Below are 56,290 nucleotides of genomic sequence, written 5' to 3'. Positions count from 1 at the left end.
CGATGTACGTTCATGGGCGTGATCCGTGGCCAGGGGCTTCCATTATCGGCAGCGCCGCGCACCCTACTGATGACCGCCGGTGATGGACTGATAACCGGCGTGCAGGGGCTGGCCTGTGCCTTAGGTCCTGTTGACAGGCATGAACGCCCTCGCACAATCTTCACAGGTTGGGCCACGTGCGTGGCCCGGGCAGGCAGGTTGTCACGCCGGGAGGAGGGTCCCGCGCGCAGACCGGTCCGCCCTCCGGCCTGAGGTGTTGCCCGGCAACGCCTGTACGGCATGAACGCTGCACCCTTCGGCGGCATTTTCCCTGGACCGATTGCCTTGGCAACGGAATTACGCCCGTCGATGAAAACGTTTACAAAGCCGCTTGCCCTGTCCCTCGCCGTGTCCGCCGCCGTCATCGCGCCGGCGTGGGCCGATCCCGCCGCGTTCACCGTGTTGACCCTGGAGCAGGCGCCGCCGGCCGAAGCGATGCCGGCCCTGGCCACCCAGCTTGGATCCCTGCAGGTGGATGCCGTGAGTGTGCGGCAGGTGCAGCGCAGCATCGACCAGGTCGATCCGCTGCAGCTGCTGGCTGATGGCCTGGGCTACGAATACCGCTTCATCGCCGCCGGGAAGGACGATGGCCGGACCCAGCGCGGTCAGGCCGTGCTGACCCGGCTGCCGATCGCGGCGGAATCCGGCCCGGACCAGCCGGGGCTGAACTACCTGCGCCTGGATGACGGTCGCCACACCGTTGCGGTCTACACCGATGCCGGCGCGGGTGCCCTGCAGTTGCCGGCCCTGGTGTCGCGTTCGCGGCTGGGTGCGCCGGCGGTGCTGCTCGGCGCTGTTGCTGGCGATTCCGCCAAGGCTGCCGGTTTCGATCCGGCGCGGGTGGCCCCGGAAGCCGATGCCAGCTACTTCAGCGATGGCTTCCAGGCCGCCAGCAGTGCGCCGTTCAAGGTTGAGGGCAGCGCCCTGCGCGCGACCCTGCTGACCCTGGCCTATGCCGCCGACAAGGGGGGCGATGCGCCGTGGATGGACACCACCCTCAACGCCGACGCCCGCGCTGCGCTGCTGCTGAAGGCGATGACCGAGGATGAGAAATTCCAGATGCTGCACAGCTACTTCGGGCTGGGCAAGGACGGCGGCCCGCTGCCGGACGGCGCGGTCGGTTCGGCCGGTTTCGTGCCGGGCGTGCCACGCCTGGGCATTCCCTCGCAGCAGTCGGCCGACGCCGGCGTCGGTGTGACCAACCCCGGCGGAATCCGGCCCGGCGACTTCGCCACCGCCATGCCCTCCGGCCCGTCCACCGCATCGAGCTGGAACCGCGAAGTGGCTTTCGCAGGCGGCGCGACGATGGGCCGCGAGGCCTGGCAGCAGCGTTTCAACATCCTGCTTTCCGGCAGCGTCAACCTGCAGCGCGATCCGCGCAACGGCCGCAACTTCGAGTACGCCGGCGAAGATCCGCTGCTGGCAGGCTCGATGGTCGGCGCGTTGATCCAGGGCGTGCAGAGCCAGCACGTGATCTCCTCGATGAAGCACTTCGCGCTGAACGACATGGAGACCCGCCGCAACTTCCATGACGTACGCATCGGCGAACAGGCCATGCACGAGTCCGACCTGCTGGCCTTCGAGATCGCGCTGGAGACCGGCCGCCCGGGCGTGGCGATGTGCTCATACAACAAGATCAACGGCACCTACGGCTGCGAGAACGGCTACCTGATGAACCAGGTGCTGAAGCAGGAATGGAAGTTCCCTGGTTTCGTGATGTCCGACTGGGGTGGCGTGCACAGTGGCTCAAAGGCGGCGCTGGCCGGCCTGGACCAGCAGTCGGCCGGTGAAGTGTTCGACGCGGCGGTGTTCTTCGACGAGCCGCTGCGCCTGGCCGTGCACGGCGGCGTGGTGCCGCAGGCGCGCCTGAACGACATGGTGGCGCGCATCCTGCGCACGATGTTCCTGCACGGCAACTTCGACAACCCGCCACAGCACCAGAAGGTTGATGCCGAGGCCGGTTTTGCCGTGGCACAGCGCACGGTGGAAGAGGGCAGCGTACTGCTGCGCAATGAAGGCAACCTGTTGCCGCTGGCCGACAGCGTGAAGCGCATCGTCATCATCGGCGGCCATGCCGACAAGGGCGTGATCGGTGGTGGCGGTTCGTCGATGGTGGGCGTGACCGCCAAGGGCACCAACGCGGTGCCGGGCGTGATGCCGACCACCTGGCCGGGCCCGGTGATGTTCCATCCGTCCTCGCCGCTGGAGGCGCTGCGTGCAGCGCGCCCGGACGCCACCATCGCGTATGTGGACGGCAACAATGCCGCGGCTGCAGCCAAGGCCGCCGCACAGGCGGATGTCGCCATCGTATTCGCCACGCAGTGGGCCGCCGAATCGGTGGATCTGCCGGACATGCAGCTGCCGGACAATCAGGATGCGCTGATTTCGGCGGTGGCCAAGGCCAACCCGAAGACCGTGCTGGTGCTGGAAACCAACGGCCCGGTGCGCACGCCGTGGCTGGCGCAGGTGCCGGCGATGCTGCAGGCTTGGTATCCCGGCATCCGCGGTGGCGAGGGCATCGCCGCACTGCTGACCGGCCAGGCCAATCCGTCCGGCCGCCTGCCGGTGACCTGGGTGACGGACGAGTCGCAGCTGCCGCGCCCGCATATCGATGGCCTGGGCTTCAAGCCGGCCAAACCGTTCGGTGATGTGTTCGATTTCGATATCGAAGGCGCCAACGTCGGCTACAAGTGGATGGCCGCCAAGGGCCTGACTCCGACCTTCGCCTTCGGCCATGGCCTGTCCTACACCTCCTTTGCCTACGACAACCTGAAGGTGAGCGTGGAAGGTTCGCGCCTGGTCGCCAGCGTGGACATCCGCAACACCGGCAAGCGCGCCGGTGCCGACGTGGCCCAGCTGTACCTGAAGCTGCCGGCGGGCAGCAGCACGCCGATCCGGCTGATCGGCTACGACAAGGTGCAGTTGCAGCCGGGTGAGCAGCGCCGCATCCGTATCGAAGCCGAGCCGAAGACCCTGGCCCACTACGATGCGCAGGCCCGCCAGTGGAAGATTGAAGGTGGCACCTACCAGGTGCAGCTGTCGCGCAATGCCGCCGAACCGCTGCAGAGCGCGGACGTGCAGCTGGTGGAGCAGGTGCTGCGCTGACACCGCGTGGTACTCACGCTTGCAGACACGGCCCCGCAAGGGGCCGTGTCTGTTTGCGGCCTGCCGCTGCGCTCGCCGGGCATGGCCTGGCGCTACCGCTCGTGCGGGTCATGGGGTAGCGCCGGGCCATGCCCGGCGCCGTTCAGGGCAGCTCGGTGCGCACCCGCGCGAACCGGCGCAGGTCATGCAGGGTGCCGCGCTTGTAGATGGCGCAGCGCTCCACACCCTCTTCGTGGAAACCGTTCTTTTCCAGCACCCGGGCCGACCCCAGATTGAAGTCCACCACGGTGGCCTGAAGCCTGAACAGGCGCAGTTCGTCCATCACCCACGGCGCGAAGACGCCCACCACGCGGGTCATGATGCCCCGCCCCCAGTACGCCCGGCCAAGCCAGTAGCCCAGCTCGGCGGTATGCCCACGCTCGGCCACGCCCGGCTGGGCACCGATGCTGCCGCAGGCCTGGCCGTCGATCTCGATGGCCAGTGCCAGGGTGCCCGGGGTCAACACGCGACCGGCAAGGAACGCCTCACCGTCCTCACGTGTGTAGGGATAGGGGAAGCGGTCGCGCAGGCCGCGTGACACCTCGGCATCGTTGGCATGACGCAGCAGCGATTCGAGGTCGCCGCCGCGCCATGGACGCAGCTGGAAACCGTCGCCGCGCAGCACTGGGGTCGGGGCCCTTTCCTGCGGGGAAAGGGATCCGACCCCGTCGGCGCGACGGTCAGGCATGCCCGCCCACCGAGGGCGACGCTGCTTCCTGCTTTTCCAGCTCGCGCTTCACTGCTTCCGGCGAGCGCGTGTACGGGGCCAGACGTGCGTAGAACGCCGGCACCACGAACAGCGACAGGAAGGTGGACAGGGTGACGCCGAAGATGATCACGATACCGATCGTGCCACGGCTCGCCGAACCCGGTCCACCGGCCACCACCAGCGGAATCGCGCCGACCACGGTGGCGATGGACGTCATCAGGATCGGACGCAGGCGCACCATCGATGATTCGATGATGGCCTCGCGCACGCTGCGGCCGTCGTCACGCAGCTGGTTGGCGAACTCGACGATCAGGATGCCGTTCTTCGCCGCCAGGCCGACCAGCATCACGATGCCGATCTGGCTGAACAGGTTCACTGTGCCCCCGCTCAACCACAGGCCGACCAGCGCGCCGAGCACGCCCAGCGGTACCGTCAGCATGATCGTCAGCGGATGGATGAAGCTCTCGAACTGTGCGGCCAGCACCAGGTACACCACCAGCAGGGCCATGGCGAAGGTCAGCAGGACCGCACCGCCCGCGCTCTGGTACTCGCGCGACTCGCCCTTCCAGTTCACCTGCGCGTACTGCGGCAGCTCCTCGCGCGCGACGTTCTGTGCCCAGGCAATGGCCTCGCCCAACGGGTAGCCCGGCGCAAGGCCTGCGCTGATGGTGATCGAGCGCAGGCGGTTGAAGCGGTTCAAGGTGCCTGCCTCGGCAACCTCGCTCAGGGTGACCAGGTTCGACAAGGGCACCAGCTCACCGGAGGTGGCACGCACGCGGATCGCGGCCAGATCGGCCGGCGTGGCGCGTCCGTCGCGGCCCGCCTGGACCAGCACGTCGTACTCTTCGCCGTTGTCGACGAAGGTAGTGACACGACGCGAGCCCATCATCGTTTCCAGCGCCGAGCCGATTGCGGTGACGGGCACGCCCAGGTCGGCCGCGCGCTGGCGGTCGATGTTCACCCGCATCTGCGGGCGGGTTTCCTTGTAGTCCGAGTCGGGGCCGACCAGGCCGGGATTGTCGGCCATGCGCAGCAGGATGCGGTCGCGCCACTGCGCGATCTCGGCGTACTCCGGGCCTCCCAGCACGATCTGGAAGGGCTGGCCGCCGCTGCGGACCAGGCCACCGCCGACCTGCGTGCGCACGCGCACGCCCTGGATGGTGTCCAGCTCCTTCTGCAGCTCATTGGCGACCTCCGGGGTGCCTTCGCTGCGCTGGCGCCACGGCTGCAGGAAGATGCTCACCCGGCCGGTGTGCATTTCCTCGCTTGCGCCCCAGCCACCGGGCACGCGCGGGTTGGCGCGCACGATCGGCTTGTCCGCTCCGACGTGGGGCGCCAGCATCGCTTCGACCTGCTGCACCTGCTGCACGGTGTAGTCGTAGCCTGCGCCTTCCGGGCCGTCGATCATGATCTGGAACGAACCGCGGTCCTCAGCTGGCGCCAGCTCCGAGGGCAGCACCTTGATCAGCAGCCAGCTGGCAGCCAATGCCGCCGCCATCACCAGCAGGTAGATCCAGGTACGGTCGACGTGGCGCTGCAGGATGCGGCCGTAGGCGCCGGCCAGCCGCTCCAGGTTGCGGTTGACGAAGCCATGCAGGCCCCGCGGCGCCTGCCCGGTATGCGGCTTGAGCAGTTTGGAGGCCATCATCGGTGTCAGCGTCAACGCCACGAACGCGGACAGCGCCACGGCCGCGGCCAGCGCCACCGCCAGCTCGCGGAACAAGCGCCCGGTGTTGCCCTCGAGGAACCCGACCGGCAGGAACACCGCCACCAGCACCGCAGTGGTCGCGATCACCGCGAAGGCCACCTGCGTGGTACCCCGCTTGGACGCCACCAGCGGCGGCTCACCCAGATCGATCCGGCGCTGCACGTTCTCCACCACCACGATCGCATCGTCGACCACCAGGCCGATGCACAGCACCAGCGCCAGCAATGTCAGCAGGTTGATCGAGAAATCGAACGCGTACAGCGCGATGAATGCGGCCACCAGGCACACCGGTACCGTCACGGCCGGAATCAGCGCTGCGCGGAAGCTGCCGAGGAACAGCCAGATCACCGCCAGCACCAGGATCATCGCCTCCACCAATGTGGCATAGACGCGATCGACGGCCGCTTCGATGAAGGTGGTGTTGTCGAAGGCAACGAAGATCTGCGTGCCCTTGGGCAGCGTCAACGCGACCCGCTCGGCTTCGGCGCGCGCGGTGCGCGCGACGTCCAGCGAGTTCGCGGTGGAGGTCTTGACGATGCCCAGGCCGATGCCCGGCTCGCCATTGCTGCGGTAATAGGCGCGGCGCTCGGCCGACGCCAGCTCGATCTTCGCCACGTCGCCCATGCGCACGACGTAACCGTCGCTGCCCTTGCCCAGCGGGATGGTCGCGAAGTCTTCGGGCTTGATGTAATTGCGTTCCACGCGCAGGGTGAAATCGCGGTCGGTGGATTCGATGCGCCCGGCGGGCAGTTCCACGTTCTCGTTGCGCAGCGCGGTTTCCACATCACCGGTGGTCAGTCCACGCGCGGCCAGCTGATCGCGGTCCAGCCAGATGCGCATCGCATAGCGCTGGCGACCACCGATACGGACCTGGGCGACGCCATCGAGGCTGGAAAAGCGGTCGACCACATAGCGGTCGGCGTAGTCGCTCAGCTCCAGCGTATCCATGGTCGAGGAGACCATGTTGAACCAGATGATCGGATCGGCATCGCTCTCGACCTTGGCGATCTCCGGCGGGCGCGCCTCTTCCGGCATGCGGTCGGCAACCCGGCTGACGGCATCGCGCACGTCATTGGCCGCGGCCTCGATATCGCGGTTGGAGGTGAACTCGATGCTGACCTGCGAGCGGCCGTTGGTGCTGCGCGCGTTGATTGTATCGATGCCTTCGATGCCGGCGAGCGCATCTTCCAGCACCTGGGTGATCCGGCTTTCGATGACCGCTGCCGAGGCACCGGTGTAGTCGACCGAGACCGACACGATGGGCGGGTCGATGGCCGGCAGTTCGCGCAGCGTGAGGCGGGTGAAGGACATGATGCCCAGCACCACCAGCAGCAGGCTCATCACCACGGCGAACACCGGCCGCTGGATGGAAACGTCGGACAGCTTCATCCGCCCTGTTCCTCGGTCGCGACCGGCGCAGGCGCATCGGCAGGCTTGGCACCGCTGGCCGGCGCCGCATCACGGGCGGCCACCTTCAGACCCGGGCGCAGCTTGCCGGTGCCGTCGACCACGATGCGCTGACCGGCGGCCAGCCCCTGCTTGATCTCGACCACGCCGGCACGGCGCGCGCCGGTGACCACGTCCACGCGCTCGACGCTGTCGTCGGCGCCGATGCGGTACACGAAACTGTCACGGCCCACCTGCACCACCGCGATCTCCGGGATCACCAGCGCCGGGCGCTCGGGGCGGAACAGGCGCACATCGAGCAGCATGCCCGGGCGCAGCGCATGGTCGGCGTTGGCGAAGTCGGCCCGCACGGTCACCGCGCGGGTGGCCGGGTCGATACGTGCATCGATGGTGGTGACCTCTCCTTCGAACGTGCGCCCCGGCCACGCGACGCTGGTCGCGCTGACCTTGTCGCCCGCCGAAAGCGCGGCCAGTTCCACTTCGGGCACCTGGAAATCGACGTGCATGCGCTCGATGTCGTCCAGGGTGGCAATCACCGTGGTCGGCGTCAGCAGCGTGCCAGGGCTGACCTGGCGGATACCCAGCACGCCTGCGAACGGCGCGCGCACACGACGGTCGCCGATGTCGGCCTGCATCTGCGCGACACGGGCCTCGGCGGCATCGCGGATCGACTTCTGCGTATCCAGCGTGGCGCTGGACACCAGCCGCTGCGTGGCCAGTTCGCGCTGCCGGCGGTACAGCTGGTCGGCCTCGTGGAAGGTGGCCTGCGCCTGCACCAGCGCCGCTTCCTGGGCCTGGCCACGCAGAGTCACGATCGGCGCACCCGCAGCGATCTGCTGGCCGCTTTCGAAGTGCACCTTCTCCACGATCTCACTGACCTTGGCGGTGACGCTGATCGACTCCCGCGCCTTGGCCGTACCCAGCGCCTGCAGGGTGTCGTTCCATTGCGTGGGCTGCACGACCTGCGCGGTGACCGGCACCGCTTCCCCCTGCCGTCGCGCGGCGGCCTCCTGTTTGCCTGCGCACCCGGCCAGGACGGCCAGGCTGAGGCCAAGGGCCAGGGTCGAAGCGATACGAGCCAACATGAACGGTCCTGATTGATCCACGGCCGCCGAGTGTAGGCATCCCCCCGCGAAGGCGGTATATGCCAAGCGTTTACCGGCGTGGAACCGGCGTCGCGATAGCGGCCTGAACCCGTTCCATGCAAGGGTCTGTGCGGCGGTGTCGGCGTATGTCGGGATGTATCCGGGCGACCGCTGGGCGTGCGGCTGCCGTAGAGTCGGACAGGTCCGGCGGAGGGCGTCGGACCGGGTCGGATCCTGGCGGGGATCCGATCCGGTTGTTCCTCTCCGCGGCCGATCCATCGGGGCCTGGCCGCGTTGTTGCTGTTGCGACAGTTCTTCGCAGGTGCAGGGCGCAGCCCTGCCCGAGCATCCTCACACCGTGATGGTCTGGGTCAGCGATTCCCAGGTCGGCGGCAGCGGCCACGCGGCCACCTGGTTGCCGTCCAGTACCCGGCGCAGGTCGCGCGGATCGATCTGCGGCGCCAACACATGCACCAGCTCCAGCGCATAATCACGCAGCACGCGGTCACGCGGCAGCACCGCCCAGGCGATGCACTCGGCGATCGGAGCGGGTGCCGGCCATGCCTTGAGGTCTTCGTCGAGGGAACTGACCGCCATTTCGGCCAGCAGGCCCACACCCAGGCCGGTACGGACATAGGTCTTGATCAGATCGGCGTCCAGCGCAGTCAGCGCCAGATCCGGAACCAGCCCGTTGGCAGCAAAGGCACGCTGCAGCGACGAGTTCGGGCGCGTGGACGATTCATAGCTGATCAGCGGCTGGCGGGCGAGCGCCGCCAGGTCCGGTGCGCGGCCCGCGCGATCCAGCGGATGGCCCTTGGGCACCACCACCAGCCGCCGCCAGCGGAACAACGGTACGGCGATGCCATCGCCAGGCTCCCCACCAGCCGTACTGATGATGGCGATGTCCGCATCACCCTGGTTCAACCGATCCAGCGCATCGGCTTCGGCGGCCTGCTGCAGGTGCACGCTGACCTGCGGATACGCCTGCTTGATCGCCGCCACCGCCGGCGGCAGCACGAAACGCGCCTGGGTATGGGTGGTGGTCAGGATCAGCTGGCCCTGGCTTTCGCGGCGCTGGTTGGCCGCGTAGGTGCGAATGTTGTTGGCCTCGGCCAGCACGGCGCGCGCGCGGGAGATCACCTCGGTACCGGCCGGGGTAACGGACTCCAGGCTGCGACCCTTGCGTACGAACAACAGGAAGCCCAGCTCGTCCTCGAGCTGCTTGAGCTGCTTGGACAGGCCGGGTTGGGTGGCGTGCACGCGCGAGGCAGCCAGCGTGATGTTCAGCTCGGCGTCGGCGATGGCGACCAGATAGCGCAGCTGGGTCAGCGTCATGGGCGGGCAGGCAGCAGGGGCGGAGGTCCACTCTAGGGTCAATTACCGTCACCAGCTTATAACCAAAGGTTGTTTAAGAAAGGCATCTGGTCATTTCCGGGCGTCATATGCCGGCGCTACGGTCAGCCGGCAGCCGCTGGCGTGAACAGCCAGCCCTCCCTCTTCCGCCCGCCGTCCTGGCGCGGCCCCGCCTCCGGAGCGCTTCCATGGCCCTGTACGACTCCATTCTCGACACCGTCGGCAACACCCCCATCGTCAAGCTGCAGCGCCTGGCGCCGCCGCAGGTCAGCCTCTACGCCAAGGTCGAGTCGTTCAATCCCGGCGGTTCGGTCAAGGACCGCCTGGCGCTGGCGATCATCCTCGACGCCGAGGCCCGTGGCCTGCTCAAGCCGGGTGACACCATCGTCGAAGCCACCTCGGGCAACACCGGCGTGGCGCTGGCGATGGTGGCCGCCGCCCGTGGCTACAAGTTCGTGGCGACCATGGTCGAGACGTTCTCGGTGGAACGTCGCAAGCTGATGCGTGCCTACGGCGCCAAGGTGATCCTGACCCCGGCGGCGGAACGTGGCAGCGGCATGGTGCGCAAGGCGCGCGAACTGGCCGAACAGCATGGCTGGTTCCTCGCCAGCCAGTTCGCCAATCCGGCCAACCCGGCCTACCACCGCAACACGACGGCGGCGGAGATCCTGCGCGACTTCGCCGGCAGGCGCCTGGACTATTTCGTCAGCGGCTGGGGAACCGGCGGAACCCTCACCGGTGTCGGCGAGGTGCTGAAGGTCGCACGGCCGCAGACCCGCATCATTGCCACCGAGCCAGCCGGCGCCGCGCTGCTCAAGGGCGATGACTGGAAGCCGCACAAGATCCAGGGCTGGACGCCGGACTTCGTGCCGGACGTGCTCAACCGCGACGTGGTGGACGAGCTGCTGAGCGTGGACGACGAACGCGCCATCGCCACCGCGCGCCGGCTGGCCGCCGAGGAAGGGATCTTCGTCGGCATCTCCGCCGGCGCCACGGTCGCCAGCGCGCTGGATGTGGCCAGCCGCGCCGAGCCGGGTTCGGTGATCCTGGCGATGCTTCCGGATACCGGCGAGCGCTACTTCTCCACGCCCCTGTTCGCCGACGTGAACGAAGGTTCCGACGACGACTGGCTGGCCGGCCTGCCGTGATGCACAGGGTCGGATCCCTTTCCCGTCCGGGAGAGGGCTCTGACCCTGCCGGCGCACCTCGGAAACATGGGGTCAGAGCCTTTTCCATACGGAAAAGGATCTGACCCCTCTCTGCTTCAGCCTGCGTGAAGGTGGCGACCGCCATCGTGCGTGAAGACCGTCGGATCGCAGCGCGTGAGACGGTCATGACGCAGCATCGATGGCCTGTCCCCTACGCTGGGTACAGCCGCCGCAGGTACTGCGCGGAACATCCGACAGGCAGGAGACGGACGCATGAAGATCGAAGTGTGGCAGGGCGACATCACGACCCTGGCGGTGGATGCGATCGTCAACGCGGCCAATGAATCGCTGCTGGGCGGCGGCGGAGTGGACGGTGCGATCCACCGTGCCGCCGGCCCCGGCCTGCTGGCCGAATGCCGGCAACTGCCGGAACTGCGCCCAGGCGTGCGCTGCCCGACCGGTGAAGTGCGCGCCACCGGCGCCCATGCATTGCCGGCGCGGCACGTGCTGCACACGGTGGGCCCGGTCTGGCACGACGGCCTGCGCGATGAACCCGCGCTGCTGGCCAACTGCTACTGGAAATCGCTGCAGCTGGCCGAATCGCTCGGGGTGCAGTCGATCGCGTTCCCGGCCATCAGTTGTGGCGTGTACGGCTATCCGCTTTACCAGGCCGCGCAGATCGCCGTGACGGAAACCCTGGCGTGGCAACGCAGCCATGCACAGCCGATGCGGATCGTGCTGGTTGCTTTCAACACCGCCACGGCCAAGGCGTATCAGCAGGCCCTGGCCAGTGCCGGGCAGAACGCGGACAACGAAGTGCGCGGCACGCTGCTGCCGCCACTGGGTGATACCGGCTTCGCTGCCGCGCATTGAACACGGGGCGGCGGCACTGAAGAAAAGGCCGGGCAATGCCCGGCCTTTTCATTGCGGCAGTGCCCCTGGACGCGTCAGCGGCTGGCCGCGTCGACCGCGGCGTCATCCGGCACGGCCGCCGCATCCGCCGCTGCGCGGGCCGCCGACGCCGCGGCGCCGGCAGCGCTGGCGCCATCGATCTGCACGCGCACCTCGACCAGGCCCTGCTCGTCGCTGAGGCTGGAAACATCGACGGTGTAATGACCGGCCGGCAACGATTCCTGCAGACGCGCGTTGGTGCCATTGCCGCCGTCGTCGTCGACCAGCTCGACATCACCGCCGACCACACGCAGCACGGTGTCCACCTGACCGGAGATCGCATCCAGGCGAACATCGCCCGGACGCTCCAGTGTCAGCAGGAAGCGACGGCGACCTTCGCTGTCGAGCATGGTGAACACGCTGCCCGACTGCGGCAGTTGGGTACCGTCGCGCTCGACGATGTTGCCCGGCAGCTCGGTGCGGGCGACGGTCAGCTTGAAGGTGCCGGACGCGTCGTCGTCCAGCCCGCGCACGCCCAGCGTGTACTTGCCGGGCTGCAACGGCAGCGACAGGCGCGAATTGGTGCTGTCACCGCCATCGTCGTTTTCCGCGTCGATCTCGCCGCCCTTCAGCTTCAGCACGGTATCGAACGCATCGGACGACAGGTTGACCTCATAGAGGCCGGCCTTGTCCACCTGCAGGGTGTAGTCCTGCGATCCGGAAACCAGCATGTCCACGACTTCGCCGCTGCCTGCGATGGGCTTGCCGTCGTAGGGCACCAGCTTCTCCACCCGCAGGCGGTAAGGGCCGTAGGCGGTCGGGCTGTCGGCGTTGACCGCCACCTGGTAGGTGCCGGCACCGTTGGCGCGGAACGCCAGCGATACATCCCCGCTGCGCTCATAGCCGGTGCGGCTGCTGGCGACCAGGCTGCCATTGTTGAACACGGCAATCGAGCCACTGAGGGCACCGGTCAGCTTCATGCCCACCAGTTGCTTGTCCTCCAGCGTGATCTGGTACAGCTGGTGGTGGCTGCCGTCATTGAAATTGATGCCGCTGCGCGAGGTGATCTCGCCGGAAACGGGCTTGTCGAACTCGAGCGACGGGGCCTTGCCCACATCCGCATTGCTGCCGGAGCGGTTGCAACCGCCTGCGGCGAGGACCGTAGCAACGGCCAGCGTGATTGCTGCCAAACGCATGTTTTTTCTCCTTGGCCTTCCATGTGTGTCCCCCGGGCCGGCCGGGCCCGCGGGAGGCGGAAAAGATACCCGCAAAAGCAAACGCCGGCGTGAGGCCGGCGTTGCCCTGTTCATCCTGCGATGGAACCGATCAACCGTTCCACTTGCCCAGTGCAGCCAGGCCGTTTTCCTTGGCGCGCTCGAACACGGTCTTCTGCGCGGCGGCGTAGTTGCCCTTCATGTCCTTGGCCCACAGCTTCAGTGCCGCCTGCTGCATGGCACGGCCGTAGGAGAAGCTCAGCGGCCACGGCAGGTTGCCCAGCTGGTTCATCGCATTGAGGTGGGCGGTGGACTGTTCATCGCTCTGGCCGCCGGACAGGAACACCACGCCCGGCAGGATCGCCGGCACGGTGCTCTTCAGGCACATCACGGTGGACTCGGCCACTTCCTCGACGTCGGCCTGCTCTTCGCAGTCCTTGCCCGAGATGACCATCGAAGCCTTCAGGATGGTGCCTTCCAGCAGCACGTTCTGCTGGTACAGGGCGTCGAACAGCGAACGCAGGGTGGCTTCGGTGACTTCGTAGCAGGTCTCGATGTCGTGGTCGCCGTCCATGATCACTTCCGGCTCGACCATCGGCACCAGGCCGCATTCCTGGCACAGCGCGGCGTAGCGGGCCAGCGCATGGGCGTTGGATTCGATGCAGGTGCCCGACGGAATGCTCTCGCCGATGTTGATGACCGCGCGCCACTTGGCAAAGCGCGCACCCAGCTTGTAATACTCCTGCAGGCGCTCGCGCAGGCCGTCCAGGCCTTCGGTCACCAGCTCGCCCGGGCAGCCGGCCAGCGGATGCGCACCCTTGTCCACCTTGATGCCCGGAATCATGCCGTGGTCGGCCATGTACTTGGCGAACGGCACGCCGTCCTTGGTCGACTGGCGGATGGTTTCGTCGTACAGGATGGCGCCGGAAATGTGCTCGTTGAGCTTCGGCGTGGTCAGCAGCAGTTCGCGATAGGCGCGACGGTTCTCCTCGGTGTTCTCGATGCCCACGCCGGCGAAGCGCTTGGCGATGGTACCGGTGGATTCGTCGATCGCGATGATGCCCTTGCCCGGGGCAACCATGGCCTGGGCGGTTTCAGCCAGCTGTTCGATGCTCATGTACTTCCTGTGGCGGGTGCGGGAAAAACGTAAGTATAGCCCCGCAGCCCGTGGCCTCGACGTGGAGGCCAGACTGGAAACGATTCCAATGTCCGTTCAGGACAGGCGCTGTCCTGCGCCGTTCCGGTCAGAGCCCCGGTGGGGCTCCGACCCGGTTCCGCAGCGGTTACAGATCGCCCAGACCGCTGGCGCGACCGTCTTCGCCCACCTCGAGCAGGCGCAGGGTGTTGGTCGCACCGTGGGTTTCCATGTGCTCACCGCTGGTGAACACCACCCGATCGCCGGCCTGCAGCAGATCCGATTCGACCAGCAGGCGGATGCTGCCACGTGCGGCTTCGCGCGGGGTCAGGCCACGGCTGTCGAAATTGATCGGAAACACATCGCGCATCAGCGCCATCTGCCGGCGTGCGCCGTCATGGCGGGTCACCGCGAACACCGGTGCCTTGGCACGGAAGCGCGACAGGTAGCGCGCGGTACCGCCGGACTCGGTCATGGCCACGATGGCCCGCACGCCCACGTGCTGGGACAGGAACATGGTCGCCATCGCGATGGCCTGGTCGGCGCGCTCCAGGTTGCGCGGCGACGCATTGAAGTCGGTCTCGGTCTGGAACTGGCGCTCGGCGCCCAGGCAGATGCGCGCCATCGCCTCCACGGCCTTGACCGGATACGCACCGGCAGCGGTTTCGGCCGACAGCATCACCGCATCGGTGCCGTCGATCACCGAGTTGGCCACGTCCAGCACTTCCGCGCGGGTCGGGATCGGGCTTTCCACCATCGACTGCAGCATCTGGGTGGCAGTGATCACCACCTTGTTCTGCGCCAGCGAAGCCTTGATGATCTTCTTCTGCAGGCCCGGCAGTTCGGCATCGCCGATTTCCACGCCGAGGTCGCCGCGCGCCACCATCACCACGTCACTGGCCTCGACGATCTCCTCCAGGTTCTCGATCGCTTCGGTGCGCTCGATCTTGGACACCAGCGCGGCGTAGCAGCCGTGCGATTCGGCGATCGCGCGGGCATCGTTCATGTCCTGCGCATTTCGGCAGAAGGAAACGGCGATGAAGTCGACACCGATCTTGGCGACGATCCCGATCAGCTCCTTGTCGCGCTCGGTCAACGCGCCCAGCGACAGGCCACCGCCCTGCTTGTTCAAGCCCTTGCGATCAGACAGCACCCCGTCGTTGAGCACGGTGCTGATGATCCGCTCACCCTGCACCTCGACGACCTGCAGCTGCATCAGGCCGTCATCGAGGAGCAGGACATCACCGGGGCCGACGTCCTGCGGCAGGCCGAGGTAGCTCACACCCACCTGCGTGGCATCGCCGGCCGGTGCGTTGGGCGAGGCGACCAGATCGAAACGGTCGCCCGCCTTGAGATGGATCTTGCCTTCGGCAAAGCGCTCGATGCGGATCTTCGGGCCCGGCAGGTCGGCCAGGATGCCCACTTCCACGCCCACCCGCTGCGCGGCAGCGCGCACTTCGGCGGCACGCTTGGCCTGGCCGGACGGGTCACCGTGGCTGAAGTTCAGGCGCACCACGTTGACGCCGGCGCGGAACAGATCCTCCAGCACGCCCGGCGGATCGGTGGCCGGACCGAGGGTGGCTAGGATCTTGGTGCGACGCTGACGCTCGAACATGGTGAATGGGCCTCTCCCGTTAAAGCACGGAAATTAGCACATCCTTCACGCCCCATGTATGCGGTTACAACCTTGTGCTGCCTGACTCTGCGGGACATGTAACGGACATCGCCCGGACATACGCTGGCGCAGGGTGCCCGGTAGCGTCGGGCCATGCCCGGTCAAAGAGGCATCAGGCCAACAGTGTCGTCAGCTGGACCGGTTCGCGTGCCAGCTGGCCCGCACCGGCTTCAGTGAGTTCCGCTTCGCCACCAAACCCCCACAGCACGCCGATGCTTCGCAGGCCGTGGTGACGCGCGCCCTCGATATCCATGCGACGGTCGCCGATCATCCAGCACTGCGTGGGCGACACCTGCAGCCGGCGCAGCGCTTCGCCGACCAGCTCGGGCTTGTGGCTGCGCGAACCATCCAGGGTCGAGCCGATGATGTCCTCGAACAATCCGCCGAAGGGCAGATGGGCCAGGATCCGGCGCGCGTGCGGCTCGTTCTTGGCGGTGACCACCGCCAGGCGGTGGCCACGCGCATGCAAGGTGCGCAGGGCGTCCTCCACCTGGGGGTACACCGTGTGCTCGCGCCAGCCCTCGGCATCGAAGCGCTCGCGGTAGTACCCGACGGCCTGCTCCACCCGCGCCGGTTCGATGAACAGCGGCGCGAACGTGGTGCGCAGCGAAGGCCCGATCCAGCCCAGCAGGGTTTCCCGCGCCGGCACCGGATGCTCCATCTTCTGCAGCGCATAAGCGATGCAGGTGGTGATGCCCACCTGCGAATCGATCAACGTACCGTCCAGGTCGAAGAAGAGCGTCGCGCGTTCTTCCGGTGCCGGGTGGGCAGAACCGGCCTGGGTGCCGTCCGGGTTCATGCGCCGCGCGCGGCGAGCGCGGCCACGGCCGGCAGGGTCTTGCCTTCCAGGAATTCCAGGAACGCGCCGCCACCGGTGGAGATGTAGCTCACGTCCTTGGCGATGTCGAACTTGTCGACCGCTGCCAGGGTGTCGCCACCGCCGGCGATGGAGAATGCCGGGGACGTGGCGATGGCACGCGCCAGCGCTTCGGTTCCCTTGCTGAAGGCTTCAAACTCGAACACGCCGACAGGGCCGTTCCAGACCACGGTGCCGGCATTCGCAATCAGCTGCGCGTACTGGGCAGCGGTCTGCGGACCGATGTCCAGGATCAGATCATCTTCGGCGACCGCATCCACGGCCTTCACTTCGGCAATGGCGTCGGGCAGGAACTGCTTGGCCGTGACCACGTCCACCGGAAGCGGAATCTCGGCCCCGCGCGCCTTGGCGTCGGCAACGATCTTCCGGGCGGTGTCCAGCAGGTCCGGCTCGTACAGCGACTTGCCGACCTTGTAGCCGGCAGCCGCGATGAAGGTGTTGGCGATGCCGCCCCCCACGATCAGCTGGTCGACCTTGCCCACCAGATTGGCCAGCAGTTCCAGCTTGGTGCTGACCTTGCTGCCGGCCACGATGGCCAGCAGCGGCTTGGCCGGTGCGTCCAGCGCCTGCGCCAGGGCATCCAGCTCGGCCATCAGCAGCGGGCCACCCGCGGCGACCGGGGCGAAACGGATCACGCCATGGGTGGACGCCTGCGCGCGGTGCGCGGTACCGAAGGCATCCATCACGAACACATCGCACAGCGCGGCGTACTTCTTCGACAGGGCTTCGTCATCCTTGCCCTCGCCGACGTTCATCCGGCAGTTTTCCAGCAGCACCAGCTGGCCCGGCTGCACCTCGACGCCGTCGATCCAGTCGCGTACCAGCGGCACCTCGCGACCCAGCAGTTCGGACAGGCGTGCGGCAACCGGTGCCAGCGAATCGGCTTCGCTCCACACGCCTTCCTTCGGCCGGCCCAGGTGCGAGGTGACCATCACCGCCGCGCCCTGCTCCAGTGCGCGCTTGAGCGTCGGCAGCGAAGCGGTGATGCGCTGTTCGGAAGTGATGCGGCCATTCTCGATCGGCACGTTCAGATCCTGGCGGATCAGCACGCGCTTGCCGGAGAGGTCGAGGTCGGTCATGCGGACGATGGACATGGGCAACTCTTGGGCTCAGGGACGGGGTGCCGGCGTTCGGCAGACCGTTATTGTATCGGCTGCGGCAGAACGGATGGCGCCGGCCGCAGCGCCGCTCCATGCGCGGCCGGGATTCGTCGGGATCTACGCCGAAGGCGAAGGCTTCTGCCTGAGCAGGCTGACCGCCAGACCGCCCACGACCAGGACCCCCACGCCCAGCAGCGCCCACAGCAGCCAGGCCTTCCAGTCCCGCTGCGGTTCCAGCGCTGCGTCTCCGGCCAGCGGCTCGGGACGGCCCTCCAGGCGTGCCAGCGTCGGCTGCCAGGCCGGATCGTTGCGCTGGCGAAGTTCCTCGATCAGCACCCCGATCGGCGCCTCCGCGCGGCGCGCCGTCGCGCTGCCCACCGCCAGTGCATAGGGCGCAGCGCCCTGGCTCAGGAACACCATCACTTCCGGCTGGTAGCCCAGGCGCAGGGTGGGGGCGCCGGCGATCTCCGCCGGGCTTGCTACCAGCTTCCAGTAGCGGTCGCGGTGCACATCGCCCAGCACCTGCGCCGCCGACTGCTGACGCGGGCCCTGCGTTCCCTGCTGCAGCTGATAGGCGATCCACGGTGCACTGCGTCGTTGCCACTCCGCGCCTTCATCGTCGCGGCTGAACAGCGTCCACTGCACCAGGCTGTTGTCGGTACTGGCGACATCGGCGCGCGCGATCGGGAAACGGCCGTCCAGTTCGAATGTGTATTCGCCCTTGCCCTGCGCTATCGGCGTCAGTGACAGCCATTCCCAAGGCAACGTCGCCGGTGCCGGCGGAAGCTCGGCGAGCACGCCATGCAGGGCAGGCAGTCGCGCGTCGCCCTGCGGCAGCACGCGCAGATAGCGCGCATTGCCGTCAACCTGCAGGCGTCGCTGCAGCAACCGTTTGCCGGCGCGCTGCAGGTCCACCAGCGGAATGTCCCGACCGATGGAGCGCCAATGCTGCAGGTCATCGCTGGCATCAAGCTGCACCTGCGCCTGCAGCGGCTGGCCACTGTCGGCCCAATCCAGCACCAGCGCCGCCAGCGGCTGCTGGCCGAGCACGCTGGCATCGATCAGCCAGCCGCCCTGCCCGTTCACCGTTCCGGCGCCGACACGCGCTTCGACCCGGCGCACACGGCCGTCGGTATCGCGCTCGGTCAGCAACTGCAGGTCGTTGCGTTGTGCATCCGCCAGCGGCGGCAGTGCAAACCAGGGCAGCTCGCGCTGCACCGGCGGCTGTGCCAGCGGCGCGTCCGGTGCCAGCAATGCCGACGGCAGGGCCTGTCCGGCCGCGTTGAACACCTGCAGGTCACCCAGGTCTGCTGCGCCTGCACGGCGGTAGATCGCCGGTTCCAGCACCACCCGATAGGCGCCGGACTGCGCACTGGACAGCGTCAGCGGCCACTGCTCGGCGTACTGCGTGCGGTAGTCGGACGCGTGTACGGCCATGGTGGCGAACAGGCCCAGCATCGCCGGCACCACCATCCTGCTCCACATTCTCATTGGTTTTCCTCCACGGATGGCACCGCGCCCGGTGGCGCCGGTGCCAGATAGCCGACGACCGTACACAGCAGGCCATAGGCGATGAACGATGCGATCCCGAGCAGGTTGCCCAGGTGCTGGCGGTCGATGAGGACCAGTTTGGCCAGGACCACGCCCATCAGCACCGCACCGACCATCCACAACACACGCTGGCCACGACGCGAGCCCCATACCCAGGCGATCACGCCGAGCACGCTCCACAGCACGGTCAGGCTGGTCTGGGCCAAGCTGTAGCGCGCCATCGACGTACTCCAGGCCAGTCCCCCCCAGTGGTGCACGCCATGCAGGACCAGGCTGGTCAGGGCGATGAAGCCCGCCAGTGCCAGCACCGGCAGGCGCAGCCTGCGCAGCGCGGGCGGTGCCACATCGCTGTACAGCCAGCGCGCCAGCAGCAACAGGCTCAGCCACTGCCCCATCTCGGCCGGGTTCAGCACCGGCAGCCACGGCAGCGGTGCCGCAGTGCCCGGCAGCAGCTGGCCCAGCAGCCATCCGGTCGCCAGCAGCGCGAACAGCACGCACTGCAGCGGCACGCGTGCGGCATCGAATGCCGGGCCCAGCGGCCAGCGCAGCCAACCCCAGCGCCACAGTGACAGCGCGGCCAGCAGCAGCCAGGGCAGCGTCAACAGCAACAATGTCCAGCCCTGTGCCAGGCCAGCCTCGCCGCCTCCCCACAGGGCCAGCAGCGAAAGCAGCGATGGCCACAGCAGCCACCACAGGAACTGGGCGATGCGCGCCACCGTGTCGCCGCCCTGGCGCAGGCACAGCAACGTGCGCACCCCCAGCACGGCGAACAGCGCCCATGCCAGGGCGCCGTGGCCCGCGAACGGTTGCTGGTGTGCATGGCTTTGCGCCAATGCCAATGGGAACGCCATCGCCAGCATCGCCAGTGCGGTCATCCCCAGCGCACGTGCCGGTTGCCGGCGCTGCACCTCGGCTGCCAGCCAGGCGGTCGCCGCCGCCAGCACCAGCAGTGCATCGGCCTGCGAGGCATGCGCGAGGAAACGACCGATCTCGTGCACCCAGCCGCCGAGCCACCACAGCAGGCCCCACAGGTAGTAGACCAGGGCGATCTCATGACGTGCCCGGCGCTGGTAGCTCCACGCCGACGCCAACCCCGCCACGGCCAGCAGCAGCGCACCGATCGCGGTGGGATTGAGCAGCAGGCGCGCGTCCTCGTGCCAGTGGTTGCCACCTGCCACGAAGGCGAATGCCGCCGCCATCTGCAGCAGCGCAGCGGACACCTGTGGCAGCCAGCGCCTCTGGCGCAGACCGAGCCAGGCCAGCCCGGCACCTTCCAGCGCGAACACCGCACCGGTGGCACGGGCGGACAAGGCCAGCGGCACGGCCAGCGTGGCGAAACCCACCGCCAGCACCGCGTGCGACTGCGCCAGCACCGTATACGAGGCCCGGGCGATCAAGGCACGCGCCAGCACCGCGTAGATCACCGCCAGGCCCAGCGCGCACAGTGCCAGTGTCATCGGCTGTTCGTGCAGCATCGCCGCCTGCAGCGAGAAGGCGATCAACGGCGTGCCGAACACCAGGCTGCCATCGACCAGATCGCGGCGACCGGCAGGCTGCCTGCGCGCGTACAGCAGGGGAATCAGCAGATAGAAGGCGAAGAACAGCAGCAGGAACGGTTCGGTGCTGGAGAACTTCTCGGCCCTGTACTGAAGCACGCCCCAGAACGTGCCGATACCGAAGGTGAACGCGAAGCCCAGCAGGTTCAGCGCGCGCCACGGACGGAACCAGGCGATGGCGAAGATGCCGGCGTTGAGCACTGCGTAGTAGCTGAAGAGGCCGACATGGTTGCCACTGCCGGTCGACAGCCACAGCGGGGCCATGAAGCCCGCCAGGATGCCCAGCACCGCCAGGGTGCGCGAGTTCTGCAGCACTGCCAGCACGCACAGGCCGGCGACCAGCGCGATCGAACTGGCGAACGCAAATCCCGGCGCAAGCAGTTCAAAACGCTTGAATGCCGCGAAGATGGTCAGCAGCAGCACACCGATGGCGCCGCCCTGCAGGGCCAGCGCGAACAGGCGCCGGCGTTCGCGCTGATGCCAGCCGAAGGCCAGCAGGCCCAGCGCACCAGCGGTGACGGCCGCCAGCCGGAGTTCGACCGGGAGCACCAGCCAGCCCTGGTCACTGACGTACTTCAGCAGCGCGGCAACACCGGCCAGCAGCACCAGCATGCCGATCTTGACCGGCACGTTGCCCTCGGTGAACCAGCGTTTGACGGCGCCGATGCCACGCTCGAAGAAGCCCGGCCCGGCCGGCTCGACCGGCGGCGCAGGCGGGGGCGGCGTGGCCGGCAGCGGTGGTGGTGGCGGCGCTGCCTGCCGCGGCGGCGCCGGCACGGAGGATTCCGGCGCATGGGCCGCCACGGGAGAAGGTGCTGCCGCAGCCCGCGGTCGCTCCATGGCTGGCGCGTCCGTTGCCGGAACGGGGGCGGGCCCGGGCGGTGGCGCGGCAGCGCGCGGCGATTGCGACACATCGGCCAGTGCGCCCTCAAGCGCAGCGACCCGGCGCCGCAGGCCGGCGATCATCACCAGCGCGACCACCAGCAGCAGCGGAATCGCCAGCAGTATCAATACGACCAGGGCTATCAGTGCTTCCATTGCGTGCCTTCCCATGCGATCCCGCGCCCCTGCGGCGGCGGTCGGACCGCCCCATGCTACGACAGGGCCGGTCCCTCAAACGACGAACCCCGGCCAGGCCGGGGTTCGTGCGCGATCTTCGCCGGCCTTACTTGGCGGCGACGACCCTGGCCATTTCCAGGCACTTGTTGGAGTAGCCCCACTCGTTGTCGTACCACGACACGAGCTTGACGAAGGTACCGTCCAGGGCAATGCCGGCTTCGGCATCGAACACCGACGTGTGGGTCTCACCGCGGAAGTCGGTAGCCACGACCTTGTCTTCGGTGTAGCCGAGGATGCCCTTCAGCGCGCCTTCGCTCTGTGCCTTCACTTCGGCGCAGATCTCGGCGTAGGTGGCTTCCTTTTCCAGCTCGACGGTCAGGTCGACCACCGACACGTCCGAGGTCGGCACGCGGAAGCTCATGCCGGTGAGCTTCTTGTTCAGTTCCGGAATGACCACGCCGACCGCCTTGGCCGCACCGGTGGAGGACGGAATGATGTTCTCCAGGATGCCGCGGCCGCCGCGCCAGTCCTTGTTGGACGGGCCGTCAACGGTCTTCTGGGTGGCCGTGGCGGCGTGCACGGTGGTCATCAGGCCACGCTTGATGCCCCACTTGTCGTTGATGACCTTGGCCAGCGGGGCCAGGCAGTTGGTGGTGCACGAGGCGTTGGAGATGATCGCCTGGCCGGCGTAGGTCTTGTCATTCACGCCGAACACGAACATCGGCGTATCGTCCTTGGACGGGGCGGACAGGATTACCTTCTTGGCGCCGGCATCGATGTGCTTCTGCGCGGTTTCCTTGGTCAGGAACAGACCGGTGGACTCGATGACCACGTCCACGCCCACTTCGTCCCACTTCAGGTTGGCCGGATCGCGTTCCTGGGTCAGGCGGATCTTCTTGCCGTTGACCAGCAGGTCGTTGCCCTGCACCGACACGTCAGCCTTGAAGCGACCGTGCACGGAGTCGTACTTGAGCATGTAGGCCAGGTAATCCGGCTCCAGCAGATCGTTGATGGCCACGATTTCGATGTCGTCGCCGAAGTTCAGCACCGCCGAGCGCAGGACGTTACGCCCGATGCGACCGAAACCGTTGATACCAACCTTGATTGCCATTTCTCAAGCTCCTGCAGCCGCGACGGGTGCGGCGGGGTGGATAGGGCCCACAAGTCTAGCAGGCCCGGCCTGGCCACCGCCGGCCAGACCGGGCCGGTGGCGGGCGGGCTGGCCGGATTTGATCCGGATCAAAGCGTTAGCGCGGCGTGAGGCCGAGACTGGCCCCATCCACCCCGCAACGAGAACACCCCCATGCGCAAGACCTCTCCCCTGATCGTGGCCAGCCTGGCCGCCGCCCTGTCCCTCGCCGCCGCCCCGGCGATGGCCCAGTCCAAGGGCGACTGGACCCTTTCGGCTGGCGTGCACCAGGTGGCACCGAAGTCGAACAACGGCTGGCTGGCCGGTGGCACGCTGAAGGTCGACGTCGACAACGACGTCAAGCCGACCATCACCGGCGAGTACTTCATCGCTGACAACCTGGGCATCGAAGTGCTGGCGGCACTGCCGTTCAAGCACGACATCAACATCAACGGCCTCGGCCGTGTCGGCAGCACCAAGCAGCTGCCGCCGGTGGTGACCGTGCAGTACCACTTCAACAGCAAGGGCAAGGTGTCGCCGTTCATCGGTGCGGGCGTGAACTACACGACCTTCTTCAGCGAAGACACCACGGGCGCGCTCAAGGACAGCCGGCTGAAGCTGCAGGACTCCTGGGGTCTGGCCGCGCACGCCGGCGTGGACTTCGCGATCGGCGAGAAGGGCGCGCTGCGCGTGGACATGCGCTGGATCGACATCGACAGCAAGGTGAAGCTGGACGGCCAGAAGATCGGTACGGTCAACATCGATCCGCTGGTCTACGGCGCCTCCTACGTCTTCAAGTTCTGAGCGCAGCCTCCGGCGTGGCGGGCCTGCCCCGCCCTCCGGCCAACCGCTGAACCCTCCGCAGCATGTTGCCCCGGTGATCGCCGGGGCTTTTTTCGGCCTACCCATCGGTGGCCACCTCCACCCGGTTGCGCCCGGACGCCTTGGCCCGATACAGCGCGGCATCCGCACGCGCCAGTGCCTGCTCCAGCGAATCGGCGCCATCGTCATGCCACCGCGCCACACCAATACTGACGCTCACCACCGGCGCGGCGTCCGAATCGGCATGGGCGATCGCCAGCGCCTGGACCTGCTGACGCATCCGCTCGAACGGCGCGGTTTCCGGCTCGCCTGGCGACCACTGCCCCAGCGCCACGAACTCCTCACCGCCGTACCGCGCCACCACCGAGTCAGCGCCGCGAAGCTGCGCGGCCAGCGTCACCGCCACCGCATGCAGGACCGCATCGCCCGCCGGGTGACCATGATGGTCGTTGTAGCGCTTGAAGTAGTCGATGTCGATCATCGCGATGCGCAAGGCGCCACGCGCGTGCGGCCGGCGGAGATAACGCTGGAAGATCTGGTTGGCACGACGATCGAATGCGCGCCGGTTGAGCAATCCGGTCAATCCGTCGTGGTTGGCCAGTGCATCCAGCCGCTGCTCGGCGCGCCAGGTTGCACGCGCCTGCCTTTCCAGGATGTAACTACCGAAGATGCCAGCCAGGTTGCTGGCCTGCACGAACGTCACGCTCTGCAGCATCTGCGCCCAGTGCCGGCCGACCTGCAGCTCCGCCAGCACGAACGCCGATGCGATCAGGGTTCCGGTCAGCGTGGCGACGCCGAAGCGCAGGCCACACAGGAAGTAGTTCAGCAGCAGGAACAGGCTGACGCCTTCATAGGGATAATCCACGCCGGCGCGATGCGCCGTCCAGATCATCGTCACCAGCGCCAGCCCGCTGATCAGCACAGCACCGCCCCCCAGCCATTGCAGATGGCGGCGGAACGCTGGGACGAAGGTGAGTGCTACCGCCACCAGCAGTACCGGCAGCAGCAGCCCGAGCCGCCAGCGCAGCACCTGTGCATGCACATCCGGCGGAAGCCAGAAATGGTCCAGAACGGCAAAGCCGATTGAAAAGATGCCGGCAACGGCACAGGCCCAGCGCATCCGCCAGACCACCTGTTCATCGAACGCGCGGGCAAAGCCGTCGTCCGCATGTATTGCCGTGATGCGCCGGTCCGTGATGCTCATCGCGATGTCCCCGCCCGTGGCCGCGCCACCGTAACGGTCCGCGCATCAAGGGCGCGTGGCGAGCGGCCATGCTGGATCAAACGCGTCCGGCCGCCGCCCCGCTAGAATGCCGGCATGAAAGCCCTGCATTCCCTGTTCCTCGCCGCCGCGATCGCGCCGGCTCTGCTGTCCGCCTCCGCCCCTGCCCATGCCTGGGGCGCGCAAGGTCATCGCCTTGTCGCTGAGGTAGCGGATTCCCGCCTCTCGCCCGCTGCACGCGCCGAAGTCGACCGCCTGCTGGCCACCGAACCCGGTGCCACCCTCGCCAGCGTGGCGCCCTGGGCCGACCAGCTGCGTGCCAAGGACCCGGGCCTCGGCCGCCGTTCCGCCGGCTGGCATTACGTCAACATCGCCGAAGACGGCTGCCACTACGAAGCGCCCAGGCACTGCACCAACGGCAACTGCATCGTCGAAGCGCTGAAGGCGCAGAGCGCGATCCTCGGCGATCGCAGCCTGACCGACGGCGAGCGGCTGCAGGCCCTGAAGTTCGTGGTGCATCTGGTCGGCGACATCCACCAGCCAATGCATGCCGGCTACGGTCACGACAAGGGCGGCAACGACTTCCAGCTGCAGTACGGCAACCGCGGCACCAACCTCCATTCGCTGTGGGACAGCGGCATGCTCAACACCCGCAAGCTGGACGACAACGGCTATCTGCCGGTGCTGCGGTCGCTGCCGGCGCCGAAACTGGCGCGCCAGTCCAATCCGCAGCGCGATCCGCAGGCGTGGGCTGAAGCCAGCTGCCGCATTTCGATGCAAGCCGGCGTTTATCCAGCCTCGCGTAAGATCGGCGATGAATACACCGCGCGCTACCGCCCGGTGGCGGAAGCGCAGCTGCGGCTGGCCGGCGAGAATCTGGCGCAGCTGCTGAACCGCGTGCTCGCCGCACGCTGAGGAGGTTGCCGATGCCGGTCCAGGTCCAGTCGTTCTTCCATCGTGACAGCAATACCTTCAGCTACCTGGTCAGCGACCCGGCCAGCGGCGAAGCTGCGCTGATCGATCCGGTCCTGGATTACGACCCGGACACCGATGCCAGCAGCGAGTCGCCGGTCCAGCCGGCACTGCGCGCGATCGAGCAGCAGGGGCTGCGGCTGAGGTGGCTGCTGGAGACCCACGCCCACGCCGACCATGTGTCGGCCGGGCGGCGGCTCAAGCAGCGTTTCCCTCACGCCACGCTGGCCATCGGTGAAGGCATCCGCGCCGTGCAGGCGACCTTTGCGCCGCGGTTCGGCCTGCAGCTTCCTGCCACAGACGACATCTTCGACCACCTGTTCGCCGACGGCGAGACCTTCACGCTGGGCGAAGTGCGCGGCCAGGTCATCGCCGTGCCCGGCCACACCAGCGACAGCATCGCCTACCTGATCGGCGACGCACTGTTTACGGGCGATTCGCTGTTCATGCCCGACGGCGGTACCGCCCGCTGCGATTTCCCCGGCGGCGATGCGGCGCAGCTGTACCGCTCGATCCAGCGCCTGCTGGCGCTGCCCGAGTCCACCCGCGTGTTCGTCTGCCACGACTATGGCCCGGGCGGCCGCGACATCGCCAACGAGACCACCATCGGCGAGCAGCGCGCGCGCAACATCCACGTGCATGACGGCGTGGCCGAGGCCGACTTCGTCAGCGTGCGCCAGGCCCGCGACGCCACGCTGGCCGAACCGGCGCTGATGCAACCGGCGGTGAAGGCCAACATCCAGGGCGGCGCCTGATCGACGCCGCTGTACTGGCCGGGCATGGCCCGGCGCTACCCGGCATCACGCGCGATCATTTTCCCTGCGTGCGGACGGTCTGCCGGCCCTTCACGATCTCGAAGGTGAAGGCGTACAGCAGGCTGACCGGCACCGGCTCGATGCGCTCGGCGCTCCCGCAGTCGCCGCGGTCGGCTGGGACCTTGCCGACCGGGTAGTGGCAGACCGCGGCAGCGCTGTACTTCCACATCGCCACCGCCTCCTGCGCCGCCTGCAGCAGCGGCGCGTTCTCCGCTGCAGCGCCGGCGGCGCACTCGGGGCGGTCGGTCAGCGGCAGGCTGCGCTCGACCATGCCTTCCGCATCGACCACCACCTGCAGGCAGATGGTGGTGGGCGCCAGTTCGGTACGCGGATCGCGGTCGCCCACCTTCGGATCAGGCGCCGCATACAGCTGCGGCATCCGATAGCCTTCGCCCGCCGCCAGCGCATAGGCCTGCACCTGGCCGCTGCCGCCCGCCGCCGTGGGCTGCAACCGCTGATGGCCGACACTCTCGCTGCGGGTGTCAACCGTGCCCAGTCGTTCCTGGGTGGCACAGCCTGCCAGCAGCGTGGCCAACAGAAGCGCGGCCTGCCTCACCGCGCGCGCTCCGCTTCCCTCTCGTCCTCACTCATGGAGAACGTCAGTGGAATCCGCACGGCGGAAGCCACCGGACGCCCATCCTTCAGGGCCGGCCGGAAGGTCCAGCCCTTGGCGGCCGTGATCGACACCGCATCGAACACACCGGGATTGGTGGCACTGAGCACCTGTACGTCGGTCGGCCTGCCCTCTGCGTCGATCTCGACCTTCAAGGTGACGACGCCGGTCAGGCCCTGCTGGAACGCAGACTCCGGATACTTCGGCGGTGCCATCCTCTCGACCTGCGCAGAACGCTGCAGGCCGGCCGCAGCGGCATCGGCCTGCGCGTACTCGGCTGGCTCGACGCCGATCGACGACACGCCGGCCATCCCGAGCTGGCTTGCCCACGCCACCGTGGCCAGGCCCGCGCACACCCCGACCACCAGCACCTGCCCGGACACCCACGGCAATGCCTTCCGCTTGGACTGCTTCAACATGGCGATTCGCTCCTTCAACACGGGTTGGCTGCGCCAGTGACACACTGCCGGCGCAACCGGGTGAACCAGCTGCGCCTTCAGCAGCGTGCTGGCGTAAAGTCCGCGCAGCGCAGGCTGCGTGGCAATGGTGCGGGCATCGCAGGCCAGTTCCTGGTCGCGCAGGAACCTGCGTGTTGCCCATGGCATCAGCGGATGGAACCAGAACGCTGCGCGTACCAGCAGCAACGCGCCGTTCGCCCAGTGATCGCCATTGCGGCGATGGCTGCGTTCATGTGCCAGGATCAACCCCTGCTCGCGTGCATCGAACTGCTGGTCGAAACCGGGGCCGACCACGATGCGCGGCCGCCACAGGCCGACCAGGGCCGGCAGACCGGGATCGCCACTGGCTTGCCAGCTACCGTCGTCGCGCGCCTGCAGGCGGCCCAGGACACGTTCGAAGCGCTGCTGCGCGCGCAGGCTGCGCAGCAGACTGATCGCCACGCCAAGCACCCAGGCCAGCAGCAGCCATTGCGGCCAGCGCATGACCTGGGTGGGCTCGCCCTCCGGCGCGAGAGGCATCACGTTCAGGGGCAGGGTCGGCACATGCTGCAGCAGGGGCAGCGCAGGCAACGGCAACAACAGGCCTGCCAGCAGCAGGGGCACCAACCACCAGCTGCGGTAGGCCAGCGAGGGCCCTCCCAGCCGCAGCAGCAGCGGCCGCATCGCCGCCAGCAGGATCACCGCCAGCGCCAGCCACACGCTGGCCCGCCACACGCTGTCGAGCACCTCACTCATGGTCCAGCTCCTGGATCAGCTTTTTCAGTTCGGCGATGTCCTGCGCGCTGAGCTGGCCGCGCTCACTGAAATGGGCAACCAATGGCGCCACCCGTCCTTCGAACACCCGGCCCAGAAAGTCCCGGCTCTGCGCCGCGACCCAAGCCTCGCGCTGCAGCAGTGGCCGATACAGATAGCGGCGGCCTTCGCGTTCGGCAGCGATCGCGCCCTTGGTCAGCAGGCGGTTGAGCAGCGTCTTGATGGTCGGTTCGGCCCAGTCCCGGTGGGCCAGTGCGGCAACCACCTCATCGGCACCGCGGGGCGCCTGCTGCCACAGCACTTCCATCACGACCGCCTCGGCTTCACTGATCGGATTCATTGTTTACGCCCGTAATCGACAATTCGATTACGCACGTAATCAAAGCCGCTGTCAAGCCTTCCATCGACCTGCACTTCATGCGCCCTGGCCCAGCATCGGCCGTCCCGGCCCCGGAGTGCGCATGAAACCGCTGCCCAAGAAGGATTTCCCCGTCGAACAGGCCCGCCGCTTCCTCGAACCCGGCCCGATCGTGCTGGTCAGCACCGCGTGGCGTGGCCAGCGCAACCTGATGACGATGGGCTGGCACATGGTGATGGGCTTCTCGCCATCACTGGTGGCGACCTATCTGTGGAACGAGAACCACAGCTTCGCGCTGGCGCGGGGCAGCGGCGAATGCGTGATCAATGTGCCGGGCGTGGAGCTGCTCGATACCGTAGTGGACATCGGCAACTGCAGCGGGCGGGAGGTCGACAAGTTCGCGCACTTCGGCCTCGATGCCCTGCCCGCCCGCGAGGTCGGCGCGCCGTTGGTCGGCCAGTGCCATTCGTGCTTCGAGTGCCGCCTGTACGACGACAGCCAGGTCGAGACCAGCAACCTTTTCATCTGGGAGATCGTGCGTGCCCACGTCGCGCAACGGCCGAAACTACCGCGCACCGTGCACTACCGCGGCGACGGCCGCTTCATGGTGGCCGGTGCGGAAGTCTCGCGTCGACGGCGGTTCAAGCCCGACATGCTGTAATGCCGGAACCCCCTTACGCAGGACTGCCCCGGATGACCGAACACCTCACCGACCTGGACGCCGCCGTCGATTGGCTGTTCGCGCGCGTGAAAGGGCCGCTGCGGATCGGAGCACCGCTGGCGCTGGGCAAGCCACACCGGTTGCTCAATGCACTGTATGCACGGGTCGAGAACGATCCCTCGCACCCCCTCCAGCTCTACACTGCGCTGTCGTTGAATCCGCCGAACGTGCGGGGCAGCGGCTTGGAGGCCCGCTTCCTGGGCCCCTTCGCGCAGCGCCATTTCGGCGAGGATTTCCCCCGCCTGGCCTACGCCGACGCGATCGCCCGTGACGCACTGCCCGCCCATGTGCAGGTGGAGGAGTTCTACATGCAGTCCGGCGCCCTGCTCGGTTCCCGGCAGGCGCAGTCCAGCTACACCAGCCTCAACTACACCCATGCCGCAGATGCGGTGGCCCAGCGCGCGCCGCAGGTGATCGTGCAGAAGGTGGCGATGCGCCCGGACGATCGCCGCCTCTCGTTGTCCTGCAACAACGACATCACCCAGGACACACTCGATGCAATCGCCGCGCGCGGCCTGCCGCGTCCGCTGATGGTGGCCGAGATCGATCCGCAGCTGCCTTATCTGGGCGGCACCGCCACGGTCGATGTGTCCTTCTTCGACCTGGTCATCACCCCGCCGCCGCCGTATCCGGCGCTGTTCGGCCTGCCGCGGCAGCCGGTCGCCGACGCCGACTATGCGATCGGCCTGTATGCCAGCACCCTGGTGCGCGATGGCGGCACGCTGCAGATCGGCATCGGCACGCTGGCCGATGCACTCAGCCATGCACTGGTGCTGCGGCATACCGACAACGCGCGCTACCGGCGCGTGCTGCACGCGCTGGATCCGCAGCTTGCGCGGCATCCGCTGGTACAGGAAATCGGCGGCCTGGAGCCGTTCGAGATCGGCCTGTACGGCTGCAGCGAGATGCTCAACGAGGGCTTCCGGCGGCTGGTCCAGACCGGCGTGATCAAGCGCAAGGTGCATGACGACCTGGCGCTGATGCAGCGCATCGAGAACGGCAGCACGCTGTCCATCGACCATGCCACGCTTGCCGCCGAAGGCGAATACCTGCATGGCGCGTTCTACCTGGGCTCGCCGGAGTTCTACCAGTGGCTGCGCGAGCTGCCGGCGGATGAACGTCGCGCCATCGGCATGCGCCGCATCAGTGAGATCAACCAGCTTTACGGCGGCAACGAGACGCTGGAGCGCCTGCAGCGCCGCCATGCACGCTTCTTCAATTCCTGCATGATGGCCACTGCGCTGGGCGCGGCGGTCTCCGATGCCCTGGACGATGGCCGCGTGGTGTCCGGCGTCGGCGGCCAGTACAACTTCGTGGCGATGGCCCATGCCCTGCCGGAAGCACGCAGCGTGCTGATGTTCCGCGCCGCGCGCGATGACAAGGGCCAGCGCGAATCGAACGTGCGCTGGAACTATGGCCACACCACCATTCCCCGCCATCTGCGTGATATCTACCTGGACGAGTACGGCATCGCCGACCTGCGCGGGTTGACCGACGAGGACTGCGTGCAGGCGATGGCGGCGATCACCGAGGCGCCGTTCCAGCAGGGCCTGCTGCAGCAGGCACAGGCCGCGCGCAAGCTGCTGGCCACGACGCAGCCCGATCCGCAGCGGCTGCAGCGCAATACCCCGCAGACCCTGGCCGCAGCGCTGGCACCCTTCCGCTCCGACGGCACCCTGCCCGACTACCCGCTGGGCAGCGACTTCAATGAGATCGAGCAGGTGCTGGTGAAGGCGCTGGGCTGGTTGAAGGCCAACACGCAGACCCGCGGCGACAAGCTGCGCACCGTCTGGGCAGCGCTGCGGCAACCGGCCGGCGATGGCGATGCGGTGTACCTGCAGCGCATGGGCCTGCAGTCACCGAAGGACTTCAACGAGCGGCTGGACGCGCGCCTGCTGCGGCTGGCGCTGGCACGCACGGCCTGAAGCCGGTGGCGCCGGGCCATGCCCGGCGGCCTTGATCACACCGCTGCGTTCGCCGGGCATGGCCCGGCGCTACCCACTACGGGTCAGCTGTTCTTCTTCGCCGCCATCGCGGCGGCCAGCTCGGACTTGTATTCCTCAAAGGTCTGGCCCTTCTCCCTGGCCTCGGCCTGCGCGGCATCGCGCAGCGCGTCGGAATACATCAGACGCACCGGCGTACCGTTGCGCTCGTGCAGTTCACCGGCTTGCATGATCAACGCCAGTACCTGCGCGGCGCTCTCGCTATGCCCGGCGATACGGCCATCCATGCCCAGCACCCACTCGCCATCGCGGCGCACGACACCTGCCAGCAGCGTGCGCTGCGCATCACGCAGTTCGGCATGCGGCTCCACCGGCGAAGTCTGGGCAGCGGCCTTGTTGGCAGCCTTCTCTTCCTGGCGGCGGCGCTGGTCGCGACGGGTCTTGGAGGTGGTGGACATGGGGGCGGCATCGCTACGGGGGGGCGCAAGGATAGCGCACCCCGGCCGTGGCGCCGCTTCACGGGTCGCCCGCCACCGCCCCTGCGGCCGGTCAGAGGCCCGTGGCCACGGCCTGCACTGCGCGCTCACGGCGGTGTTCCCAGTACCAGAACACAAACCCGGCGGCGAAGAAGCCGGCCTGGCCCAGCGCCAGATGCAGCGGGCTGGCACTGAGCAGGGGCGACACGACGCCGGCCACCACGGTGCTGACCATCAGCTGCGCGAAGGCCTGCAGCGACGAGGCCAGGCCGCGCTGGTGCGGATACATGTCGAGCACGGCCAGCGCCAGGATCGGGAAGATCAGCGCCATGCCCATGCCGCCCAGGAAAATGGGCAGTACCGCCCACGGCAGCGCGAACTGCGGCGCCAGCACCACGTAGCCGACGTTGAGCAGTGTCGACAGCGCGCACAGGGAGAAGCCGATGGTCACCTGCCGGGTCGGCGTGGTGTGCCCGGCCATGCGCCCGGACAGGAACGCGCCGGCCGTCATGCCACCGATGGTGGGAATGAACAGCCAGGCGAAGTCGCCTTCGCCCAGATGCAGGTGCTGCATCACGAACACCGGCGCGGACGCGATGTACAGGAAAATGCCGCCGAAGCCGATGCTGCCGGCCAGTGCCAGGCGCAGGAAACGCGGGTTGAAGCCGATGCGCACATAGTCACGCAGCAGTGCGCGCGGCGACAGTGGTACCCGCGCCTCCGGCGGATGCGTTTCCGGCAGGAAGCGCGCGGTGGCCACCAGCAGCACAAGCGAGAACACCACGAGGAACCAGAAGATCAGCGGCCAGCCGGCACCGCTGAGCAGAATCCAGCCACCGATGATCGGGGCGATGGCCGGCGCGATGCCGAACAGCATCGAGACCTGGCTCATCAACCGCTGGGCGTCATGGCCGTGGTACAGGTCACGGATCACCGCGCGGCCGACGATCATGCCCACGCCCGCCGACAGGCCCTGCAGCGCGCGGAACGCCAGCAGGGTCGGCAGGTCAGTGGACAGCGCGCAGCCGACCGAGGCCCCGGCAAATACCACCAGGCCACCGAGGATCACCCGCTTGCGGCCCCAGGCATCGGACAGCGGCCCGTGCGCCAGGCTCATCAGGCCATAGAACAGCAGGTAGACGCTGATGGTCTGCTGGACGGCCACCTCATCCACCGCCAGGCGCTGGGCCAGCTGCGGGAAGGCCGGGAAAATGGTGTCGATGGAGAACGGGCCGAACATGGCCAGGCCCGCGAGCAGCAGGGCCATGCGACGGGTGGACGGAGCAACAGCGGCGGTCATGTGAACGGTGTCCGGCAAGGCCATGCGCGGCACGCACGGCGGGCGCCGGTCCCGCTGCAGCAGGGACGGCGCCAGATGAATTCGGGTATCCGCCCATGATAGGCGGGGAATGCGCCCGATGCCATGCAGCACCGCACAAAACGCATGCCCCGGGCCACCGGCCATTCAGGCGCCGGCCCTGCCCGGGCGGCCCCGGCAGCAGGCCATAACCGGCTATAATCGGCGGGCAACACGGTGGGAGAAGCGGAACACCGCTGCCGAAGGCGCAACGCCCGTAATCGCTCAGGCCCGATACCACCCGCAACACAACTCTGGAGAGACCGGTTCGATCCGGCGCCGAAGGGGCACGAAGCTGCGGCCAGCCGCGCTTCCAAACTCTCAGGCAAAAGGACAGAGGGGCGCCCCGCAGCCCGCCATCCGGCGGCTTGTGCCCGTGCGTGTGCCCTTTCCTGACGGATCCTTCGCCATGTCCCAGAACACCCCTTCCCTGCGTGAGCTCGAGCACCACAGTGCGTTCGTCGAGCGCCATATCGGCCCCAATGACGCCGAGATCGCGCAGATGCTCGACGTCGTCGGCCACGCGTCGCTGGATGCGATGACCGATGCCATCGTGCCGGCCAAGATCAAGTCGCCGGCAGCGCTGGCGCTGCCGGAGTCGATCACCGAAGTGGAGGCGCTGGCGAAGATCCGCGCGATCGCCGACAAGAACACCGTGCTGCGCAGCTTCATCGGCCAGGGGTATTACGGCACCCACACGCCGAACGTGATCCTGCGCAACATCCTGGAAAACCCGGCCTGGTACACCGCCTACACCCCGTACCAGGCAGAGATCTCGCAGGGCCGCATGGAAGCGCTGATCAACTTCCAGACCCTGTGCGCCGACCTGACCGGCATGGAGATCGCCAACGCCTCGCTGCTGGACGAAGCCACCGCAGCGGCCGAAGCGATGACCCTGGCCAAGCGTTCGGCCAAGTCGAAGTCGGACACCTTCTTCGTGCACGATGCCGTGCACCCGCAGACCCTGGAGCTGCTGCGCACCCGCGCCGAGCCCATGGGCATCGTGCTGCGCGTCGGCACCCCGGCCGAAGCGCTGGAAGCGGACAGCTTCGGCGTGCTGCTGCAGTATCCGGATACGTTCGGCCAGGTGGCCGACTACCGGGCACTGGTCGAGGCCGTGCATGCACGCGGCGGCCTGGTCGCCGTGGCCACCGATCTGCTGGCGCTGACCCTGCTCGCCGCACCTGGCGAATGGGGCGCGGACATCGTGGTCGGCAACAGCCAGCGTTTCGGCGTGCCGTTCGGCTTCGGTGGCCCGCACGCGGCGTTCATGGCCTGCCGCGACGCCTACAAGCGCTCGATGCCCGGCCGCCTGATCGGCGTCTCGATCGATGCGCAGGGCAACCCGGCCTACCGCCTGACCCTGCAGACCCGCGAACAGCATATCCGCCGCGAGAAGGCCACCTCCAACATCTGTACCGCACAGGTCCTGCTGGCGGTGATGGCCTCGATGTACGCCGTCTACCACGGTCCGGAAGGCCTGACCCGCATCGCCCGCCGCACCCACCGCCTGGCCGCGATCCTGGCCGCCGCACTGCGCAAGGCCGGCGTGCAGGTTGCTGGCGACTTCTTCGACACCCTGCACGTCACCGGTGTGCACGCCGATGAGATCCACGCCAAGGCGCGCGCCGCCGGCTACAACCTGCGCGCGATCGACAGCGACTCGGTCGGCATCAGCCTGGACGAGACCGCCACCCGCGCCGATGTGGTCGCGCTGGCCGCCGTCTTCGGTGCCCAAGCCGATGTCGATGCACTGGATGCCAGCACCGCCGACGCTCTGCCGGCCGGGCTGCTGCGCCAGTCCGCGTTCCTGACCCATCCGGTGTTCAACACGCACCACAGCGAGCACGAACTGCTGCGCTACCTGCGTTCACTGGCCGACAAGGACCTGGCGATGGACCGCACGATGATCCCGCTGGGCTCGTGCACCATGAAGCTCAACGCCACCGCCGAGATGATCCCGGTGACCTGGCCGGAGTTCTCGCAGATCCATCCGCTGGTGCCGGCCGACCAGGCACTGGGCTACAAGGAACTGATCGAGTCGCTGGAAGCGATGCTGGTCGAATGCACCGGCTACGATGCGGTCAGCCTGCAGCCGAACTCGGGGGCACAGGGCGAGTACGCCGGCCTGCTGGCGATCCGCGCCTACCACCGCTCGCGTGGTGAGGAGCATCGCGACATCTGCCTGATTCCGGATTCGGCCCACGGTACCAACCCGGCCTCGGCACAGATGTGCGGCATGAAGGTGGTGGTCACCAAGACCGATGCCAACGGCAACGTCGATGTCGAGGACATCCGCCTCAACGCCGAGAAGTACAGCGACCGCCTGGCCGCGATCATGATGACCTACCCGTCCACGCACGGCGTGTTCGAGGAGGAGGTGGTCGAGATCTGCGAGATCATCCACAAGCACGGCGGCCAGGTGTACACCGACGGTGCCAACATGAACGCCCTGGTCGGCGTGGCCAAGCCGGGCAAGTGGGGTTCGGACGTTTCCCACCTGAACCTGCACAAGACCTTCTGCATCCCGCACGGCGGCGGCGGCCCGGGCGTCGGCCCATGCGCGGTCAAGGCGCACCTGGCCCCGTTCCTGCCGGGCAAGCTGGGTGACAACGGCCCCGTCGGCATGGTCAGCGCCGCCAGCTTCGGCAGCGCCTCGATCCTGCCGATCAGCTGGATGTACATCGCGATGATGGGCCGCGAGGGCCTGCGCAAGGCGACCCAGGTCGCGCAGCTCAATGCCAACTACATCGCCAAGCGCCTGGCGCCGCACTTCAGGACGCTGTACACCGGCCGCAATGGCCTGGTGGCGCATGAGTGCATCCTCGATGTGCGCCCGCTGGAGAAGAGCAGCGGCATCGGCGCCGAGGACGTGGCCAAGCGCCTGATCGACTTCGGCTTCCACGCGCCGACGCTGAGCTTCCCGGTGGCCGGCACGCTGATGGTCGAGCCCACCGAAAGCGAGTCGCTGCATGAGCTGGACCGCTTCATCGATGCCATGATCCAGATCCGCGAGGAAATCCGTGCGATTGAGGATGGCCGCCTGGACCGCGAGGACAATCCGCTGAAGAACGCGCCGCACACCGCCACCGCGGTGACGGCCAGCGAGTGGACCCACGCCTACCCGCGCGAGCTGGCCGCCTTCCCGCTGCCCAGCCTGAAGCTGCAGAAGTACTGGCCGCCGGTGGCCCGCGTCGACAACGTCTACGGCGACAAGAACGTGATGTGCGCCTGCATCCCGGTCGACGCCTACAAGGACGATGAAGTCGAAGCGTGATTGACGGAACGGCCCGCGCAAGCGGGCCGTTTTCGTTTACGGTAGCGCCGGGCCATGCCCGGCGAGCGCAGCGGCTGGACCGATCACGGATCCGGCATCTGCCCCAGGCTCAACTGCCAGGACACACCGAACCGGTCCTGCACCCAGCCGTAGCGATTGCTGAAATCGTAGTCGCCCACCGGCATCAGCCAGTGCCCGCCCTCGCCCAGCACGCGCGCCGCGCGCTCGAACTGTTCGGCGCCACCGCACTCGACGAACAGCGAGATCGACGGACTGAAGGTGAAGTCGTGCACATCCAGGCTGTCGAAGCACAGATAGTTGGTGCCGCCGAGCATGAAGGTCGCCTGCCGCACCTGGCCGGGCACTCCCGCCCCTGCGCCGTCGGGATGGCGTTGCAGGGCAAGCAGCCGGAAATCGGCGAACGCCTCGGCGTACAGGGCCAGGGCCGCCTCGGCCTGGCCGGTGAACATCAGGAACGGACGACTGCGCAGCATGGGGTGCTCCAGTTCAGCGGGCCGATGACGGCCCCGCGAACAGGATGGCACGCAGGATGTATGCCCGCTGTAGAGCCAAGCCCACGCTCGGCTGTACGGATCAGGCCTCGCGCATGCGGCGCGCGATCGCACTGCCGGCCGCGATCGTGGCGGTCAGGGCCACCATCGACAGGAACTGCAGGCGCGTATGCGCCTCGCTCAGCAGCAGGCCGAAGATCAGTGCCAGGATCGCCAGGGCGCAGCAGGTCAGCCACGGGAAACCGGCCATGCGGAACGGCAGGCGCGAGCCGAGGCGGTCCGCACGGCGGCGCAGCACCAGTTGAGAAAGCAGCGACAGCGTCCACACCAGCAGGCAGGTCGAGCCGACGATGTTCAGCAGTACCGGCAGCACCTTGTCCGGGAACAGCAGTTCCATCACCGTCGCGGCAAACCCGAACAGCACGCTGGCCAGAACGGCGATCACCGGCACCTGCCGCGGGTCGGTCCAGCCCAGCACGGCCGGTGCCTCGCGGCGCTGCGCCAGCGAATACATCATCCGCGACGCGCCGTAGAGGTTGGCGTTGAGGGCCGACAGCAGGGCGATCACTGCGATCAGCGTGATGGCCGTGCCCGCCCCCGGAATGCGGGCCGCATCCAGCACCGCGGCGAACGGCGACTTCAGCGCTTCGCTGGTCCACGGCACCACGGCTATGATCACGCTCAGCGAGCCGATGTAGAACACCAGGATGCGCCAGGCCACGGTGCGGATGGCGCGGGCGATGCTGCGCTCGGGATCCTCGGTCTCGGCCGCGGCAACGGCCACGATCTCGGTGCCGCCGAAGGCGAACACCACCACCAGCAGGGCTGCGCCGATACCGGCCAGGCCCTGCGGTGCAAAACCGCCGTGTGCGGTGAAGTTGCTCAGTCCCGGAGAGGTCACCTGCGGCAGCCAGCCCATCAGCAGCGCGAAACCGATGGCGATGAACGCCAGGATCGCCACCACCTTGAGAATGGCGAACCAGAACTCGAACTCACCGAAATTCCTGACCCCCAGCAGGTTGATCGCGGTGAAGAACAGCATGAACGCCAGGGCGGCCATCGGCACCGGAATGGCAGGCCAGACCGTGGCCAGCAGGCCCGCCGCTCCCACGGCCTCGGCGGCGATCACGATCACCAGCTGTACCCACCAGAGCCAGCCGACAGTCGCCCCTGCCGTGGCGCCCATGGCGTCGGCGGCATAGACCGAGAACGCGCCGCTGGTCGGCTTGGCCGCCGCCATTTCGCCCAGTGCGTTCATCACGATGATCACCAGTGCGCCGGCCACCAGGTACGACACCAGCACCGCCGGGCCGGCCGCCTGTACGCCCACACCGGAGCCCAGGAACAGGCCCGCGCCGATGGCGCTGCCCAACCCCATCATGATCAGCTGGCGTGGCTTGAGCGAATGGCCCAGGCGGGAGGGCGAGGCAGGCGTAACGGGGCTGGCGGGCATCGGCAGGAGTGGGCGGCGGCTACAGGGGCGTCACCTTACCCTGTCCCGCGCCTGTGGGGATAGGCACAGTGCAGCAGGCCGCTCAGGCCAGCGCCGGCTCGCCGATGCGGGCGCGGTAGGCGCGCGGCGAGAAACCGGTTTCGGCCTTGAACTTGCGGGTGAACGCGCTCTGGTCACTGAACCCGCAGGCCTGGCCGATGCAGGCGATGCTGTCGTCGCCATGCAGCAGATGCATGGCCATCTGGATCCGCAGCCGCGTCAGCACCTGCTGCGGGGTCATCTGGAACACCTTGCGGAAGCTGCGCTCCAGCTTGGACAGCGAGAACCCGGTGATGTCCAGCAATGTCTGCATGCGCACGTTCTCGGCGTAATGCGCGTTGAGATGGGCCAGGGCCAGCCGCAGCTGCTCGTACTGGGTTCCCAGGCTGTCCTTCTGGCCCAGGTCGCGCGAGATGCCGATCAGGCCCTCGATGCTGCCGTCGACCACCAGCGGCCGCTTGCAGGTCAGGCACCAGCCCGGCTCGCGGTTGGCGAACAGGTGCAGCTCCATCAGGTTCTCGATCACCTCGCCGGACAGCACGCGTGCGTCCTGGTCGACATAGTCCGCACTGAGGCCGGTCGGGTAGATCTCGGCCGCGGTACGCCCGATCACGTCCTTGCGCGCGCGCAGGCCCAGCCGCCGCAGCATGGTCTGGTTGACGTGGGTGTAGCGGCCCTGGCGGTCCTTGATGAAGAACAGCACGTCCGGGATGGCGTCGAACAGGGCTTCGATGTCGGCGGGCTCGACTCGCATGCCCCAAGCATAGCCGAGGCGCCCTTGTCCGCGCGATCACCTGCGCGGGACCGGGGCTTAACGTCTGGCGCGCGAGGGTAGAGGTTGACTCCCCCGCTACAGGACCTGGACCCATGGCCGCCAGCAAGCCCACCGGCAAGCGCGCACCCGCCCCCTCCCCCGACCATCGCCGTGGCGACGGCGACGAACTGCACCTGCACGCCGGCGGCACGCACCCCCCGATGACCACGGCCCAGGGCATCCCCGTCGCCGACAACCAGAACTCGCTGCGCCAGGGCCCACGAGGCCCCACCCTGCTGGAGGACTTCATCCTCCGCGAGAAGATCACCCACTTCGACCATGAGCGCATCCCGGAGCGCATCGTGCATGCCCGCGGCAGCGCCGCCCACGGCTATTTCGAACTCACCCACTCGCTGGCCAAGTACACCCGTGCGCGCATCCTTGGCGAAGTCGGAAAGAAGACTCCGGTGTTCACCCGCTTTTCCACCGTGGCCGGCGGTGCCGGGTCGGTCGACACCCCCCGCGACGTGCGGGGTTTCGCGGTGAAGTTCTACACCCCTGAAGGCAACTGGGACCTGGTGGGCAACAACATCCCGGTGTTCTTCATCCAGGACGCAATGAAGTTTCCCGACCTGGTGCATGCGGTGAAGATGGAACCGGACCGCGCGTTCCCGCAGGCAGCGAGCGCGCACGACACGTTCTGGGACTTCATTTCGTTGATGCCCGAATCGATGCACATGATCATGTGGGCGATGAGCGACCGCGCCATTCCACGCTCGCTGCGCATGATCGAAGGCTTCGGCGTGCACAGCTTCCGCCTGTTGAACGAGGCCGGCGACTCCACCTTCGTCAAATTCCACTGGCGGCCGAAGCTGGGCATCCAGTCCACGGTGTGGGACGAGGCGTTGAAGCTGCAGGCCGCGGACAACGATTTCCATCGGCGCGACCTGTTCGAGGCGATCGAGCGTGGCGACTTCCCCGAATGGGAACTGGCCGTGCAGCTGTTCACGGAAGAGGAGGCCGACGCATTTCCGTTCGATCACCTGGACCCGACCAAGATCATTCCCGAATCGCTGGTGCCGCTGAAGGTGATCGGGCGCATGGTGCTGGATCGCTGGCCGGACAACTTCTTCGCCGAAACCGAGCAGGTGGCCTTCTGCCCGGCCAACGTGCCGCCCGGCATCGACTTCAGCAACGACCCGCTGCTGCAGGGCCGGCTGTTCTCCTACCTGGATACCCAGCTGATCCGCCTGGGCGGACCCAACTTCCACCAGATCCCGGTGAATGCGCCGAAGTGCCCGTTTGCCAACCACCAGCGCGATGGGCATATGCAGATGCAGGTGCCCAAGGGCCGCGTGGCCTACGACCCCAGTTCGCTGGAGGACGACAGCCCGCGCGAGACACCGGCCGGATTCCGCAGCCATGCCAGCGCGGATGACGGCCGCAAGGGGCGCACGCGTGCCGAGAGCTTCGCCGACCATTACAGCCAGGCACGGATGTTCTTCCGCAGCCTGGAAGCACCCGAGCAGGCACATCTGGCCTCGGCACTGGTATTCGAGCTGTCCAAGGTGGAAACGCCCAAAGTGCGCGTGCGTACCGTCAGCCACCTGCGCAACATCGACGAAACCCTCGCGCAGCGGGTGGCGGAAGGACTGGCGCTGCCCACCCTGCCCGACCCGGCACCCACTGCTACGCCGGCACAGGACATGCCCCCCGCACCGGAAGTCCGCGTGATCGGCCGCAACAAACCCACCCTGCAAGGGCGCTGCATCGGCATCCTGTTTGATGAAGGCTCCGATGCCGGTGTCATCAGCAGCCTGCGCAAGGCCGCCGAGAAGGCCGGCGCCGCGGTGAAGCTGGTGGCTCCCAAGGTGGGCGGCGCCACCCTGAGCAACGGCAAGCTGCAAGCGGCCGACGGGCAACTGGCGGGGACTCCATCGGCGGTGTTCGATGCGGTCGCGATCGTGCTCAGCGAGGAGGCCGGCAAGCGGCTGTCCAGCGACAGTGCGGGGCTGGAATTTGCCAGCACCGCGTGGGCACACCTGAAGGCCATCGGCAGCGATGAAGGAGGCCGGGTGCTGCTCAAGGCGGCGCGCGTGGGCAAGGATGCAGGCATCGTCGACGCGGGCGATGCCGGCGCTTTCCTCGCCGTCGCCGCCACCCGCCAGTGGGCCCGCGAACCGAAGCTGCGGCAACTGGCCTGACGGCCTCACCCCCATCGCCTGCAAGGAGACGTGTCATGCCCCGTGGAGACAAATCCGCCTATACCGACAAGCAGAAGCGCCAGGCTGAACACATCGAGGAAAGCGAGCGCGAGCGTGGTGCCAGTGAAAGCACCGCCGAACGCATCGCGTGGGCCACCGTGAACAAGCAGGATGGCGGAGGCAAGCGCAGTGGCAGTGCCCGCAAGGGCGCCAAGAAGACTGCGAAGAAGGCGGCCAAGAAGACTGCGAAGAAGGCGGCGAAGAAGACTGTGAAGAAGGCGGCGAAGAAGGCACCGGCAAAGAAGGCCGCAACGAAGAGCACTGCGGGAAAAGCACCGGCGAAGAAGGCCGCAAAGAAGACTGCCGCAAAGAAAGCGCCCGCGAAGAAGTCCATCGCCAGCACGCGCAGTGCGGCCGCGAAGAAGGCAGCGGCAACCCGGGCGGCAAAGAAGGCGGCACGCTCGACCGCCGCGAAGAAGGCCGCGCGCACCCGCGCAGGCGGTTGAGATGCACCCGGCAGCGCAGCGGGCACACGATGCCTGCGGCCCTGCACGGTGACGTGGCGCACGCCGGGCAGCATGAGCACCCGGCGGCGCCACGGCTCAGTCAATCGCCGGCCCGGCCCTTGGGCGCGGGTGCCGCCACGGCCACCGCCTGCAGCTTGCGCACCGCAGCGATCGGAATCGCTTCGGCCCGTCGCTGCTGCGGCCACCAGACGAACAGGAATGCGCTGCTGGAGCCCAGCAGGCGCGCGGTGCCAGGCAAGGGCGCCGCGTCGCCGTTCAACTGCAGGCGGATCACTTCCCCACGTCCCTCGTTGCGGATCTGCTGCCCCCGCACCTGCACGTAGTTGGCCGCGCCGATGGCCATGAAAGCGGCCACGGCCAGGGTCATCGCCGTCAGCGGCCGCAGCCCTACGCCCTCCCAGCTGGTCAGTACCGAGCGCATGAGCACCGCCCGCCATGCCCAGTTGCGTGCGCGCAGTTGCTCGAGCTTGGCCGCATTGCGCATCCGTAGCGTGTCCGGCCAGCTCACCAGCAGCACCAGCAGCACCCCCGCAGCCAGCAGCAGTGCATAGGCCGGGTCACGGATGCCGGCCACCAGGAAATCGCTGGGCTGCAGGTAATCCAGAATCGACAGCTCGAATCCCCGGTAGAACCAGAAGCTGCACCACAGCCCCAGCAGCGACACCAGCAGATAGGCAGTGGTGAACAGCAGTGCCGGCTCACGGCGCATGCGGGACAGCGCCTGCATCACCGCCGAGTCATCATCACCACGGGTCAGCGGCAGCATCGACCAGTCGGTCGCTGCTTCCGGCTCCGGTGGCGCCGCAGCCACCTCGATGCCCTGCACCCGCGGCACATCGCCATAGGTCCCTTCCGGTTCCCTGTTGTCCATGCCCGCTCCCCTTTTCAGCGAGCATCGCCGAAAAAGGTGGCGCGCGGTAGACCACCGGCCTGCGGCATACTCCACGGTGCCGCAGGGCGCAGAGCGGAGGAAAGGGCCATGAAACGATGGACTGGCATGTTGGGGCTGCTGGCGTGGCTCTGCGCCGCGTCACCGGCCGTTTCCGGCAATGCGCGGGCTCCCGCCGCGCCAGCGGACGATGTGGGTACCGCGCAGGCCGTCGCACAGGCTGAAGCGCGTGGCCGGCAGATGTTCGAGCACGACCTGGCGGCCGAGCGCGCAACCGACGCCCTGCTCGAACAGGGCATGCGCGGCGACACCCGGGTAAGGGGCTGGATAACCGAACAGCGCGGCAGCCACTACGAAGTCAGCATGATCGGCGACGGCGCAGTGGTCCTGTATAGGGCCGCCACCGACGCGCAGGGAAGGATGACCGGCGCAACCGAGACTCTGGATGTTCCAGCGGCGCCAACGACCTACCAGGCCGGCGCTGCCGCCGCACGGGCGCTGGCGTTGAACAGCGCCTTCGACGCCTGCGCGCAGACCTACAACAGCGTGATTCTTCCGGCGCCCGGTACGGCCGCCGATGCGTGGACGGTCTACCTGCTGCCCGCCACCACCGATCCTGCCGTAGTTCCGCTGGGCGGCACGCATCGTCTCGACATCGCCCACGGTCGGATCGTCTCCCGCCGCGCCTTCACCCACAGCTGCATCCAGCTGAAGCGTGCGCCACCCGGTGCGGCGATGTTCATCACCCATCTGCAGGACCCGACACCGACCGAGATCCATGTGTTCTGGAGCCTGTGGGCCCGCTCGCCGATGTACGTCTCCACGGGTAAGGACGTGATCTGGAAGATCGAGGACGGCCGCATCCGCCGCATGCAGGACTGACCGGCCACCACGCGCGAACACGTGGCGGCCCGTACCTTCAGGCGGCTGCCGACGGTCAGGCCGCGCGTGCTGCCACCGTGCGGACTACACCGCTCTGCTCGATATGGAACACCGCGACCGACGCGGTCAGCGCATTGGCCTGCTCTTCCAGCGCGCGGCTGGCGGCAGTGGCTTCTTCCACCAGTGCGGCATTCTGCTGGGTCACCTGATCCATCTGCACCACCACCTGATTGACCTGTTCGATGCCGGCCGCCTGTTCCTTGCTCGCCGCAGCGATGTCACTCATCAGCTGGTTGGTGCGTGCGCTGGCCTGTGCCAAGCGGGCAATGGCTGCTTCCGACTCGACCGTGACCGCCAGACCGCTCTGCACCTTGCCTGCCGCCTCTTCGATGAGTTCCTTGATCTCCTTGGCGGCGATGCCCGCACGCTGCGCCAGCGTGCGCACTTCACTGGCGACCACGGCAAAGCCGCGGCCCTGCTCACCCGCGCGGGCAGCTTCCACCGCAGCGTTCAAGGCCAGGATGTTGGTCTGGAAGGCGATGCCATCGATGACCGTGGAGATTTCCGAGATGCGCGCCGAGGACTGATCGATCTCTCCCATCACAGACGCCATCTGTGCCATTGCCTGTTCGGTGGCCCGCACCGCCGCGCCGGCAGCGTGTGCCTCGCTGTCGGCCTGGCGGGCCAGCTCGGCATTCTGGCGGACGGTCGAGGTGAGTTCTTCCATCGATGCCGCCGCTTCTTCCAGGTTGGCGGCCTGCTGTTCGGTACGGCGGGACAGGTCGCTGTTGCCGGCGGCGAGCTCCTGCGCGGCAGTGTTGATGCTGTCGGCAGCGTCCTGGATGCCGCGCACGATACCGGTCAGCTGGGCCGTGGTGGTGTTGGCATCGTCGCGCATGCGGGCGAACACGCCGTCGTAGTGACCGTCCATGCGCGCAGTGAGGTCGCCCCCGGAGATCGCGCGCAGCACATCGGAGACGTCGGCGATGCTGGCCTGCGAACTGGCCATCATGCCGTTGAGCTGCTCGACCATCGCCCTGAACTGATACTGGAACGCACTGGCATCCCCACGCACGCTGAAATCTCCAGCGCGCGCCGCGCGGACCAGGTCGTCAATCTGGGTGTTGACTGCCAGCAGGCTCTGTTTCACTGCGGCCAGGGTGCGGGTCAGCGTACCCTTCTCGCCGGGATAGTCCGGAAGGTCGCGGCTGAGGTCGCCGATGGCATAGCGCTGCATGACCTCGGCCATCAGCAGTTCCACCTGCACGTGTGATTCCACCAGGCTGTTGGTGGCCTGCACCATGCGCCCGAAATCGCCCGGAAACGCGCTGGCGTCCATGCGGTAGCGGATCGCACCCGCCTCGTGCTGCTCGGCCATGTGCATCTGCGCCCCGATGGCGGCCTGCACGCTCTGCCGCACGCTGGCCATCGCCTCGCCCAGCCGGGTCAGCTCGTCACGGCCGCCGAGGCGGAATTCCTGGTCCAGCTGGCCCTTGGACAGGCGCTCGGCCAGGTTCACCGCGCGTGCCAGCGGACCGGTCAGGCTGCGACCGATCATCACCGAGGCGGCAATGCCGACCAGCAGGGCCACGCCTCCCAGCACCAGCAACTGCAGCAGACTGCGTTCACCCAGGCGGATCGCCTCGGCGGCGGCCTCGCGGCTTTCCTTCTCTTCGAAGTCGACTCCCTCGGACAACGCCTTGTTCCAGCCGTTGGCCGCGTCCTGCACCGGCCCCAGGGTCAGTGCCACGGCAGCGGGGTAGTCGCCCTGCTCCATCAGTTCGCTGGTCTGCTTGTTGAGCGGGCGCGCAAGGGCGCGCTTGGCCGCGATGGTTTCAGCGATGGCCTTGCCCTCTGCATCGCCTGGCAGGGCCTGATAGGCGGACCAATCCGCCTCGTAGCGCTTGACCAGGTCGGCAATGCGCTTCTCGTCGCTGCCGCGCTCTTCGCCCTGGCGGATCAGCATTTCGCGGCGCACTACCATCATCTGGTTGTTGGCATCGAGCATCTGCGACAGCAGGCGTACCTTGGCCACACTGACGTCGACTACCTGCTGCATCGCGCGCTTCTGCACGACACTGGCGGTGGCGCCGGTGGCCACCACGGCCGCGACCAGCAGCAGCAACAGGCCAAAGCCCAGCCCAAGACGCCAGGCAACCCTGACATTCCTCAAGTAATCCATGGGTACATCCAAAACGGGGGGATGCGCCCGTATCGGCCGCGCCACCGGCAATCTTGATCGGCAACAAGCACGGGCGTCGGCAGCCGTTCACCTTGGTGAGGCCCCGCCCCGTACTTCTGCGACAAGGGCCTGAGCCACGCCGGGGCTGCCCTGCTCATGCCGGCATCAGGTTGCTTTCACGGAGGCTGCGCAGCCTCTGCGGGCAGGGTGGAGCTGCCATCTGCCGGAGATCTTCATGCCCGTGTACCGCCCCGCCCTGCTCGCCCTGTCCTTGCTGGTGTCGCCCGCCTTCGCGCAGGTACCGCCGCCGGCCCAGCTGCCGGAGCCCATTGCCGAGAAGGCCGGACCCGATACAGCAGCCCGCTCGCCGCTGCACGCCCAAGTGTTGCTGGATCGCGCCAATTTCTCCCCGGGCGAGATCGACGGTGAAGTCGGCAGCAACCAGCATCGGGCCGTGGCCGGCTTCCAGGCGGCACACGGCCTGACGGTGAGCGGAGAGCTGGACGACAGCACCTGGGAGGCTCTCCAGGCCGAGACGATCGCGCCGCTGGCCAGCTACACGCTGACGGCCGAGGATGTTGCCGGTCCGTTCCAGTCCATTCCCAAGAAACCCGCCGCACAGGCAAAGCTGAAGTCGCTGGGTTATAGCAGCGTCGAGGAAGCGCTCGGTGAACGCTTCCACGCGTCCCCTGCCCTTCTGAAGTTGCTCAACCCCGGCGTCGATCTGGCCAAGGCCGGCAGCCGTGTCCAGGTGCCCAACATCGCCCCCGCGGCATTGCCGAAGGCGGCGAAGATCGTGGTCGACAAGTCCGATTCCACTCTTCAGTTGCTGGATGCGCAGGGCAAGGTGATCGCACAGGTGCCGGTTTCGTCCGGCAGCCAGCACGATCCGCTGCCGATCGGTGAATGGAAGATTCTCGGCGTCCATCGCGACCCGCCGTTCCACTACAACCCCAAGCTGTTCTGGGATGCGCGCAAAGGCGAGAAGAAGGCCACGCTGCCGCCCGGTCCGAACAATCCGGTCGGCCGGGTCTGGATCGATCTGTCCAAACCCCACTATGGCCTGCACGGAACGCCGGTACCCGGGCATGTCGGCAAGACCGAATCGCATGGCTGCGTGCGCATGACCAACTGGGATGCACTGCGCGTGGCAGATGCGGTCGATACCTCCGTTCCCGTGGTGATGCAGGAGTGAGCCGATGCGACTTTCGCAGTTGATCGTGCTGGGCGTGCTGGTGGGTGTGGGAATGGGCTGGTGGCTGCGCCGCGATGCGGGTGAGCCAGTAGCGGTTGCCCGGCCTGCAGCACCACCTGCGGTGGCTGCGGCGCCGGAGGTTGCGGCTGCGACGCCGCGTGTGGGCGCTGCGGCCCCCACGGCGGTGCCGCCGTCCAGCGCCACCGATGCGCCAAGCGGCCTGCTGCTGCCGGTGCAGGGCGTACTGCCTTCGCAGCTGCGCGATACCTTCACCGATGCCCGCAGCGAAGGGCGCGTGCATGATGCAATCGACATCATGGCCGACGCAGGAACCCCGGTGCTGGCAGTGGCCGATGGGACGGTGGAAAAGCTGTTCGACAGCAAGCGTGGGGGGCTGACGATCTACCAGTTCGAGCCGAGCGGGCACTGGTGCTACTACTACGCCCACCTGCAACGCTATGCCGATGGCCTGGCCGAAAAGCAGGTGATCAAGCGTGGCGAGGTGATTGGCTACGTAGGCAGCACCGGCAACGCCAGCGCCGAGGCCCCGCACCTGCATTTCGAAGTGCACGTGCTGGGGCCGGAGAAGCAGTGGTGGAAGGGGGAATCGATCAATCCGTACCCGCTGTTGCAGGCGGGAGGGTAGCGCGTGTGCCGCGTGGCAGAGCCAGTCGCAGTGATGCCCGATTTGGGCACGATCCTAGCCGTATTGGGTATCTGACAAGTACCCCGCCGGGCATGGCCCGGCCTACCGGCGTCGCCACCGCCGCAGCGCGATGCTGGCGGTCGCCAGCCCGCCACCAGCAAGCAGTAACAGCAGTGCCAGGGGCTGCCAGAAGAAGAACGGCCACAGACCTCCAGCACGGTCAGCCGCAGCCAGGAACGCCCGCGCGGACGTGCGTCGCCGCGCCCATAGCCGAAGTACGAGGCGGCAATTCCAGCGGACTCAACCGATTCCAGTGCGCGGGTGATGCCGGAACCCGGCACGTCCGAACGCGCGCCAGCACGGAAGTCAGTCTGAAGCGCGTGAACCCACCCGATACCTCGCCAGATGGCGAGGCCAGGCATCGCACATGCGGAAGGGGGTCAGGCCGGCCTGACTTCTCTGCAGACCGGCTCGGCAAGTTCGCGGCAGGCGAAGAACAGCCCTTCCATCCCACCTTCGTCCAGGTGCCTGCGCGGCGTCGCCATGGTGGCGCAACGGTTGGCCGCATGCAGCATCTCCACCGCGGTGAGGATGCCCACGGCCGCACGGTCGATCCGCGCCAAGGACTGACGTCGTCCGTCGGACAGGTTCTCCTCCGGCCACAACACGCCATCGGAGCCCTCGCCATCACGGATGCGGGTGAGGCAGCCTTGGAACGTGCTGAGATCGTCGGCGGGATTGGCGTCGTCGTTGATGGGCTCAACAACATGGAACGGCGGGGTCTTGCGAGCGGTCATGGTGTCGGCTTCCGTGGCTGCACTTGACAGCGCCACCGCCGACAGATGAAACCGGCCCAAACTGAAGCGCCGCGACCCCACAGGGAGTCGCGGCACTCTTTTTTTCAATTGAACAGCGTTACCACCACGCCGGACATGGCCCGGCGCTACCTCAGGCGAACGGATCCTGCAGGACCATGGTGTGGTCGCGATCGGGGCCGGTCGAGACGATGCTGATCGGGCAGCCCGCCAGCTCCTCCAGCGAACGCAGGTAGGCGCGCGCGGCCGGCGGCAGGTCATCCCATTGGGTGATGCCGTGAGTGTTCTCGCTCCAGCCCGGGAACTCCAGGTACACCGGGGTGCACTCTTCCCAGCCCTGCGCGTCCAGCGGTGCGTACTCGGTACGCTTGCCGCGGTATTCGTAGGCGATGCAGACCTTCAGCTTCTCCATGCCGTCCAGCACGTCCAGCTTGGTGATGCACAAGCCGCTGATGCCGTTGATGGCCACGGCGCGCTTGAGCGCGACGATATCCATCCAGCCGCAGCGACGCGGACGGCCGGTCGAGGCGCCGTACTCGGCACCGCGGTCGCGGATGCCCTGGCCGATCTCATCGTCCAGTTCGGTCGGGAACGGACCGCCGCCGACGCGGGTGGCATAGGCCTTGGCGATGCCCAGCACGTAGTCGATCGCATCGGCACCCACGCCGGCGCCGGCCAGTGCGCCGCCGACGGTGGTGTTGGAGCTGGTGACGTACGGATAGGTGCCGTGGTCGATGTCCAGCAGCGCGCCCTGCGCGCCTTCGAACAGCACGCGCTTACCCTGCTTGCGCAGGTCGTGCAGGATGCCGGCGACGTCGGACTTCATCGGCTCGACGTACTCGCCGAAGGCAAGTGCCTCGTCGTAGGTCTTCTGGAAGTCGATCGCGTCGGTGTTGAGGTACTTGGTCAGCACGAAGTTGTGGTAATCCAGCGCGGTGCGCAGGAGTTCTTCCAGCTGCTTGGGGTAATGCAGGTCGGCGATGCGGATGCCGCGACGTGCCACCTTGTCTTCGTAGGCCGGGCCGATGCCACGCCCGGTGGTGCCGATCGCCTTGCCGCCGGCAGCGCGTTCGCGCGCCTGGTCCAGGGCGATGTGGTACGGCATGATCAGCGGCGCGGCCGGGGAGATCTTCAGGCGCGAACGCACTTCCACGCCGGAGGTTTCCAGCTCGGCGATTTCCTTCTGCAGCGCGGCCGGCGAGATCACCACGCCGTTGCCGATCAGGCACAGTGCGTCGTCGCGCAGGATGCCGGACGGGATCAGGTGCAGGACGGTCTTCTTGCCGTTGATGACCAGCGTGTGGCCGGCATTGTGGCCGCCCTGGAAGCGCACGACCGCGCCGATTTCCTCAGTGAGCAGATCGACGATCTTGCCCTTGCCTTCATCGCCCCACTGGGCACCCAACACTACGACAGACTGACCCATGACGGGCTCCTCGATTTGTTGCGGCCATCGGGGCCGCGGACGGGTAAACCGTGGCGGGGGTGGCCAGCGCGGTCATGGCGGCTCCAAACGGGGAGCGGCCGGCGATGGATGGCCCAGACACGGAAAAAGCCGAACGGGGGAGGCCCGTCCGGCTTTTGTGCATTATCCGGGTTTCCGGGGTCGGGTGCCACCTTTCCGACGGACGGCTTCACCCAGCGGTCAGGGGCCCGAAACGGGGTCAGATCCCTTTCCTGCGGAAAGGAATATGACCCGCTGCTAATGCCGTGCCCACCACAGCAGGCTCAGGCCGGCCAGCAGGATCAGGCCGCCAAAGCTGCGCAGGGCCGGTCCAGGCAGGTCCAGCAGGCGCTCGGCCATGCGCTTCCAGGCCAGCGGGGCCGCGAACAGGAACAGGCCTTCCAGCACCGCGACCAGGCACACGGCCGCGAACAGGTCTTTCATCGGGAACTCCAGAAATGGCACGGGGCCCGGCATCTGGCCGGGCCCCGTGGGTAGTGCGTGCGACCTCAGCGATCGCTCTTGAGGTACTGCAGGAACGGGTCGTTCTTGTCGAGCACGATCACGCCGTTGCCATCGGTCATGGAGCCACGGTAGGCCTCCAGGCTGCGGTAGAAGGCGTAGAACGCCGGATCGGCAGAACCGGCCTTGCCATAGATGCGCGCGGCATCGGCATCACCTTCACCGCGCAGGCGCTGGGCATCACGCTCGGCTTCGGCGATCAACACGGTGCTGTCGCGGTCGGCCTGGGCGCGAATCGTCAGCGACTGTTCCTCGCCTTCGGCGCGCAGCTTGGCGGCCTCCTGCTTGCGCTGGGCGCGCATGCGCTCATACACGTCGTTGATGACCTGGCTGTCGGTCGGCAGATCGACCTGCTTGATGCGCAGATCGATCATCTGCATGCCCAGCCCCGCCACCGCCTCGTTGATCCCCTTCAGCTGCTCGGCGATCAGCTCGCTGCGGTCGCCGGACACCAGCTGCTGCAGGGTGCGCGAGTTGATCTGGTTGCGCAGCGAGTCGGTGATGATCGGTGCCAGGCGGGCATTGGCGATGCGCGGATCGCCGCCGGTGGCACGGAAGTAGTCACCCACGTTGGAGATGTAGCCGATCGCGAAGAAGTCGACGCTGACGTCCTTCTGCTCGGCGGTGAAGTAACGCGCAGGGGCGGTATCAAGCACCTGGAAGCGGCGGTCGAAGACCTTCACCGTTTCCACGATCGGCAGCTTGAAGTGCAGGCCCGGCTTGATGTCCGAGCGCACTACCTTGCCCAGGTTCAGGACCATGGCGGTCTGGTCCTCGCGGACCACGTACACCGAGCCCAGCAGGCCCAGCACCACCGCCACGATCACGGCGATCCAGATTGGACTCTTCATCGGCTGCCCTCCTCACGGCCGCTCGGTCGCCCGGTCGGGCGGCCCGTGGGCCGGCCCGGATCACGGGAAGGTTCCGCCGCCGTGGTACCCGGCAACGAAGGCATCACCACGTCCGGATTCGGCACGCCGGCGGCCGACGTCGCAGGACGGGTATCGCCGGTCATCGGCACGTAGATCAGCTGGCGGCCATCGCCACCGATCACCTTGCGGTTCTCGCTCAGCACCTGCTGCACCGTTTCCAGCCACAGGCGCTTGCGGGTCACGTCCGGCGCATCCTTGTACTGGGCCTGCAGCAGGCTGAAGCGCTGTGCATCACCCTCGGCCTTGGACACCACGGCCTGCTTGTAGCCTTCGGCGGTGGTACGGGCGCGCGAGGCCTGGCCTCGTGCTTCCGGCACGACCTTGGCGGCGTAGGCCTGGGCTTCGTTGATCAGGCGTTCCTTGACCTGCTGCGCACCGTTGACCTCGTCGAAGGCCGGCTTCACTTCCTCCGGCGGACGGGCGTCCTGCAGGGTCAGGCCGGTCACGGTCAGGCCGGTCTTGAACGCGCGCAGCAGCGCCTGCAGGCGCTCCTCGGCAGCCACGGCCAGCGGGCCACGGTTGTTCAGCACGGCGTTGAGATCGGCACGGCCGACTTCCTCGCGCACGGCACTCTGGGCCGACTGTTCCAGCACCTGGTTGGCATCGACCGTGCCGAACAGGTACTGCTGCGGATCATCGATGCGGTACTGGACGTTCAACGACACGTTGACGATGTTCTCGTCGCGGGTCAGCACCGGAACCTGGATCGAGAAGGTCTTGATCTCGGTCGCGTTGACCTTGGTGACCGACTCGATCGGCCACGGCAGCTTGAAGTTCGGTCCGGGCTGCAGGATGCGCGAGAACTGGCCGAAGCGCAGCACCACGCCACGCTGCTGCTCGCCGATCAGCTGGAAGCTGGAGAACAGCACCAGCAGCACCAGGGCTGCCACCACCCAGCGGACGATGCCGCCATCGAACAGATCCTTCAACGGCCCGGGCAGCCCGCCCCAGCCACCACCATTGCCACCGCCGCGCGACCCGAACGGCCCGCGTCGATTGTCCTCGGGGCCTTGTCCGCCCTTGTTGCCGCCGGGTGTATTCCAGGCCATGCACGCTCCATCAAGATATGGGCTGCGGCGCGGGCCCTTCCCGCGGCGCCAGCCGTGAACCATCACCGATCATACAAGATGGGGCGGATCGGCAGGATCGAAAGGGGGCGAACGGGGTAAGGTGGCGTTTTCCTCGAAGTCAGGCACGCCGATGGTCCCCACCACCCCGTTCACCGCCTTCCGCATCGAAAGCGACGACGCCGGCTACCGCAGCGGACTGACCCGGCTGGGGGTCGACGACCTCAACCCCGGGCAGGTGCTGGTCCGCGCCCGGTGGTCCTCGGTCAATTACAAGGACGCCCTGGCCGGCACCGGCAAGGGCCGGATCCTGCGCCGCTTCCCGCTGGTGGGCGGCATCGATGTGGCCGGCACGGTCGTGGCCTCCACCGACCCCGCCTGGCGCGAGGGCGACGCCGTGCTGGCCACCGGCTGCGGCCTGAGCGAAACCCGCGACGGCGGCTACAGCCAGTACGTGCGGCTGGAGTCGAGTGCGGTGATCGCGCAGCCGCCTGGGCTCAGCCCGCGCGAGGCGATGGTGCTGGGCACGGCCGGTTTCACCGCCGCGTTGGCGCTGCTGCGCCTGCAGGACAATCGGCAGACCCCGGATCTGGGCCCGCTGGCGGTGACCGGCGCCAGCGGTGGCGTGGGTGCCCTGGCGCTGTCGATCTTCAGCCGCGCCGGCTATACCGTGCACGCCGTCAGCGGCAAGCCGGAGCAGGCCCGCTTCCTGCGCGACATCGGTGCCAGCGAGGTTCTGCCACGCGAGGCGTTGGCCGATACCGGCCCGTTGCAGACCGGGCGCTTCGGCGGGGGCCTGGACAATGCCGGCGGCGACATGCTGGCCAGCCTGCTGGCGCAGACCGTGCCCTACGGCAGCGTGGTCAGCGCGGGCCTCGCCGCCAGCCCGAAGCTGGACATGACGGTGATGCCCTTCATCCTGCGTGGCGTATCGCTGCTGGGCGTTTCTTCGGCCAACGCGCCACGCACCCTGCGCGAAGCCGTCTGGGCGCGGCTGGGCAACGACTGGAAGCCGCAGCATCTGCAGCAGATCTGTACAGCGGAAGTCGGCCTGGAGGCGCTGCCGGCGGTGTTCGAGCGCATGCTGGCCGGCGGCTCGCTGGGACGCACGGTGGTACGGATCGACTGAACGTTGCAGGCAGGCGACGGACGGCAGGCGCCGCCCTCCCGCCGGTAATCCGCCCGCACTACACTGCGGGCATTACCTGGGGAACAACATGGCACGCATTCTGATCGTCGACGACTCACCGTCGCAGCTGTTGGGGATACAGCGCATCGTCGAGAAGCTCGGGCACCAGATCCTGACCGCCACCGATGGCGCCGCCGGGGTGGAAGCCGCCCGTGCCGAGCTGCCCGATCTGGTGCTGATGGACGTGGTCATGCCCAACCTCAACGGTTTCCAGGCGACCCGCACCCTCGCCCGCGACGAGGCGACCCGGCACATCCCGGTGATCCTGGTGACCACCAAGGACCAGGACACCGACCGTATGTGGGGCATGCGCCAGGGCGCCAAGGCCTACATCACCAAACCGTTCTCGGAAGATGAGCTGTCCGAGGTGCTGGAGCGGGTGTTCGCCGGGCAGGGCTGAAGCCGCAGCATGCTCGGGTAGCCCCGGGCCATGCCCGGCGAGCGCAGCGGGTCAGGAGCCGCCGGGCATGGCCCGGCGCTACCCCTGGGTTGATTCACCGAGGGCGCTGCACAGGACGTCAGATTGATTCGCCGAAGGCCTTGGCCAGGTTGCGGTATGCCTTCTTCTGCGCTTCGTCGGTGGCGGCCGGGGCAATGATCTCCAGCTCGACGATCTGATCGCCATCGGGATTGCCCGGCAGGCCGCGGCCGCGCAGGCGAAGCTTGCGACCGGCTTCGGAATCGGCCGGAATCTTCAGCTCCACCGCGCCGCCCAGCGTGGGCACGCTGATGCTGGTGCCCAGCGCCGCCTGCCAGGGCGTGACCTGCAGCGAATACAGGATGTTGCGGCCATCGACCTCGAACTGCGGGTGTGCGGCGTACTCCACCTCCAGCAGCAGGTTGCCACCGTGGTTGCCCTGCCCCGCCAGACGGATCACCTGGCCGGGACGGATGCCCTTGGGCACGCGCACATCCAGCTGCCTGCCGTTGACGGTGATGCGCAGGCTGTCGCCGTTGTAGGCGGCCTCCAGCGGCACCGACAGCTTGGCGCGGGTATCGCGGTTGGGTGCATGCCCCTGGCTGCTGAATCCCGCGCCCGGTCCCTGGCCACCGCGCTGGCGGGCGAACAGGCTCTCGAAGAAGTCGCTGAAGCCGCCATTGGGGCCACCACCGCCGAACACTTCCTCGAAATTGAAGCCACCGCCACCGTAGTTCGGCGGCACATTGAATTCCTCGCCCGGCCGGTAGCCCTGCGCGCGCAGCTGGTCATAGGCCGCGCGCTTTTCCGGATCGCGCAGCGCCTCATAGGCTTCATTGACCGCCTTGAACCTGTCTTCGGCCCCGGCCTCCTTGCTGACGTCCGGGTGGTACTTGCGTGCCAGCCGGCGGTATGCGGTCTTGATCTCCGCATCACCCGCACTCGGTTCCACCCCCAGGGTGGCGTAGTAATCCTTGAATTCCATCCAGCTACCTCGATTCGCTTCGGCCGCGCCGGTGGCGCCGCCCCGGGTTCATTCTACGCGCCGGCGATGCTACGCCGCCCCTCGTGCGGCCCCGGTGAGGCCGACTGATCCTGCGCAATGCGCCTGCCATCGGCCTGCGCCACGCTGTGGTTGGAACCCTGGCGCGTGCCCCCTGAAGATGGGGCCTGCACGCGGGGTTTCCAATGTCTTGACGCCCCTGTCCCATCCCGCCCACTAGCCTGCCCCAGCAAGGAGTCCATCATGACCATCCATGTCGGCGACCGCATTCCGGAAGTGACCCTCAAGCGCATCCGCGAGGGCATCGAGACGCTCGATACGCACTCGCTGTTCGACGCCCGCAAAGTGGTGCTGTTCGCCGTGCCCGGCGCCTTCACCCCCACTTGCTCGGCCCGCCACCTGCCCGGCTTCGTCGAGAAGTTCGAGGCGTTCCGCCAGCGCGGCATCGAGGTCTACTGCATGGCGGTCAACGATCCGTTCGTGATGAAGGCCTGGGCCGCTGACCAGCACGTACCCGAGGGCCTGCTGATGCTGTCCGACGGCAATGCCGAACTGACCCGCGCGCTGGGCCTGGAACTGGATGCCAGTGCTTCGGGCATGGGCATCCGCTCGCGCCGGTTTGCCCTGTACGTGGACGACGGCGTCGTCCGCGCGGCCTGGATCGAGCAGCCCGGGCAGTTCGAAGTGTCCTCGGCCGAGTACGTGCTGGAGCACCTGCCCACCTGATCTTCCACCGCAAGAGGAAACGGCCAGCCATGTCCAATACGCCAGCCAACGCCAACACGTCTGCCAACCCGCTTCCCGGCATCAGCGACCGCAAGGTCCTGCGCGAACGCGCGCGGCGCAATCTTGAAGATGGCGCGATCACCGAAAGCTACAGTGCCGACCGCAAGGCCGTGATCAAGCTGCTCAACGACGCCCTCGCCACCGAGTATGTCTGCGTGCTGCGCTACTACCGGCATTACTTCACCGCCAAGGGGATGCTGGCCGATGCGGTCAAGGCCGAGTTCCTTGAGCATGCGCAGCAGGAACAGGCGCATGCTGGCAAGC

General features: G+C 67.7%; 48 protein-coding genes, 1 pseudogene and 1 riboswitch (2 of these 50 only partly in view). Of the genes and pseudogenes, 18 read left to right on the top strand and 31 right to left on the bottom strand.

The genetic code is table 11. The annotated features are described in order from the left end of the window. Positions 1–14, bottom strand: the 5' portion of a protein-coding gene (locus tag N5J29_RS10945) for a glyoxalase/bleomycin resistance/dioxygenase family protein (protein WP_053517644.1). 421 nt of this gene lie to the left of the window's left edge; 14 of the gene's 435 nt are visible here — the first part of the coding sequence; the start codon lies at positions 12–14; its stop codon lies beyond the left edge, outside the window. A gap of 334 nt (positions 15–348) precedes the next feature. Here N5J29_RS10945 and N5J29_RS10940 point away from each other — a divergent pair, with 334 nt between their 5' ends. Beyond that, positions 349–3,144 (top strand): glycoside hydrolase family 3 C-terminal domain-containing protein, encoded by a 2,796-nt coding sequence (locus N5J29_RS10940; RefSeq protein ID WP_111185970.1) that lies wholly within the window; start codon positions 349–351, stop codon positions 3,142–3,144. 142 nt (positions 3,145–3,286) lie between these two features. Here N5J29_RS10940 and N5J29_RS10935 read toward each other — a convergent pair whose 3' ends face one another. The 4 genes from N5J29_RS10935 to N5J29_RS10920 all read right to left on the bottom strand — a co-directional run bounded on the left by N5J29_RS10935 (position 3,287) and on the right by N5J29_RS10920 (position 9,427). Then, complete coding sequence (locus N5J29_RS10935) at positions 3,287–3,871, bottom strand: GNAT family protein (RefSeq protein ID WP_164150934.1); 585 nt, start codon at positions 3,869–3,871, stop codon at positions 3,287–3,289. Beyond that, positions 3,864–6,989: an efflux RND transporter permease subunit gene (locus N5J29_RS10930; RefSeq protein WP_111186761.1), complete on the bottom strand. Its 3,126-nt coding sequence runs from the start codon at positions 6,987–6,989 to the stop codon at positions 3,864–3,866. The genes N5J29_RS10935 and N5J29_RS10930 overlap by 8 nt, the downstream gene beginning before the upstream one ends. After that, a complete protein-coding gene (locus N5J29_RS10925; protein WP_164150932.1) occupies positions 6,986–8,092 on the bottom strand; it encodes an efflux RND transporter periplasmic adaptor subunit in 1,107 nt (368 codons plus the stop codon). Before N5J29_RS10925 ends, N5J29_RS10930 begins: the two co-directional genes overlap by 4 nt. A gap of 351 nt (positions 8,093–8,443) precedes the next feature. Beyond that, the gene (locus N5J29_RS10920) at positions 8,444–9,427 is read right to left on the bottom strand and encodes a LysR family transcriptional regulator (RefSeq protein WP_053517088.1); all 984 of its coding nucleotides are present in this window, start codon (positions 9,425–9,427) and stop codon (positions 8,444–8,446) included. A gap of 206 nt (positions 9,428–9,633) precedes the next feature. Between N5J29_RS10920 and cysK the strand changes: the two genes are divergently transcribed. Both cysK and N5J29_RS10910 read left to right on the top strand, forming a co-directional pair. Further along, positions 9,634–10,593, top strand: a complete 960-nt coding sequence (gene cysK, locus N5J29_RS10915; RefSeq protein ID WP_065175759.1) for a cysteine synthase A — start codon at positions 9,634–9,636, stop codon at positions 10,591–10,593. 273 nt (positions 10,594–10,866) lie between these two features. After that, positions 10,867–11,466 (top strand): O-acetyl-ADP-ribose deacetylase, encoded by a 600-nt coding sequence (locus tag N5J29_RS10910; RefSeq protein WP_053517092.1) that lies wholly within the window; start codon positions 10,867–10,869, stop codon positions 11,464–11,466. 74 nt (positions 11,467–11,540) lie between these two features. Here the strand turns inward: N5J29_RS10910 and N5J29_RS10905 are convergent, their stop codons facing one another. The 8 genes from N5J29_RS10905 to gap all read right to left on the bottom strand — a co-directional run bounded on the left by N5J29_RS10905 (position 11,541) and on the right by gap (position 22,762). Beyond that, on the bottom strand, positions 11,541–12,680 hold the full coding sequence (locus N5J29_RS10905; protein WP_065175758.1) for an ABC transporter substrate-binding protein: 1,140 nt from the start codon (positions 12,678–12,680) through the stop codon (positions 11,541–11,543). 130 nt (positions 12,681–12,810) lie between these two features. Beyond that, positions 12,811–13,815: a class I fructose-bisphosphate aldolase gene (locus tag N5J29_RS10900; protein WP_053518502.1), complete on the bottom strand. Its 1,005-nt coding sequence runs from the start codon at positions 13,813–13,815 to the stop codon at positions 12,811–12,813. A 166-nt stretch (positions 13,816–13,981) separates the two neighbouring features. Continuing rightward, positions 13,982–15,448: a pyruvate kinase gene (gene pyk, locus N5J29_RS10895; protein ID WP_164150929.1), complete on the bottom strand. Its 1,467-nt coding sequence runs from the start codon at positions 15,446–15,448 to the stop codon at positions 13,982–13,984. Positions 15,449–15,620: 172 nt separating this feature from the next. Then, positions 15,621–16,307, bottom strand: a complete 687-nt coding sequence (locus N5J29_RS10890) for an HAD hydrolase-like protein (protein WP_053518497.1) — start codon at positions 16,305–16,307, stop codon at positions 15,621–15,623. Continuing rightward, positions 16,304–17,479 (bottom strand): phosphoglycerate kinase, encoded by a 1,176-nt coding sequence (locus tag N5J29_RS10885; protein ID WP_053518495.1) that lies wholly within the window; start codon positions 17,477–17,479, stop codon positions 16,304–16,306. The genes N5J29_RS10890 and N5J29_RS10885 overlap by 4 nt, the downstream gene beginning before the upstream one ends. Before the next feature lie 123 nt (positions 17,480–17,602). After that, entirely contained in the window at positions 17,603–18,976 is a 1,374-nt protein-coding gene (locus tag N5J29_RS10880; protein ID WP_164150927.1) for a DUF3999 domain-containing protein, read from the bottom strand. After that, positions 18,973–21,630 carry a DUF2339 domain-containing protein gene (locus N5J29_RS10875; RefSeq protein ID WP_164150925.1) on the bottom strand — a complete coding sequence of 886 codons (2,658 nt, stop codon included), beginning with the start codon at positions 21,628–21,630 and terminating at the stop codon, positions 18,973–18,975. Before N5J29_RS10875 ends, N5J29_RS10880 begins: the two co-directional genes overlap by 4 nt. A gap of 127 nt (positions 21,631–21,757) precedes the next feature. Then, positions 21,758–22,762, bottom strand: a complete 1,005-nt coding sequence (gene gap / locus N5J29_RS10870) for a type I glyceraldehyde-3-phosphate dehydrogenase (protein WP_053518489.1) — start codon at positions 22,760–22,762, stop codon at positions 21,758–21,760. Between the two features lie 192 nt (positions 22,763–22,954). Between gap and N5J29_RS10865 the strand changes: the two genes are divergently transcribed. Further along, positions 22,955–23,584 carry an OmpW family outer membrane protein gene (locus tag N5J29_RS10865; RefSeq protein ID WP_053518487.1) on the top strand — a complete coding sequence of 210 codons (630 nt, stop codon included), beginning with the start codon at positions 22,955–22,957 and terminating at the stop codon, positions 23,582–23,584. Positions 23,585–23,681: 97 nt separating this feature from the next. On the opposite strand, the gene N5J29_RS10860 is transcribed toward N5J29_RS10865, so the two are convergent. Next, on the bottom strand, positions 23,682–24,806 hold the full coding sequence (locus N5J29_RS10860) for a GGDEF domain-containing protein (protein ID WP_164150923.1): 1,125 nt from the start codon (positions 24,804–24,806) through the stop codon (positions 23,682–23,684). 114 nt (positions 24,807–24,920) lie between these two features. Here N5J29_RS10860 and N5J29_RS10855 point away from each other — a divergent pair, with 114 nt between their 5' ends. Then, the gene (locus N5J29_RS10855; RefSeq protein WP_065175752.1) at positions 24,921–25,739 is read left to right on the top strand and encodes a S1/P1 nuclease; all 819 of its coding nucleotides are present in this window, start codon (positions 24,921–24,923) and stop codon (positions 25,737–25,739) included. 11 nt (positions 25,740–25,750) lie between these two features. Then, the gene (locus N5J29_RS10850; protein WP_164150921.1) at positions 25,751–26,551 is read left to right on the top strand and encodes an MBL fold metallo-hydrolase; all 801 of its coding nucleotides are present in this window, start codon (positions 25,751–25,753) and stop codon (positions 26,549–26,551) included. 55 nt (positions 26,552–26,606) lie between these two features. Here N5J29_RS10850 and N5J29_RS10845 read toward each other — a convergent pair whose 3' ends face one another. Genes N5J29_RS10845 through N5J29_RS10835 form a run of 3 tightly spaced genes read right to left on the bottom strand, consistent with a single transcriptional unit; the run spans position 26,607 to position 28,775 of the window. Beyond that, positions 26,607–27,167: a hypothetical protein gene (locus tag N5J29_RS10845; protein WP_065175751.1), complete on the bottom strand. Its 561-nt coding sequence runs from the start codon at positions 27,165–27,167 to the stop codon at positions 26,607–26,609. Further along, the gene (locus tag N5J29_RS10840) at positions 27,164–28,417 is read right to left on the bottom strand and encodes a TonB family protein (protein ID WP_164150919.1); all 1,254 of its coding nucleotides are present in this window, start codon (positions 28,415–28,417) and stop codon (positions 27,164–27,166) included. Before N5J29_RS10840 ends, N5J29_RS10845 begins: the two co-directional genes overlap by 4 nt. Beyond that, the gene (locus N5J29_RS10835) at positions 28,410–28,775 is read right to left on the bottom strand and encodes a BlaI/MecI/CopY family transcriptional regulator (protein ID WP_164150917.1); all 366 of its coding nucleotides are present in this window, start codon (positions 28,773–28,775) and stop codon (positions 28,410–28,412) included. Before N5J29_RS10835 ends, N5J29_RS10840 begins: the two co-directional genes overlap by 8 nt. Positions 28,776–28,896: 121 nt before the next feature. Here N5J29_RS10835 and N5J29_RS10830 point away from each other — a divergent pair, with 121 nt between their 5' ends. Both N5J29_RS10830 and N5J29_RS10825 read left to right on the top strand, forming a co-directional pair. Next, a complete protein-coding gene (locus N5J29_RS10830; RefSeq protein ID WP_164150916.1) occupies positions 28,897–29,454 on the top strand; it encodes a flavin reductase family protein in 558 nt (185 codons plus the stop codon). Positions 29,455–29,486: 32 nt separating this feature from the next. Further along, positions 29,487–31,439: an acetyl-CoA hydrolase/transferase C-terminal domain-containing protein gene (locus N5J29_RS10825; protein WP_164150913.1), complete on the top strand. Its 1,953-nt coding sequence runs from the start codon at positions 29,487–29,489 to the stop codon at positions 31,437–31,439. 83 nt (positions 31,440–31,522) lie between these two features. On the opposite strand, the gene N5J29_RS10820 is transcribed toward N5J29_RS10825, so the two are convergent. Continuing rightward, a complete protein-coding gene (locus N5J29_RS10820; RefSeq protein ID WP_164151611.1) occupies positions 31,523–31,915 on the bottom strand; it encodes a hypothetical protein in 393 nt (130 codons plus the stop codon). Between the two features lie 91 nt (positions 31,916–32,006). Next, positions 32,007–33,233, bottom strand: a complete 1,227-nt coding sequence (locus N5J29_RS10815; protein ID WP_111186352.1) for a multidrug effflux MFS transporter — start codon at positions 33,231–33,233, stop codon at positions 32,007–32,009. 301 nt (positions 33,234–33,534) lie between these two features. Beyond that, positions 33,535–33,637, top strand: a riboswitch (glycine riboswitch). 62 nt (positions 33,638–33,699) lie between these two features. Here N5J29_RS10815 and gcvP point away from each other — a divergent pair. Continuing rightward, positions 33,700–36,567 carry an aminomethyl-transferring glycine dehydrogenase gene (gene gcvP, locus N5J29_RS10810; protein ID WP_065174824.1) on the top strand — a complete coding sequence of 956 codons (2,868 nt, stop codon included), beginning with the start codon at positions 33,700–33,702 and terminating at the stop codon, positions 36,565–36,567. Positions 36,568–36,650: 83 nt separating this feature from the next. Here gcvP and N5J29_RS10805 read toward each other — a convergent pair whose 3' ends face one another. From N5J29_RS10805 to N5J29_RS10795, 3 genes are all read right to left on the bottom strand, one after another. Beyond that, complete coding sequence (locus N5J29_RS10805) at positions 36,651–37,061, bottom strand: VOC family protein (protein ID WP_053519027.1); 411 nt, start codon at positions 37,059–37,061, stop codon at positions 36,651–36,653. 100 nt (positions 37,062–37,161) lie between these two features. Further along, entirely contained in the window at positions 37,162–38,532 is a 1,371-nt protein-coding gene (locus N5J29_RS10800) for an amino acid permease (protein WP_065174823.1), read from the bottom strand. An 82-nt stretch (positions 38,533–38,614) separates the two neighbouring features. Next, positions 38,615–39,325, bottom strand: a complete 711-nt coding sequence (locus N5J29_RS10795; protein ID WP_053519032.1) for an AraC family transcriptional regulator — start codon at positions 39,323–39,325, stop codon at positions 38,615–38,617. 113 nt (positions 39,326–39,438) lie between these two features. On the opposite strand from N5J29_RS10795, the gene N5J29_RS10790 reads away from it, so the two are divergent. Together N5J29_RS10790 and N5J29_RS10785 are read left to right on the top strand one after the other, a co-directional pair. Next, on the top strand, positions 39,439–41,529 hold the full coding sequence (locus tag N5J29_RS10790) for a catalase (RefSeq protein ID WP_164151610.1): 2,091 nt from the start codon (positions 39,439–39,441) through the stop codon (positions 41,527–41,529). A 35-nt stretch (positions 41,530–41,564) separates the two neighbouring features. Further along, positions 41,565–42,035, top strand: coding sequence for a hypothetical protein (locus N5J29_RS10785; protein WP_164151608.1), 471 nt, complete (start codon positions 41,565–41,567; stop codon positions 42,033–42,035). 100 nt (positions 42,036–42,135) lie between these two features. Here N5J29_RS10785 and N5J29_RS10780 read toward each other — a convergent pair whose 3' ends face one another. Beyond that, positions 42,136–42,927, bottom strand: coding sequence for a hypothetical protein (locus N5J29_RS10780; RefSeq protein WP_065182649.1), 792 nt, complete (start codon positions 42,925–42,927; stop codon positions 42,136–42,138). 108 nt (positions 42,928–43,035) lie between these two features. Between N5J29_RS10780 and N5J29_RS10775 the strand changes: the two genes are divergently transcribed. Next, positions 43,036–43,827 carry a hypothetical protein gene (locus N5J29_RS10775; RefSeq protein WP_164151606.1) on the top strand — a complete coding sequence of 264 codons (792 nt, stop codon included), beginning with the start codon at positions 43,036–43,038 and terminating at the stop codon, positions 43,825–43,827. 55 nt (positions 43,828–43,882) lie between these two features. Here the strand turns inward: N5J29_RS10775 and N5J29_RS10770 are convergent, their stop codons facing one another. Continuing rightward, the gene (locus tag N5J29_RS10770) at positions 43,883–46,009 is read right to left on the bottom strand and encodes a methyl-accepting chemotaxis protein (protein ID WP_164151604.1); all 2,127 of its coding nucleotides are present in this window, start codon (positions 46,007–46,009) and stop codon (positions 43,883–43,885) included. A 235-nt stretch (positions 46,010–46,244) separates the two neighbouring features. Here N5J29_RS10770 and N5J29_RS10765 point away from each other — a divergent pair, with 235 nt between their 5' ends. Both N5J29_RS10765 and N5J29_RS10760 read left to right on the top strand, forming a co-directional pair. After that, positions 46,245–47,204: a L,D-transpeptidase gene (locus tag N5J29_RS10765; protein ID WP_164151602.1), complete on the top strand. Its 960-nt coding sequence runs from the start codon at positions 46,245–46,247 to the stop codon at positions 47,202–47,204. Between the two features lie 4 nt (positions 47,205–47,208). Further along, positions 47,209–47,850, top strand: a complete 642-nt coding sequence (locus tag N5J29_RS10760; RefSeq protein ID WP_164151601.1) for a M23 family metallopeptidase — start codon at positions 47,209–47,211, stop codon at positions 47,848–47,850. 102 nt (positions 47,851–47,952) lie between these two features. Here N5J29_RS10760 and N5J29_RS10755 read toward each other — a convergent pair. From N5J29_RS10755 to hflK, 6 genes and pseudogenes are all read right to left on the bottom strand, one after another. Further along, positions 47,953–48,218 (bottom strand): annotated as a pseudogene (locus N5J29_RS10755) (hypothetical protein); the annotation flags it as partial. Positions 48,219–48,290: 72 nt separating this feature from the next. Further along, on the bottom strand, positions 48,291–48,647 hold the full coding sequence (locus N5J29_RS10750) for a hypothetical protein (RefSeq protein ID WP_164151598.1): 357 nt from the start codon (positions 48,645–48,647) through the stop codon (positions 48,291–48,293). Positions 48,648–48,798: 151 nt separating this feature from the next. Further along, entirely contained in the window at positions 48,799–50,091 is a 1,293-nt protein-coding gene (locus tag N5J29_RS10745) for an adenylosuccinate synthase (protein WP_053518619.1), read from the bottom strand. A 276-nt stretch (positions 50,092–50,367) separates the two neighbouring features. Beyond that, positions 50,368–50,553: a DUF2065 family protein gene (locus N5J29_RS10740; RefSeq protein ID WP_053518621.1), complete on the bottom strand. Its 186-nt coding sequence runs from the start codon at positions 50,551–50,553 to the stop codon at positions 50,368–50,370. A gap of 65 nt (positions 50,554–50,618) precedes the next feature. Further along, complete coding sequence (locus N5J29_RS10735; RefSeq protein ID WP_053518623.1) at positions 50,619–51,482, bottom strand: protease modulator HflC; 864 nt, start codon at positions 51,480–51,482, stop codon at positions 50,619–50,621. Further along, the gene (gene hflK / locus N5J29_RS10730; protein WP_164151596.1) at positions 51,479–52,612 is read right to left on the bottom strand and encodes an FtsH protease activity modulator HflK; all 1,134 of its coding nucleotides are present in this window, start codon (positions 52,610–52,612) and stop codon (positions 51,479–51,481) included. The genes N5J29_RS10735 and hflK overlap by 4 nt, the downstream gene beginning before the upstream one ends. A 151-nt stretch (positions 52,613–52,763) precedes the next feature. On the opposite strand from hflK, the gene N5J29_RS10725 reads away from it, so the two are divergent. Then, entirely contained in the window at positions 52,764–53,759 is a 996-nt protein-coding gene (locus tag N5J29_RS10725) for a YhdH/YhfP family quinone oxidoreductase (RefSeq protein WP_164151594.1), read from the top strand. Between the two features lie 88 nt (positions 53,760–53,847). Then, positions 53,848–54,219 (top strand): twitching motility response regulator PilH, encoded by a 372-nt coding sequence (pilH, locus tag N5J29_RS10720; RefSeq protein ID WP_053518630.1) that lies wholly within the window; start codon positions 53,848–53,850, stop codon positions 54,217–54,219. 118 nt (positions 54,220–54,337) lie between these two features. On the opposite strand, the gene N5J29_RS10715 is transcribed toward pilH, so the two are convergent. Continuing rightward, entirely contained in the window at positions 54,338–55,222 is an 885-nt protein-coding gene (locus tag N5J29_RS10715) for a DnaJ C-terminal domain-containing protein (protein WP_164151592.1), read from the bottom strand. A 261-nt stretch (positions 55,223–55,483) separates the two neighbouring features. Between N5J29_RS10715 and N5J29_RS10710 the strand changes: the two genes are divergently transcribed. Both N5J29_RS10710 and N5J29_RS10705 read left to right on the top strand, forming a co-directional pair. Further along, positions 55,484–55,966 (top strand): peroxiredoxin, encoded by a 483-nt coding sequence (locus N5J29_RS10710; RefSeq protein ID WP_065182640.1) that lies wholly within the window; start codon positions 55,484–55,486, stop codon positions 55,964–55,966. Between the two features lie 29 nt (positions 55,967–55,995). Further along, positions 55,996–56,290, top strand: partial view of a ferritin-like domain-containing protein gene (locus N5J29_RS10705; protein WP_164151590.1) — the 5' portion only. 281 nt of this gene lie beyond the right edge of the window; 295 of the gene's 576 nt are visible here — the first part of the coding sequence; its start codon is at positions 55,996–55,998; its stop codon lies beyond the right edge, outside the window.

Origin of the sequence: Stenotrophomonas sp. GD03680, from assembly GCF_029844625.1 — a bacterium.
Lineage (GTDB): Bacteria > Pseudomonadota > Gammaproteobacteria > Xanthomonadales > Xanthomonadaceae > Stenotrophomonas > Stenotrophomonas maltophilia_P.
Note: the sequence above shows the minus strand (reverse complement) of the source record. Positions and strands in the feature narration are given on the sequence as shown.

What these genes read in the sequence shown, in the direction of transcription:
- N5J29_RS10940 (WP_111185970.1), top strand. Translation starts at nt 349, where the DNA reads ATGAAAACGTTTACAAAGCCGCTTGCCCTGTCCCTCGCCGTGTCCGCC.
- N5J29_RS10935 (WP_164150934.1), bottom strand. Translation starts at nt 3,871, where the DNA reads ATGCCTGACCGTCGCGCCGACGGGGTCGGATCCCTTTCCCCGCAGGAA.
- N5J29_RS10930 (WP_111186761.1), bottom strand. Translation starts at nt 6,989, where the DNA reads ATGAAGCTGTCCGACGTTTCCATCCAGCGGCCGGTGTTCGCCGTGGTG.
- N5J29_RS10925 (WP_164150932.1), bottom strand. Translation starts at nt 8,092, where the DNA reads ATGTTGGCTCGTATCGCTTCGACCCTGGCCCTTGGCCTCAGCCTGGCC.
- N5J29_RS10920 (WP_053517088.1), bottom strand. Translation starts at nt 9,427, where the DNA reads ATGACGCTGACCCAGCTGCGCTATCTGGTCGCCATCGCCGACGCCGAG.
- cysK (WP_065175759.1), top strand. Translation starts at nt 9,634, where the DNA reads ATGGCCCTGTACGACTCCATTCTCGACACCGTCGGCAACACCCCCATC.
- N5J29_RS10910 (WP_053517092.1), top strand. Translation starts at nt 10,867, where the DNA reads ATGAAGATCGAAGTGTGGCAGGGCGACATCACGACCCTGGCGGTGGAT.
- N5J29_RS10905 (WP_065175758.1), bottom strand. Translation starts at nt 12,680, where the DNA reads ATGCGTTTGGCAGCAATCACGCTGGCCGTTGCTACGGTCCTCGCCGCA.
- N5J29_RS10900 (WP_053518502.1), bottom strand. Translation starts at nt 13,815, where the DNA reads ATGAGCATCGAACAGCTGGCTGAAACCGCCCAGGCCATGGTTGCCCCG.
- pyk (WP_164150929.1), bottom strand. Translation starts at nt 15,448, where the DNA reads ATGTTCGAGCGTCAGCGTCGCACCAAGATCCTAGCCACCCTCGGTCCG.
- N5J29_RS10890 (WP_053518497.1), bottom strand. Translation starts at nt 16,307, where the DNA reads ATGAACCCGGACGGCACCCAGGCCGGTTCTGCCCACCCGGCACCGGAA.
- N5J29_RS10885 (WP_053518495.1), bottom strand. Translation starts at nt 17,479, where the DNA reads ATGTCCATCGTCCGCATGACCGACCTCGACCTCTCCGGCAAGCGCGTG.
- N5J29_RS10880 (WP_164150927.1), bottom strand. Translation starts at nt 18,976, where the DNA reads ATGAGAATGTGGAGCAGGATGGTGGTGCCGGCGATGCTGGGCCTGTTC.
- N5J29_RS10875 (WP_164150925.1), bottom strand. Translation starts at nt 21,630, where the DNA reads ATGGAAGCACTGATAGCCCTGGTCGTATTGATACTGCTGGCGATTCCG.
- gap (WP_053518489.1), bottom strand. Translation starts at nt 22,762, where the DNA reads ATGGCAATCAAGGTTGGTATCAACGGTTTCGGTCGCATCGGGCGTAAC.
- N5J29_RS10865 (WP_053518487.1), top strand. Translation starts at nt 22,955, where the DNA reads ATGCGCAAGACCTCTCCCCTGATCGTGGCCAGCCTGGCCGCCGCCCTG.
- N5J29_RS10860 (WP_164150923.1), bottom strand. Translation starts at nt 24,806, where the DNA reads ATGAGCATCACGGACCGGCGCATCACGGCAATACATGCGGACGACGGC.
- N5J29_RS10855 (WP_065175752.1), top strand. Translation starts at nt 24,921, where the DNA reads ATGAAAGCCCTGCATTCCCTGTTCCTCGCCGCCGCGATCGCGCCGGCT.
- N5J29_RS10850 (WP_164150921.1), top strand. Translation starts at nt 25,751, where the DNA reads ATGCCGGTCCAGGTCCAGTCGTTCTTCCATCGTGACAGCAATACCTTC.
- N5J29_RS10840 (WP_164150919.1), bottom strand. Translation starts at nt 28,417, where the DNA reads ATGAGTGAGGTGCTCGACAGCGTGTGGCGGGCCAGCGTGTGGCTGGCG.
- N5J29_RS10835 (WP_164150917.1), bottom strand. Translation starts at nt 28,775, where the DNA reads ATGAATCCGATCAGTGAAGCCGAGGCGGTCGTGATGGAAGTGCTGTGG.
- N5J29_RS10830 (WP_164150916.1), top strand. Translation starts at nt 28,897, where the DNA reads ATGAAACCGCTGCCCAAGAAGGATTTCCCCGTCGAACAGGCCCGCCGC.
- N5J29_RS10825 (WP_164150913.1), top strand. Translation starts at nt 29,487, where the DNA reads ATGACCGAACACCTCACCGACCTGGACGCCGCCGTCGATTGGCTGTTC.
- N5J29_RS10820 (WP_164151611.1), bottom strand. Translation starts at nt 31,915, where the DNA reads ATGTCCACCACCTCCAAGACCCGTCGCGACCAGCGCCGCCGCCAGGAA.
- N5J29_RS10815 (WP_111186352.1), bottom strand. Translation starts at nt 33,233, where the DNA reads ATGACCGCCGCTGTTGCTCCGTCCACCCGTCGCATGGCCCTGCTGCTC.
- gcvP (WP_065174824.1), top strand. Translation starts at nt 33,700, where the DNA reads ATGTCCCAGAACACCCCTTCCCTGCGTGAGCTCGAGCACCACAGTGCG.
- N5J29_RS10805 (WP_053519027.1), bottom strand. Translation starts at nt 37,061, where the DNA reads ATGCTGCGCAGTCGTCCGTTCCTGATGTTCACCGGCCAGGCCGAGGCG.
- N5J29_RS10800 (WP_065174823.1), bottom strand. Translation starts at nt 38,532, where the DNA reads ATGCCCGCCAGCCCCGTTACGCCTGCCTCGCCCTCCCGCCTGGGCCAT.
- N5J29_RS10795 (WP_053519032.1), bottom strand. Translation starts at nt 39,325, where the DNA reads ATGCGAGTCGAGCCCGCCGACATCGAAGCCCTGTTCGACGCCATCCCG.
- N5J29_RS10790 (WP_164151610.1), top strand. Translation starts at nt 39,439, where the DNA reads ATGGCCGCCAGCAAGCCCACCGGCAAGCGCGCACCCGCCCCCTCCCCC.
- N5J29_RS10785 (WP_164151608.1), top strand. Translation starts at nt 41,565, where the DNA reads ATGCCCCGTGGAGACAAATCCGCCTATACCGACAAGCAGAAGCGCCAG.
- N5J29_RS10780 (WP_065182649.1), bottom strand. Translation starts at nt 42,927, where the DNA reads ATGGACAACAGGGAACCGGAAGGGACCTATGGCGATGTGCCGCGGGTG.
- N5J29_RS10775 (WP_164151606.1), top strand. Translation starts at nt 43,036, where the DNA reads ATGAAACGATGGACTGGCATGTTGGGGCTGCTGGCGTGGCTCTGCGCC.
- N5J29_RS10770 (WP_164151604.1), bottom strand. Translation starts at nt 46,009, where the DNA reads ATGGATTACTTGAGGAATGTCAGGGTTGCCTGGCGTCTTGGGCTGGGC.
- N5J29_RS10765 (WP_164151602.1), top strand. Translation starts at nt 46,245, where the DNA reads ATGCCCGTGTACCGCCCCGCCCTGCTCGCCCTGTCCTTGCTGGTGTCG.
- N5J29_RS10760 (WP_164151601.1), top strand. Translation starts at nt 47,209, where the DNA reads ATGCGACTTTCGCAGTTGATCGTGCTGGGCGTGCTGGTGGGTGTGGGA.
- N5J29_RS10750 (WP_164151598.1), bottom strand. Translation starts at nt 48,647, where the DNA reads ATGACCGCTCGCAAGACCCCGCCGTTCCATGTTGTTGAGCCCATCAAC.
- N5J29_RS10745 (WP_053518619.1), bottom strand. Translation starts at nt 50,091, where the DNA reads ATGGGTCAGTCTGTCGTAGTGTTGGGTGCCCAGTGGGGCGATGAAGGC.
- N5J29_RS10740 (WP_053518621.1), bottom strand. Translation starts at nt 50,553, where the DNA reads ATGAAAGACCTGTTCGCGGCCGTGTGCCTGGTCGCGGTGCTGGAAGGC.
- N5J29_RS10735 (WP_053518623.1), bottom strand. Translation starts at nt 51,482, where the DNA reads ATGAAGAGTCCAATCTGGATCGCCGTGATCGTGGCGGTGGTGCTGGGC.
- hflK (WP_164151596.1), bottom strand. Translation starts at nt 52,612, where the DNA reads ATGGCCTGGAATACACCCGGCGGCAACAAGGGCGGACAAGGCCCCGAG.
- N5J29_RS10725 (WP_164151594.1), top strand. Translation starts at nt 52,764, where the DNA reads ATGGTCCCCACCACCCCGTTCACCGCCTTCCGCATCGAAAGCGACGAC.
- pilH (WP_053518630.1), top strand. Translation starts at nt 53,848, where the DNA reads ATGGCACGCATTCTGATCGTCGACGACTCACCGTCGCAGCTGTTGGGG.
- N5J29_RS10715 (WP_164151592.1), bottom strand. Translation starts at nt 55,222, where the DNA reads ATGGAATTCAAGGATTACTACGCCACCCTGGGGGTGGAACCGAGTGCG.
- N5J29_RS10710 (WP_065182640.1), top strand. Translation starts at nt 55,484, where the DNA reads ATGACCATCCATGTCGGCGACCGCATTCCGGAAGTGACCCTCAAGCGC.